Annotated in this window: 54 protein-coding genes, 1 tRNA gene and 1 pseudogene (1 of these 56 only partly in view); 41 read left to right on the top strand and 15 right to left on the bottom strand. The window is 72.1% G+C overall.

All coding sequences use genetic code 11. From position 1 onward, the window contains the following. Positions 1–169, top strand: the 3' portion of a protein-coding gene (locus tag LX15_RS24420; protein WP_253671983.1) for a hypothetical protein. The gene continues 107 nt to the left of window position 1, outside the view; only the last 169 of its 276 coding nucleotides appear in the window; its start codon lies off the left edge, out of view; it ends in the stop codon at positions 167–169. Then, positions 159–464 (top strand): annotated as a pseudogene (locus tag LX15_RS33650) (CRISPR-associated helicase/endonuclease Cas3); the annotation flags it as partial. The gene LX15_RS24420 and the pseudogene LX15_RS33650, both read left to right, overlap by 11 nt. Before the next feature lie 611 nt (positions 465–1,075). Here LX15_RS33650 and LX15_RS24415 read toward each other — a convergent pair. Beyond that, positions 1,076–2,524, bottom strand: a complete 1,449-nt coding sequence (locus tag LX15_RS24415; protein WP_253671982.1) for an MFS transporter — start codon at positions 2,522–2,524, stop codon at positions 1,076–1,078. A gap of 162 nt (positions 2,525–2,686) precedes the next feature. Here LX15_RS24415 and LX15_RS24410 point away from each other — a divergent pair, with 162 nt between their 5' ends. From LX15_RS24410 to LX15_RS24390, 5 genes are all read left to right on the top strand, one after another. Continuing rightward, on the top strand, positions 2,687–3,271 hold the full coding sequence (locus LX15_RS24410) for a TetR/AcrR family transcriptional regulator (RefSeq protein ID WP_253671981.1): 585 nt from the start codon (positions 2,687–2,689) through the stop codon (positions 3,269–3,271). Positions 3,272–3,771: 500 nt separating this feature from the next. Next, positions 3,772–4,158, top strand: coding sequence for a hypothetical protein (locus tag LX15_RS24405; protein WP_253671980.1), 387 nt, complete (start codon positions 3,772–3,774; stop codon positions 4,156–4,158). Positions 4,159–4,734: 576 nt separating this feature from the next. Further along, positions 4,735–5,250 (top strand): hypothetical protein, encoded by a 516-nt coding sequence (locus tag LX15_RS24400; RefSeq protein WP_253671979.1) that lies wholly within the window; start codon positions 4,735–4,737, stop codon positions 5,248–5,250. Between the two features lie 210 nt (positions 5,251–5,460). Beyond that, positions 5,461–5,982, top strand: coding sequence for a sigma-70 family RNA polymerase sigma factor (locus LX15_RS24395; protein ID WP_253671978.1), 522 nt, complete (start codon positions 5,461–5,463; stop codon positions 5,980–5,982). Continuing rightward, entirely contained in the window at positions 5,982–6,986 is a 1,005-nt protein-coding gene (locus tag LX15_RS24390; RefSeq protein ID WP_253671977.1) for a hypothetical protein, read from the top strand. The genes LX15_RS24395 and LX15_RS24390 overlap by 1 nt, the downstream gene beginning before the upstream one ends. A 59-nt stretch (positions 6,987–7,045) precedes the next feature. On the opposite strand, the gene LX15_RS24385 is transcribed toward LX15_RS24390, so the two are convergent. Continuing rightward, entirely contained in the window at positions 7,046–7,483 is a 438-nt protein-coding gene (locus LX15_RS24385) for a hypothetical protein (protein ID WP_253671976.1), read from the bottom strand. A 445-nt stretch (positions 7,484–7,928) separates the two neighbouring features. On the opposite strand from LX15_RS24385, the gene LX15_RS24380 reads away from it, so the two are divergent. Beyond that, positions 7,929–8,279, top strand: a complete 351-nt coding sequence (locus LX15_RS24380; RefSeq protein ID WP_253671975.1) for a hypothetical protein — start codon at positions 7,929–7,931, stop codon at positions 8,277–8,279. A gap of 225 nt (positions 8,280–8,504) precedes the next feature. On the opposite strand, the gene LX15_RS24375 is transcribed toward LX15_RS24380, so the two are convergent. Then, positions 8,505–8,578, bottom strand: a tRNA-Leu gene (locus tag LX15_RS24375). 62 nt (positions 8,579–8,640) lie between these two features. Between LX15_RS24375 and LX15_RS24370 the strand changes: the two genes are divergently transcribed. From LX15_RS24370 to LX15_RS24340, 7 genes are all read left to right on the top strand, one after another. Beyond that, a complete protein-coding gene (locus tag LX15_RS24370; protein WP_253671974.1) occupies positions 8,641–9,579 on the top strand; it encodes an NADPH:quinone reductase in 939 nt (312 codons plus the stop codon). A gap of 114 nt (positions 9,580–9,693) precedes the next feature. Then, complete coding sequence (locus LX15_RS24365; protein WP_253671973.1) at positions 9,694–10,287, top strand: ANTAR domain-containing response regulator; 594 nt, start codon at positions 9,694–9,696, stop codon at positions 10,285–10,287. A gap of 337 nt (positions 10,288–10,624) precedes the next feature. Beyond that, positions 10,625–11,827, top strand: a complete 1,203-nt coding sequence (locus LX15_RS24360; protein WP_372502789.1) for a branched-chain amino acid ABC transporter substrate-binding protein — start codon at positions 10,625–10,627, stop codon at positions 11,825–11,827. Between the two features lie 107 nt (positions 11,828–11,934). After that, positions 11,935–12,945: a branched-chain amino acid ABC transporter permease gene (locus LX15_RS24355; RefSeq protein ID WP_253671972.1), complete on the top strand. Its 1,011-nt coding sequence runs from the start codon at positions 11,935–11,937 to the stop codon at positions 12,943–12,945. Then, the gene (locus LX15_RS24350) at positions 12,942–14,087 is read left to right on the top strand and encodes a branched-chain amino acid ABC transporter permease (RefSeq protein ID WP_253671971.1); all 1,146 of its coding nucleotides are present in this window, start codon (positions 12,942–12,944) and stop codon (positions 14,085–14,087) included. The genes LX15_RS24355 and LX15_RS24350 overlap by 4 nt, the downstream gene beginning before the upstream one ends. 77 nt (positions 14,088–14,164) lie before the next feature. Further along, complete coding sequence (locus tag LX15_RS24345; RefSeq protein ID WP_253671995.1) at positions 14,165–15,022, top strand: ABC transporter ATP-binding protein; 858 nt, start codon at positions 14,165–14,167, stop codon at positions 15,020–15,022. Next, on the top strand, positions 15,009–15,722 hold the full coding sequence (locus LX15_RS24340; protein ID WP_253671970.1) for an ABC transporter ATP-binding protein: 714 nt from the start codon (positions 15,009–15,011) through the stop codon (positions 15,720–15,722). The genes LX15_RS24345 and LX15_RS24340 overlap by 14 nt, the downstream gene beginning before the upstream one ends. Positions 15,723–15,800: 78 nt before the next feature. On the opposite strand, the gene LX15_RS24335 is transcribed toward LX15_RS24340, so the two are convergent. After that, complete coding sequence (locus tag LX15_RS24335) at positions 15,801–16,220, bottom strand: PaaI family thioesterase (RefSeq protein ID WP_253671994.1); 420 nt, start codon at positions 16,218–16,220, stop codon at positions 15,801–15,803. Positions 16,221–16,584: 364 nt separating this feature from the next. Here LX15_RS24335 and polA point away from each other — a divergent pair, with 364 nt between their 5' ends. From polA to LX15_RS24320, 3 genes are all read left to right on the top strand, one after another. After that, positions 16,585–19,317 (top strand): DNA polymerase I, encoded by a 2,733-nt coding sequence (polA, locus tag LX15_RS24330; protein WP_372502788.1) that lies wholly within the window; start codon positions 16,585–16,587, stop codon positions 19,315–19,317. Between the two features lie 161 nt (positions 19,318–19,478). After that, positions 19,479–20,078, top strand: coding sequence for a P-loop NTPase family protein (locus LX15_RS24325; RefSeq protein WP_253671969.1), 600 nt, complete (start codon positions 19,479–19,481; stop codon positions 20,076–20,078). Continuing rightward, entirely contained in the window at positions 20,075–20,746 is a 672-nt protein-coding gene (locus tag LX15_RS24320) for a Rossmann-fold NAD(P)-binding domain-containing protein (protein ID WP_253671968.1), read from the top strand. The genes LX15_RS24325 and LX15_RS24320 overlap by 4 nt, the downstream gene beginning before the upstream one ends. Positions 20,747–20,963: 217 nt before the next feature. Here the strand turns inward: LX15_RS24320 and LX15_RS24315 are convergent, their stop codons facing one another. The 3 genes from LX15_RS24315 to LX15_RS24305 are packed head-to-tail and all read right to left on the bottom strand — an operon-like array spanning position 20,964 to position 24,456. Continuing rightward, positions 20,964–21,590 (bottom strand): TetR/AcrR family transcriptional regulator, encoded by a 627-nt coding sequence (locus LX15_RS24315; protein WP_253671967.1) that lies wholly within the window; start codon positions 21,588–21,590, stop codon positions 20,964–20,966. Then, positions 21,587–23,728 (bottom strand): YhgE/Pip family protein, encoded by a 2,142-nt coding sequence (locus tag LX15_RS24310; protein ID WP_253671966.1) that lies wholly within the window; start codon positions 23,726–23,728, stop codon positions 21,587–21,589. The genes LX15_RS24315 and LX15_RS24310 overlap by 4 nt, the downstream gene beginning before the upstream one ends. After that, on the bottom strand, positions 23,725–24,456 hold the full coding sequence (locus LX15_RS24305) for an ATP-binding cassette domain-containing protein (RefSeq protein WP_253671965.1): 732 nt from the start codon (positions 24,454–24,456) through the stop codon (positions 23,725–23,727). The genes LX15_RS24310 and LX15_RS24305 overlap by 4 nt, the downstream gene beginning before the upstream one ends. A 239-nt stretch (positions 24,457–24,695) precedes the next feature. Between LX15_RS24305 and LX15_RS24300 the strand changes: the two genes are divergently transcribed. Continuing rightward, on the top strand, positions 24,696–25,763 hold the full coding sequence (locus tag LX15_RS24300; protein ID WP_253671964.1) for a hypothetical protein: 1,068 nt from the start codon (positions 24,696–24,698) through the stop codon (positions 25,761–25,763). Positions 25,764–25,858: 95 nt separating this feature from the next. Here LX15_RS24300 and LX15_RS24295 read toward each other — a convergent pair whose 3' ends face one another. Together LX15_RS24295 and LX15_RS24290 are read right to left on the bottom strand one after the other, a co-directional pair. Next, positions 25,859–26,785 (bottom strand): GNAT family N-acetyltransferase, encoded by a 927-nt coding sequence (locus tag LX15_RS24295; RefSeq protein ID WP_253671963.1) that lies wholly within the window; start codon positions 26,783–26,785, stop codon positions 25,859–25,861. A 106-nt stretch (positions 26,786–26,891) separates the two neighbouring features. Beyond that, positions 26,892–27,674 (bottom strand): class I SAM-dependent methyltransferase, encoded by a 783-nt coding sequence (locus LX15_RS24290; RefSeq protein ID WP_253671992.1) that lies wholly within the window; start codon positions 27,672–27,674, stop codon positions 26,892–26,894. Between the two features lie 444 nt (positions 27,675–28,118). Between LX15_RS24290 and rpsA the strand changes: the two genes are divergently transcribed. After that, the gene (gene rpsA, locus LX15_RS24285) at positions 28,119–29,573 is read left to right on the top strand and encodes a 30S ribosomal protein S1 (RefSeq protein WP_253671962.1); all 1,455 of its coding nucleotides are present in this window, start codon (positions 28,119–28,121) and stop codon (positions 29,571–29,573) included. A 287-nt stretch (positions 29,574–29,860) separates the two neighbouring features. Here the strand turns inward: rpsA and LX15_RS24280 are convergent, their stop codons facing one another. Then, complete coding sequence (locus LX15_RS24280; RefSeq protein WP_253671961.1) at positions 29,861–30,073, bottom strand: hypothetical protein; 213 nt, start codon at positions 30,071–30,073, stop codon at positions 29,861–29,863. Positions 30,074–30,246: 173 nt separating this feature from the next. Here LX15_RS24280 and coaE point away from each other — a divergent pair, with 173 nt between their 5' ends. Then, entirely contained in the window at positions 30,247–31,449 is a 1,203-nt protein-coding gene (coaE, locus tag LX15_RS24275; RefSeq protein WP_253671960.1) for a dephospho-CoA kinase, read from the top strand. Positions 31,450–31,511: 62 nt separating this feature from the next. On the opposite strand, the gene LX15_RS24270 is transcribed toward coaE, so the two are convergent. Both LX15_RS24270 and LX15_RS24265 read right to left on the bottom strand, forming a co-directional pair. Further along, the gene (locus LX15_RS24270) at positions 31,512–32,030 is read right to left on the bottom strand and encodes a ribonuclease FAU-1 family protein (RefSeq protein WP_253671959.1); all 519 of its coding nucleotides are present in this window, start codon (positions 32,028–32,030) and stop codon (positions 31,512–31,514) included. 229 nt (positions 32,031–32,259) lie between these two features. Then, the gene (locus tag LX15_RS24265) at positions 32,260–32,739 is read right to left on the bottom strand and encodes a ribonuclease FAU-1 family protein (protein ID WP_253671991.1); all 480 of its coding nucleotides are present in this window, start codon (positions 32,737–32,739) and stop codon (positions 32,260–32,262) included. Positions 32,740–32,950: 211 nt separating this feature from the next. Here LX15_RS24265 and LX15_RS24260 point away from each other — a divergent pair, with 211 nt between their 5' ends. Together LX15_RS24260 and uvrB are read left to right on the top strand one after the other, a co-directional pair. Beyond that, positions 32,951–34,192 carry a DUF5685 family protein gene (locus LX15_RS24260; RefSeq protein WP_253671958.1) on the top strand — a complete coding sequence of 414 codons (1,242 nt, stop codon included), beginning with the start codon at positions 32,951–32,953 and terminating at the stop codon, positions 34,190–34,192. Positions 34,193–34,219: 27 nt separating this feature from the next. Next, the gene (uvrB, locus tag LX15_RS24255; protein ID WP_253671957.1) at positions 34,220–36,424 is read left to right on the top strand and encodes an excinuclease ABC subunit UvrB; all 2,205 of its coding nucleotides are present in this window, start codon (positions 34,220–34,222) and stop codon (positions 36,422–36,424) included. A 610-nt stretch (positions 36,425–37,034) separates the two neighbouring features. Here uvrB and LX15_RS24250 read toward each other — a convergent pair. Further along, positions 37,035–37,418 carry a VOC family protein gene (locus tag LX15_RS24250; RefSeq protein ID WP_253671956.1) on the bottom strand — a complete coding sequence of 128 codons (384 nt, stop codon included), beginning with the start codon at positions 37,416–37,418 and terminating at the stop codon, positions 37,035–37,037. Positions 37,419–37,564: 146 nt separating this feature from the next. Between LX15_RS24250 and LX15_RS24245 the strand changes: the two genes are divergently transcribed. From LX15_RS24245 to nusB, 3 genes are all read left to right on the top strand, one after another. Continuing rightward, positions 37,565–38,674 carry a M24 family metallopeptidase gene (locus tag LX15_RS24245; RefSeq protein ID WP_253671955.1) on the top strand — a complete coding sequence of 370 codons (1,110 nt, stop codon included), beginning with the start codon at positions 37,565–37,567 and terminating at the stop codon, positions 38,672–38,674. A 175-nt stretch (positions 38,675–38,849) separates the two neighbouring features. Next, entirely contained in the window at positions 38,850–39,413 is a 564-nt protein-coding gene (gene efp / locus LX15_RS24240) for an elongation factor P (RefSeq protein WP_253671954.1), read from the top strand. 1 nt (position 39,414) lies between these two features. After that, on the top strand, positions 39,415–39,843 hold the full coding sequence (nusB, locus tag LX15_RS24235; RefSeq protein ID WP_253671953.1) for a transcription antitermination factor NusB: 429 nt from the start codon (positions 39,415–39,417) through the stop codon (positions 39,841–39,843). A 428-nt stretch (positions 39,844–40,271) separates the two neighbouring features. On the opposite strand, the gene bldD is transcribed toward nusB, so the two are convergent. After that, entirely contained in the window at positions 40,272–40,760 is a 489-nt protein-coding gene (bldD, locus tag LX15_RS24230) for a transcriptional regulator BldD (protein ID WP_073480449.1), read from the bottom strand. Positions 40,761–41,019: 259 nt separating this feature from the next. Between bldD and pyrR the strand changes: the two genes are divergently transcribed. The 14 genes from pyrR to LX15_RS24160 all read left to right on the top strand — a co-directional run bounded on the left by pyrR (position 41,020) and on the right by LX15_RS24160 (position 55,021). Continuing rightward, the gene (gene pyrR / locus LX15_RS24225) at positions 41,020–41,619 is read left to right on the top strand and encodes a bifunctional pyr operon transcriptional regulator/uracil phosphoribosyltransferase PyrR (protein ID WP_253671952.1); all 600 of its coding nucleotides are present in this window, start codon (positions 41,020–41,022) and stop codon (positions 41,617–41,619) included. Continuing rightward, positions 41,616–42,548 (top strand): aspartate carbamoyltransferase catalytic subunit, encoded by a 933-nt coding sequence (locus tag LX15_RS24220; RefSeq protein ID WP_253671951.1) that lies wholly within the window; start codon positions 41,616–41,618, stop codon positions 42,546–42,548. Before pyrR ends, LX15_RS24220 begins: the two co-directional genes overlap by 4 nt. Continuing rightward, positions 42,541–42,699 (top strand): hypothetical protein, encoded by a 159-nt coding sequence (locus LX15_RS24215; protein WP_253671950.1) that lies wholly within the window; start codon positions 42,541–42,543, stop codon positions 42,697–42,699. Before LX15_RS24220 ends, LX15_RS24215 begins: the two co-directional genes overlap by 8 nt. Further along, on the top strand, positions 42,696–44,027 hold the full coding sequence (locus LX15_RS24210; RefSeq protein ID WP_253671949.1) for a dihydroorotase: 1,332 nt from the start codon (positions 42,696–42,698) through the stop codon (positions 44,025–44,027). Before LX15_RS24215 ends, LX15_RS24210 begins: the two co-directional genes overlap by 4 nt. After that, positions 44,027–44,542, top strand: coding sequence for a PH-like domain-containing protein (locus tag LX15_RS24205; protein ID WP_253671948.1), 516 nt, complete (start codon positions 44,027–44,029; stop codon positions 44,540–44,542). The genes LX15_RS24210 and LX15_RS24205 overlap by 1 nt, the downstream gene beginning before the upstream one ends. Further along, on the top strand, positions 44,539–45,687 hold the full coding sequence (gene carA, locus LX15_RS24200) for a glutamine-hydrolyzing carbamoyl-phosphate synthase small subunit (RefSeq protein WP_253671947.1): 1,149 nt from the start codon (positions 44,539–44,541) through the stop codon (positions 45,685–45,687). Before LX15_RS24205 ends, carA begins: the two co-directional genes overlap by 4 nt. Beyond that, entirely contained in the window at positions 45,687–48,992 is a 3,306-nt protein-coding gene (carB, locus tag LX15_RS24195) for a carbamoyl-phosphate synthase large subunit (protein WP_253671946.1), read from the top strand. The genes carA and carB overlap by 1 nt, the downstream gene beginning before the upstream one ends. Beyond that, complete coding sequence (gene pyrF / locus LX15_RS24190; protein WP_372502787.1) at positions 48,989–49,837, top strand: orotidine-5'-phosphate decarboxylase; 849 nt, start codon at positions 48,989–48,991, stop codon at positions 49,835–49,837. Before carB ends, pyrF begins: the two co-directional genes overlap by 4 nt. A 627-nt stretch (positions 49,838–50,464) precedes the next feature. Next, positions 50,465–50,782 (top strand): integration host factor, actinobacterial type, encoded by a 318-nt coding sequence (mihF, locus tag LX15_RS24185; RefSeq protein ID WP_073480456.1) that lies wholly within the window; start codon positions 50,465–50,467, stop codon positions 50,780–50,782. Continuing rightward, complete coding sequence (gmk, locus tag LX15_RS24180; protein ID WP_253671944.1) at positions 50,779–51,393, top strand: guanylate kinase; 615 nt, start codon at positions 50,779–50,781, stop codon at positions 51,391–51,393. The genes mihF and gmk overlap by 4 nt, the downstream gene beginning before the upstream one ends. An 84-nt stretch (positions 51,394–51,477) precedes the next feature. Next, the gene (rpoZ, locus tag LX15_RS24175) at positions 51,478–51,768 is read left to right on the top strand and encodes a DNA-directed RNA polymerase subunit omega (RefSeq protein ID WP_253671943.1); all 291 of its coding nucleotides are present in this window, start codon (positions 51,478–51,480) and stop codon (positions 51,766–51,768) included. Beyond that, positions 51,765–53,030 (top strand): bifunctional phosphopantothenoylcysteine decarboxylase/phosphopantothenate--cysteine ligase CoaBC, encoded by a 1,266-nt coding sequence (coaBC, locus tag LX15_RS24170; RefSeq protein WP_253671942.1) that lies wholly within the window; start codon positions 51,765–51,767, stop codon positions 53,028–53,030. The genes rpoZ and coaBC overlap by 4 nt, the downstream gene beginning before the upstream one ends. A 36-nt stretch (positions 53,031–53,066) precedes the next feature. Then, positions 53,067–54,269, top strand: coding sequence for a methionine adenosyltransferase (gene metK, locus LX15_RS24165; protein ID WP_253671941.1), 1,203 nt, complete (start codon positions 53,067–53,069; stop codon positions 54,267–54,269). Positions 54,270–54,280: 11 nt separating this feature from the next. Next, entirely contained in the window at positions 54,281–55,021 is a 741-nt protein-coding gene (locus LX15_RS24160; RefSeq protein ID WP_253671940.1) for a class I SAM-dependent methyltransferase, read from the top strand. A 96-nt stretch (positions 55,022–55,117) separates the two neighbouring features. Here LX15_RS24160 and LX15_RS24155 read toward each other — a convergent pair whose 3' ends face one another. Further along, positions 55,118–55,534 carry a cupin domain-containing protein gene (locus tag LX15_RS24155; protein WP_253671939.1) on the bottom strand — a complete coding sequence of 139 codons (417 nt, stop codon included), beginning with the start codon at positions 55,532–55,534 and terminating at the stop codon, positions 55,118–55,120. Between the two features lie 59 nt (positions 55,535–55,593). On the opposite strand from LX15_RS24155, the gene LX15_RS24150 reads away from it, so the two are divergent. After that, a complete protein-coding gene (locus LX15_RS24150) occupies positions 55,594–56,064 on the top strand; it encodes a MarR family winged helix-turn-helix transcriptional regulator (protein WP_253671938.1) in 471 nt (156 codons plus the stop codon). The last annotated feature ends 594 nt before the right edge of the window (positions 56,065–56,658 follow it).

The raw sequence follows: 56,658 nt of genomic DNA, 5'->3' as shown, positions 1-56,658 counted from the left end.
CGCCGACGAGGAGGCCGAGCAGGACAGCCAGTGCGCCCACGGCGTGAGCCAGCGGCGGGCGGCGGAGAACTGGGACGCCCCCTTCGTGGTCACGACCACGGTGCAGTTGTTCGGAGATCATCACCGAACCGCAGCGGCTGTTCGACCGGGTCCCTCGGGTGCGCTATGAGTGGCGGCTGGACCCGCAGCCCACCCTGGCCGAGGTCGTCCAGGAGGTCGCGGCGCAGGAGCGGGCCTTGGTCGTGATGAACACGATCAAGGATGCCCGGGCGATGTACGCCCTGCTCCGCCAGCACGCGCCGGATCGGGTGTGGCACCTGCCGACCCGGATGTGCCCGCAGCACCGCGGTGTGGTGCTGGGGGAGGTGAAGGCTCGTCTGGCTCACGGGCTGCCGGTGCTGCTGGTGGCCACGCAGCTCGTCGAGGCTGGTGTGGACATCGACTTCCCCGTGGTGTTCCGGGCCCTGGCTCCAGATGACTGCCGCACCGGCCCTTCGGGGCCGGTGAGGATCGCACCAACCTCGGTGCCGACGGAACCGCCATCCGTTCCGGGCAGCACCAGTCTTCGGAAGCTGCTGAGGACGCACCCTTGTGGCCCGTGCCCAACCCGGCTCCCGCCGACCGGAGTTCAGGGCGTCCTGGCGCGAACACGCTGTTGTGGCTTCCTGGAGTGCCCGATGCTGTCGTCATCCAATGGTCATGCGCAACTGCTCGGCGCGAGTGAGGCCCGTGGCCGGCCTCGATCCTTGTCCCGGACAGTCCGCTGGTGGTTCGTGGTGGGCCATTGGCGGAACGTTCGGGGCCGATCGACTCCTGTGGTTCTGAAGAAGGACGCTCTGGCGTGGGCATCTGTTCGCCAGGAGCCGGAACTGGTCGAAGCTGGTTATGTTCCGGTGCTGTCAAAGACAGAAGGCAGGTCACGCTGGACCTCGCGAAGTGAAGATCCTTCGTGGCTATCTCCGTCGGGGCCAGGTGGTGGGGGACCCGGACTCGGGCGACGGCGGCCGTTCCCCGGCGGGGCGGCCGCCGTCGCCTTGGTGTGCCTGAAGACTGCGGGTGAGTTGGGGTGGTGCGCTCAGACAGCTTCGTCCCGGTCGGTCCGTACGGCCCCGGGCCTGGAGGGCGTCCGGAGCGCGAAAACGGTGATGAGCAAAGCGATCCCGGCGAACACGGCCGCACCTGCGAACGCCCCCGAGACACCGGCGACGAGCGGGTCGGTGCCCGGTTCGGCGGACCTGTTCGCAGCACCGGCAACGGTGACGAGGATTGCCAGACCCAGTGAGCCACCGACAGTCAGCATGGACTGGAGCACACCCGAGGCCGCGCCCGTCTCCTCCGCCGGTGTCGCGGACATGACGATCAGGTTGAGCGACACCATGCTGAGCCCCGCCCCGACTCCGAGGAGAAGCAGCGGACCCAACACGGAACCGGCGTACCCGCTGCTCTCGGAGAGCGTGCCGAGCCAGCTCGTCGCGATGACGGCGGCGGTGGTGCCCGCGATCGCGACCGGCTTGGGGCTGACCCTGGTCAGCAGCCTGGGCACGACCTGGGAGCCCGCGAACACCGTCGCGGCCATCGGCAGGAAGGCCAGCCCGGTGGTCAGCGGCCCCATCCCCAGTGCCTCCTGGAGGAACTGGGTCAGGAAGAACCACATGCTGGTCAGCGTGGCGGCGACGAGGAGCAGGCTCGCGTACGCGGCGGAGCGTCCGCCGCGGAACAGGCCAAGCGGCAGGACGGGGTGCGCCACCCTGGACTCGATGGTGATCAGTGCGGCGAACAGCGCCAGGCCGATGGCGAACGCGACCAGCGCGGTCGGATCGCCCCAACCCTGCTCGGAGACGCGGATGAGCGCGTAGACCAGCGCGGTCATCGACGCAGTGGAGGCAAACGCGCCGGCCAGGTCGAAGCGGCCGGTGCCGGTCTCCGACTCGGAGATGAACTTCGGCGTCAACAGGATGACGGCCAGGCCGAACGGCACGTTGATGAAGAGGACCCAGCGCCACGACAGCGCGGAAGTCAGCACGCCGCCGAGCACCAGACCCAGCGCCAGACCGGAACCGGAGACCGTGGAGTAGACGGCGAAGGCGCGGTTGCGCCGAGCCTCGTCGCGGAAGTTGGTGGCCAGCAGGGCGATGCCCGTGGGCGCGGCGAAGGCGGCGCCGACGCCCTGCCCGGCGCGGGTCAGCACCAGCGTGAGGTCGTTGGTCGCGAGCCCTCCCACCAGGGACGACGCGGTGAACAGCGCGGTGCCGAACAGGAAGACCCTGCGGTGCCCGCGGAGGTCACCGAGTCGACCGCCGAGCAGCAGGAGCCCGCCGAAGGTCAGGAGGAACGCGTTGGTGATCCAGGACAGCCCGGTCAGGCTGAACCCGAGTTCGTGCCGGATGGTCGGCAGGGCGACGTTGATGATCGTGGTGTCGAGCTGGAGCATGAACTCGCAGGAGACGATCAGCGTCAGCGCGACGCGGAGCCTGCGGTCGGCGACCGCGCTCCCCGCCGCCCGCTGTGCGGTAGTCCCGGACATGCGGAAGCCTCTCGAGGTGAGGGAGTGTGCGGCATCGACCCGTGTCGATGCCGGTTCGCGCAGGTGACGGGCCCGTCGTCAGCGTCGAGTAATATATGGGGAGCTTCCCCGGTTTGTAAATGGGGTAGCACTCTCACTTAGTTCTGGACGGGGACCACGCGGATGACCGGACCCGATCGACGCAGGCCGCTGCGCGCCGACGCGCGGCGGAACTACGACCGAGTGCTCGCGCAGGCCGCCATCGACTTCGCCGAGCACGGCGCCGACGTGTCACTGGACGACATCGCACGGCGCGCCGGCGTCGGTTCGGCCACGCTCTACCGGCATTTCCCGTCCAGGGACGCACTGCTGGCCGAGGTGATCCGGGGCAGCGTCGAGGGTCTGCGCGCCGAGGCCGAACGCCTCCTCGGGGCCGACGACGCCGGCGAGGCGCTGCGCACCTGGTTGCGCGCCGCGACCGTGCACGCGACGTCCTACCGGGGACTGTCGACGTCGCTCATGAGCAGCTTCTACGACGAGGGCTCCCCGCTGCACGAGTCCTGCCGGGCCATGCACGCTGCGGGCGGTGCGTTGCTCGCTCGCGCCCAGGAGTCCGGCTCGGTGCGCCGCGACCTTTCCGCCGAGGACCTGTTCACCCTCGTCAACGCGCTGGCCTGGGCGGCGGAGTGGAATGGCCGAGCCGCCACCGTCGCGCCGACGCTGCTGGACGTCGTGTTCAACGGTGTCCGGGAAGCGAAACCACGGTGATGTCGCCACCGCCGAGGTTCGCCGCGATGGTCAGGCTCCTCCGTCCTGATGCCTGAGCCAGGACAGCAACCAAGCCCGACTGGACGCCTCTGCCTGTCCCGGTCCACTCCGCCACGTTCCACCCCAACCTGAGCGCAAGATCGGCGACGACGCGAGATCAGGTGCCAGGTCAGAATGTCGGCCTCGCAGGTGGGGATGGGTTCCCCGGCATCCGGCCACCGTCTACAGGCAACGAGGATGCGATCATTAACCCGGTCATCGACTTCTTCGTCGAGGCCTGTCCGCGCTCGGTGATCTCGCGGCTACGGCCTGTGCTCGCCACTCAAGCGGGAGTGGGTGCGTCCAGCGGAAAACCGCAGGTGGAAGCCACTGTGCATCCTGTGAGTGCGTTCTCCGAACCGGCTTCGGCTGTTGGTGGTCGAGTCCCGTGTCCCCCTGGTGATGGAGCGGCCCTGGCGTGCGAGGGCTCGGTTCGAGGCACGTGACGGGGGTGCGCGCTGATGCTCACTCCTGTGCCTCCGCCCAGTTCGTCAGAGACCGGGTTCGTGCTTCGCGCCCTGACGGTCATCATCGGCCTGGTGGTCGGGCTGATGTTTCTGTTCGGGTTCGGCAACGTGTGGAGTCTGGCCCTTCGACTGGGTGTCCCGGTCTGGGTGGCGCCCCTCGTCGCACCCGCGGTGGACCTGTCGGTGCTGGGCCTGCTGATCGCGATTCGCTACCTGGCGGTGCGTGGTGCCGGGCCCGAGGTCCTACGGCCCGCGCGACGGCTGTTGCTGTTCGTCAGCGTTGTCACGTTGGCCCTGAACGTGTCCGAACCTCTGGTGGAGGGTCAGTTCGGGAAGGCGGCCTTCGAGCACCGTGCGACTTCGCATCGTCTGTGCACGTGACGGTGGTGGACGTCGGTGGCGACGGATGGCGGCTGGCCACCAACCCCGTGAGCGGGCCGGGTGTGTGGCTACGGGACGGCGTTCCGATGCCCTACCCCATACTGGTGGTGCGGCCTTCCCGTCCCGGCTTGGCCGCCGGTGAGTGGGTGCTGGCCCAGTTGGAACCGTGGCTGCGTGTTCGGCTCATCGCACCGGTGCGGGCCCTGGTCGTCAACGGGGCCAGGAGGTGGCCGCGCGGGATGGTGGGCGCGGTGGGGCCTCGCTTGGCGCCGTTGCTCCCCGCGTCACGGATGGTTCCGCACGACGGCGAGATCGCGGTGAACGGGATCGGACCACGGATCACATCGGGCCGACTTCGTCGTGCGGTGATGCCGTTGCTGGGTCGACCTCGGGCTGGTCCCAGCCAGCAGACGCCTGAGGACGGGGATGCCGCGGTGAGCACGTGGGCGAGAAGGCAGTTCCTGCCGAAGCCGTCAGCGGTTCGTCCGCGCCAGGCCGTACCAGTCAGCGTGTGGGTCGACTCGCTGATCACCGGGGCGATCCCTGTCGTTCCTCGCTGCGGGATGGTGAGTGGGTGTGAACCGCCAGTGGACTCCCTTGCTGGCCGGCGCGCTGACCGGACTGCTGACCATCACCCTGGTCGAACTGATCTCGCCGTCTTACTCCCCACGCATCGCGGTGACCACTGTGGACAGTGGGGTGTCGGAGCTTGCCGCACGGCCTATGCCCTTCCTACCTCCGAAGGCCGCCCACCCCCAACCTCCGGCCACCACGCTGGGCGTCGAACCCTACGTGCTTCCTCCACCCACGCAGCCGACCGTCCGGTGGATTCCCTGTGAATACACCGCCTCAACCGAAGGAGCACTGGACCAACTGGTCGCGCTGTGGGAGACCGTCCTCAACGGCGCCGATCCGACCACTGTGCACCGGGCCTGCCAGCACCTGTCGCTGCCCGGCGCCCCCAACCCCGCCGACACCGTCATGCACCGTGCCGTGGTGGACCCGAAAGACCGAGCGCCGACGGCCGTTCAGGGCGACCGTTTGGAACCAGGCCCACGCCGGGACGGATGGTGTCAACGTGCACTGACATGAAGACCATCAGGTACCTCCCGCAGGCTTGGCGCCGGCGCGGGACGCCGGGGTCGGCAGATGGGGGAAGCAGCACGGCCAAAGCCCTGTCGGGGTCGCAAGGCTCTCCGTGAAATCTGTCGGCGAGAAGGCGGGCTGGACGTAGTTCACTCGAATGGCCCTGTGACGCCGGGGGGCTGCCGGACATGAGCGGTGTGACAGGGAGGAGAAGCTTTGTCGCCCCCACAGGACCGTTTCGATGCTCTCTACCGGCAGCACTACGACCCCATAGCCCGCTATCTGGGCCGACGTCTCCAGCCCCACGTGGTGGAGGACGCCGTCGCCGAGGTCTTCACCGTCGCCTGGCGTCGCCGAGACCACCTTCCCCACGACCGCGAGGTGCTGCCCTGGTTGTACGAGGTGGCGCGGCGGGTCGCGGCGAACGAGCGCCGCCGCCAGGACCGCTACACCCAGCTCGCCCAACGACTCGCCGTCCACAGCGACCGTTCCACCACCGGCCTCGAACCCGAACAGCTCGACGTCGCCGCCGCGTTCGACCACCTCACCGCCGAGGACCAGGAACTCCTGCTGCTCTCCGCGTGGGACGGGCTCAGCGTCGGTCAGATCGCCGCGCTGCTGGGCTGCGGCCGATCCGCGGCGGCCATGCGCCTGCTGCGTGCCCGCCGGCGCCTGGCCGCCGCGTTGCGGCCCGTCCCACCACTGTCTGCCCGTCGTCAACCGAAAGGGGTGCTGTGATGCGTCTTGCCCGCCGAACCCAGGCCCTGCTCGCCCCGTTCGACCCCGAACGGGACCGTCCGCGCCGCGAACCTCCTCCCTTCACCTGTGTCCCGGTCGCCGAGGGCGTGGACGAGCACAGCGCGCCCGCCCGCCGACCGGGGCTGTCCCGTCGCCGGGTGCTGATCACCGCCGCGGTGGCTGTCGTCGGGATGGCCTCGGTCGTCGGGTACCAGTGGTGGACGGCCCCGCCCGGGATCGCCGCCACCCCACCGTTGCTGACGATCCAGCAGCCGGCCACCGACCGGCCCGCGCCCATGGTGCTCACCGAGATCGCCGACCGTGCCGCCGCGCTGCCGGCCCCGGTCACGGCGGGACGCACCGAGAAGGTCGTCATTCGCGCCTGGTACCTGCACAGCCAGGTCAGCGGCACGACGATCTCGGCGGTCCAGCCCGAGCGACGTGAACTGATCCGCCGCCCCGACGGCAGCGGCGCGCTGCACGAAAGCAAGGAGCCACCCGAGTTCCGGTCCGAGGCCGACCGCCGCGAGTGGGCCTCCGACCACGGCGGACAGCGCACCGAGACCTGGGCACCTGGGAAGCGGCCGTTCTTCAGCCAGCACCGGCCACCCACCACGCCCGAGCAGCTCCACCAGTACCTGTGGCGGCCCAATCCCCCGGACAGCATCGGGTCGATCAAGACGCTCCAGGCGATGCGGGAGGTCCTGCTGGAGCGGGCGCTGCTGCCCGCCGAACGCGCCGCGTTCCTGCGACTGATGGCCGAGATGCCGGAACTGCGGCACGAGGGCCGCGCCCAGGACCGCGCCGGCCGGTGGGGCGAGGTGTTCTCCGTCGACTCGGCCTACCGTGGGCTGCCCTCGCGGTACAGCTTCCTCGTGGACGCCACCACCGGGTCCTTCCTCGGCTACGAGCAGATGCTCACCACCACGCCCGGCGCCCTCAACGTCCGCGTCCCGGCCGTGACCACTTACGAGACCTTCCTCGACGGAACGTTCGTCGACTAAATCGGGTGGGGGTTGCCGCCACTCTCGGCGACCCCCACCAACTGATTAATTCCTAGCTGTCAGCCGTGCATGTACAATGCCTCATCATCGAAGTGTCCCATTGGCGAGGCGCGAGCGCATCCGTCTAACTGGAACTCAAACGCCTGGCCGTCCTTCAGGATGCCCGTGTCATCGCACCAAAACTGGTTGTTGTTCCACGAGGAAACCGTGTTGTCGAATTCCCGGTTTCCGGGGTGGTGCCACTTCTCTTCGTTGAAAATGAGTCGCTTGCCTCCACCGTTCTCGTGTTCGAAGAGGCACGGCCATCGCGAAGCGCGGTCGTCAAGCCCTAGGTTTTGCGAGGTGCCGAACGTTGGCGTCGGATCCCAGCCGACTGCGGCGTTCGCTTCGGTGTTCGATCGGTAACAGTCCATCAAGGTGGCGGATCGCACCACGCAAGAGTTCGCCACCTTCCAGGCCTCGCTGGGGGTCATGATTTTTCCCTCGAAGCGGGCCACCGGAGCCTCCGCCGATGCGGGTGACGCGGCGAGAGCGAATGCCGCACACACCGACAGGATTGCGGTAGATATCGCTCGTAAAACACGTCTCATAAGGTCCCTTTGGGGGTCTGGTGATGCTATGAGGTTGGCGAGGTCGAAGCCCTTCCGCCAATCAGGTGATGATCTCGTGTTCACCGCCTTCTTCTCCAGATACGGTCCGTTGGATGGATCTTTAAGGTGACGAATGGGCTGGTCCCAACAGAACTGCCTGGTGTGCGGAAACTTGAGAGATGGGGAACCAAAACACCAGAAAGGAGCCCCGCCCGCGCGTAAGCGCTGGTCAGTCGTGTTGACCACCGCGGCGCAGGCCGCCGGGGTTCGCCATCCACGGCTGCACCGCGACCGTGACGGTGTCTTGGTGCACTCCCATGCCGGGCACGAAGTCCATCACCAGGTGCTGGTGATGGACTTCGTGCCCGGCCGCACCCTCTACGACCTTCGCCGTGGACCGGATCCGGGCGAGCTGGCCGGGATCGTGGAGCAGGCCGTGCGGATCCACACCGTTGACGCGCACCCGGAGTTCGTGTTCGACCCGTGGGCCATCACCAACCTCGTGCCGCTGGCCGGGCAGCTCCGGGACGTCCTCGACACCGAGCAGAACCGTCTCGTCGGCCAGGCCATCGAGGAGATCGCCGCCGTCGACCGTGAGCCGCTGCCGGTGGCGCTGTCGGTGCTTCGCAGGGCGGGGAGAGGACGTAGTGGATGGCGCTCTGGCCGGGCTAGAACGCCTGCCAGGGCGCGTTGGAGCCGGTGAGGATGCCGTGGAGGCGTTGCCGATGTGCCGCGCGCATGACTGGGTCGTGGCGTGCCCGGCGCAGGGGCCCGGGGAGTTGGACGAGGTCCCGCATCCGCAGCAGCAGTCGGTAGTGGGGTGAGGTGGCCAGGTCGTAGCCGTAGGCACGGGCGGCCCCGCGTGCCTACCTGCGACCCCTGCCGTAGCGGATCGCGGCATGCCAACTCGGAGATCAACCGCAAGGAGTGCCCCCGGTGCGACTCGAACGCACACTGGACGGATTTTGAGTCCGCTGCCTCTGCCGATTGGGCTACGGGGGCCGGCGCCACGACTCTACGCGATCAGGGTGCGAGGAGGGGAAGGGGGGTGGTGTGATCGACGGGTGTGGGCGGCGTACATCGAGAGGCCAGGGCCGGCCGAGGAGATCCGGTACGGCGAACTGCCGGACCCCGAGCCGGGACCCGGGCAGGTGGTGGTGCGGACCGAGGCGGTGGCGGTGAACTGGGTGGACACGTTCGTCCGCTCGGGGGCGTACCGCACGGAGCTGCCGAGGCCGTTCGTGGTGGGACGAGACGTCGTCGGCGTCGTGGAGCACCCAGGTGGGGGACTGCGCGAGGGTGAGCGGGTGTGGGCCTCGACGCTGGGGTACGCGGGGCGCCAGGGGCCGACGGCGGAGCGGGTCGCGGTGGAGGCCACGCGCCTGCACCGCCTCCCGGCCGGGGTCGAGCCGGTGCGGGCGGTGGCGACGTTGCACGGGGCGACAACGGCGCTGATCGGCCTGGAACGCGCGGGCCTGGCGCCGGGCGAGCGCGTGTTCGTGCACGGCGCCAGCGGGGCAGTGGGCTCGGCGGTCGTGCAGGTCGCGGTGGACCGGGGAGCGCACGTCATCGCGACGGCGAGGTCGGACGAGGCGTTGGTGACGTTGCGGCGGTGGGGCGCGGCGGAGGTGCTGGACACGCGGGAGCGGCAGCCGCGGCCGGCGGACGTGGACGTGCACTGGGACGCCACGGGGACGATCCCGCTGGAGGAGGCGGTCGCGAGCGTGGCGAGCCGGGGCCGCGTGGTGGTCACGGCGCGGAGGGAACGGGACCCGGTGCCGGCGTTCGACCTGTACCTGCGGGACGCGGTGATCGTGGGCTTCACCCTCAGCCACGCCGGCGACGACGAGCAGGAGAGGGCCGCGCGGGAGGTGAACCGGTTGCTCGGGGCCGGGCGGCTGGAGGCGCGGGTGGCGCACGTGCTCCCGCTGGCCGAGGCGGCGCGGGCGCACCGGCTGCTGGAGTCGGGGCAGGCCCACGGCAAGGTGGTTCTCATCCCGTGAGGTGTCACGTCGATCACGCCGAAGGCGGTGGTCAGCGGGGGTGTCGGGCGGGGTAGGCTGCGGTCGGCGCACCCGCGCCCGCCGTGCCCGTCGTGACCCCGCAGGAGGACCCCGGTGACCCAGTCGGCTGCCGAGGCCCGGCCGCGTCGAGTGCTCGTCGCCGAGGACGAGGCGCTCATCCGCCTCGACCTGGTCGAGATGCTCCGCGAGGAGGGCTACGAGGTCGCCGGCGAGGCCGGGGACGGCGAGGAGGCGGTCCGGCTGGCCACGGAGCTGCGGCCGGACCTGGTGATCATGGACGTCAAGATGCCGAAGATGGACGGCATCGAGGCGGCGTCGCGGATCGCGGGCGAGCGCGTCGCCCCGGTCGTCATCCTCACCGCGTTCAGCCAGCGCGACCTGGTGGAGCGGGCCAGGGACGCGGGCGCCATGGCCTACCTGGTCAAGCCGTTCGCCAAGCGCGACCTGGTGCCCGCGATCGAGTTGGCGGTCTCCCGGTTCGCGGAGTTGCAGGCGCTGGAGGGCGAGGTCGCCGACCTCACCGACCGGCTGGAGACCCGCAAGGTCGTCGAGCGCGCCAAGGGCGTGTTGATGGACAAGCAGGGGCTGTCCGAGCCGGAGGCGTTCCGCTGGATCCAGCGCACCGCGATGGACCGGCGCACCACCATGCGCGCGGTCGCGCAGGCCGTGCTCGAGAATCTCAACTGACCGCCTCCTTCGCCGAGTCAGGGGTCGCCCATAGGTGCGATCCTGTGACTCTGCGTTGCTGCTTCTGCTTCTGACGCTGTACGCCCCCCGACTGCGCGTTCGCCGTCGAACTGAATCGATTCACAGCGCATGAGTGGCCTCCGACCAGGGAAGACGCTCGGTCAACTTCGCGCAGAGCTGCCTGTCTGTTCCTCCTGATCGCGATCAGTCACGATGTGGACACGAGCAGAAGTGAGATCTGGGCAACACTCGATCGGGGGTCTACCTTCCTGGCCTATCCCAGGGCCCCGGGGACGGGGACCGCCGGCAGGCGGGGTGATGGGGCAAGGAGGTACGGGTGTCCGGAGCGCGACTCGTACGGTTACTCGCGACGGCGGCCGCGGTGTCGCTGGCCGTCGCGGGGTGTGGTGGTGGGGGCGGCGACGCGCCGGACGGCCGTGACACCGGCGCCGCGGCCCCGAACGTCCCGGCGGGGGCCGCCGACCCGCGCGGCGACGGGAAGGCCCAGTGCTCGGGGGTCAACCTCGCCTACGTCGGCAGCATCGCGGGGGACAACGCGGCGCTGGGGATCGCGATCCTCAACGGCGCCAAGCTCGCGGTGAAGCAGCACAACGACGCGAACCCGAACTGCCAGGTGACGTTGAAGCAGTTCGACTCGGAGGGCAGCCCGGACAAGGCGCCCGGCGTGGTCACCCAGGTCATCAACGACCCGAGCGTGTTGGGTGTCATCGGACTGCCGTTCTCCGGTGAGTCCAAGGCCGTCGGCGCGACCATCAACCAGGCGGGACTGGTCGCGATCACGCCGTCGGCGACGAACCCCGCCCTCGCCAGGAACGGGTGGAGGACCTTCTTCCGGGGGCTGGGCAATGACGCGGTGCAGGGACCGGCCGTCGCGAGGTTCCTCACCGAGGAGCTGAAGGCGTCGAAGGTGTGCGTGCTCAGGGACGACTCGGAGTACGGCATCGGCCTGGCGGAGACGGTGCGCGGCGCGTTGAAGGACAAGGTCGTCTGCGAGGACCAGGTCAAGACCAAGCAGAAGGAGTTCTCGGCGACGATCGGCAAGGTCGAGCAGGCCCGGCCGGACGCGATCTTCTATTCCGGCTACTACACCGAGGCCGCGCCCCTCGCCCAGCAGCTCAGGGACCGGGGCGTCGACGCGAAGCTGGTCGCGCCGGACGGGGCGAAGGACGACGAGTTCGTCAAGAACGCCGGCGACGCCGCGGAGGGCGCCTACCTGACCTGCCCGTGCGTTCCCGCCGACGCGTTCACCGGTTTCTTCGACTCCTACAAGAAGGAGTTCGGGGTCGAGCCGGCGACGTATTCGGCGGAGGGGTACGACGCCGCGACGGTTCTGCTCAAGGCGTTGGACAAGGGGTTGAAGGACAGGGCGGCCGTTCTGGAGTTCGTGCGCGGGTACGAGGGCCAGGGGCTGACGAAGAAGTTCCGGTGGGACGCCACCGGCGAGCTGACCGAGACGCCCGTGTGGTCGTACCGGGTCGAGAACGGAAAGATCGTCAAGCACAAGCCGATCGGCTCGTGACACCGCGGGAGTGACGCCGCCCCGAGGGCGCGGTCCGACTGTTTCCCATCCGTTCACGCGCGGCGTCGGACCGCGCCCTCCTGCACTGACGGAGAACGGGCAGGTCAATGGTCCATCAACTGGCGACAGCGGTGGCGCAGGGCGACGGCGGTTGGATCGATTTCAACGTCCCCCTGCTGGTCGACCGATTCTGGAGCAACACCGTCGACGGCTTGGCCTACGGCAGCGTCTACGCGCTCGTGGCCCTCGGCTACACCCTGGTGTACGGCGTTCTGCGACTGATCAACTTCGCGCATTCCGAGGTGTTCGTCGTCGGGGCGTTCGCCGCCTACTTCACCTTGGAGGGCCTGGGTTTCCGGCCCGGTCCCACGCCCCAGCTCTCCACCCTGTCGATCGTCGCGAACCTGCTGCTCGCGGGGGCGGTCGCCATGATCGCCTCCGGCCTGGTGGCGGTCGTGCTGGAACGGGTGGCCTATCGGCCGCTGCGGAGGAGGAACGCGCCGTCCCTGGTCTTCCTGATCACCGCGATCGGTGCGTCGTTCGTCGTCCAACAACTGTTCTTCGTCACCAGGGGCGCGAATCCCGAGCGGGCCATCCGCATCCTGCGCCCGAGGCCGTTGTTCGAGGTCTTCGGGGCGAAGGTCACCAACATCCAGATCATCGTGCTCGTCGCCGCCGTCGCGTTGTGGGTGGTCGCGGATGGATTCGTCAACCGGACGCGGCTGGGCAGGGGGATCAGGGCCGTGGCGCAGGACCCGACGACGGCGACGCTCATGGGCGTCAACCGCGAGCGCGTCATCATGCTGACATTCCTCGTCGGCGGTGTGCTCGCCGGCGCGGCCGCGTTGTTCTACCTGATGCAGATTCCTCAGGGAGTCGTGTACAACGGCGGTTTCCTGCTCGGCATCAAGGCTTTCACCGCCGCAGTGCTCGGCGGCGTCGGGAACCTGAGGGGAGCCTTGCTCGGCGGTCTGCTTCTCGGGGTGGCGGAGAACTACGGGCAGTCGTTGTTGGGTGGCGCGTGGCGGGACGTGGTCGCGTTCGCGTTGCTGATCACCATTCTGATGTTCCGCCCGACGGGCATTCTCGGCGAGTCGCTCGGGAGGGCACGGGTATGAACGCGCACATCGCGTCGCGAGCGGGCGTCCGGATCCTGGCGCGACGGGTCGGCGAGTGGTGGCACGGGCTGAGCAGGTTCCAGCAGTGGGGCGTGCTGGTGCCCCTCGTCGTGCTGATCTACCTGCTGCCGGTGCTCAACCCGCCCCTGCTGACCACCGAGCCGGGCACGGACTTCCCGATCGCCATGTTCAACGCCGCCCGCATGGCGTTGATCGCGATCGGCCTGAACGTCGTGGTCGGCCAGGCGGGCCTGCTCGACCTGGGCTACGTCGGCTTCTTCGCCATCGGCGCGTACGTGGCGGCCCTGCTCACCAGCCCGGACTCCGCGCTGGGCGTGCGGTACCCGTGGCTGGTCGTGGTGCCCGTCGCGATGGCGGTGACGATGTTGTCCGGCGTCGTCCTCGGCGCGCCGACCCTCCGGCTGCGTGGCGACTACCTGGCGATCGTGACCCTCGGCTTCGGGGAGATCGTCCGCCTGCTGGCGGACAACGTCGAGCCGTTGCGGGGCAACCGGGGCTTCCAGCAGGTGGCCGGGCCGCCGGGGACGCACGCGGACGGCTCGCCGATCTTCACCCAGACCGGCGGGACCCCGTGGTACTGGCTGGTCGTCACCGTGATCATCCTGGTCCTGGTGCTGGTCGGGAACCTGGAGCGCAGCCGGGTCGGCCGCGCGTGGGTGGCGATCAGGGAGGACGAGGACGCCGCCGAGATCATGGGTGTGCCCACGGTCCGGTTCAAGATCCTCGCCTTCGTGATGGGCGCGGGTGTCGGCGGGCTCTCCGGCGCCCTCTACGCCGGGCAGATCGGCTTCGTGAACAACCAGAAGTTCGACGTCGTCACCTCGGTGCTGTTCCTGGCGGCGGTGGTGCTCGGCGGCGCGGGCAACAAGGTGGGCGTCCTGCTGGGCGCGTTCGTCATCTCCTACGTGCCCGACCGGTTCCAGGCCGTCGCCGAGTACAAGTTCCTGATCTTCGGACTCGCCCTCATCGTCCTGATGGTCTTCCGGCCGCAGGGGCTGCTCGGCGCCAGGCAACGCCTGCTCGCGCGCGGCCGCGACGCCTACCGCCGCCTGGTCGGACGGCCGGAACAGGTCGTGACAAAGGGGCCGACGCCCGACTCGGGCAGGGGGGTGCGGACGTGACCGGGGATCGCGGCAGAACGGAGTCCACAGAGGACGGTGTCTCGCCAGGGGGTGGGATCGTCGCCGAGCTGGGGCGGATGACCGGGGAGGAGCGGCGCGCGCACGAGGCCGAGGTGGCCGAGGCGGTCGCGCCGGACCGGGAGATCGCCGTCGACGTCGGGGACACCCTGCTGGAGATGCGGGACGTCACCGTGCGCTTCGGGGGCCTGGTGGCGTTGGACGCGGTGTCCTTCGGCATCCGGCGCGGGGAGATCCTCGGGCTGATCGGGCCGAACGGCGCGGGCAAGACGACCTGCTTCAACGCGATGACCGGCGTCTACCGTCCCAGCCAAGGACAGGTGTTGCTGGAGGGCAGGCCGCTGGGCCGGCGCGCGCGGCACCAGATCACCAGGGCCGGCATCGCCCGCACCTTCCAGAACATCCGGTTGTTCGGGGAGATGACCGCGCTGGAGAACGTCGTCGTCGGCACGGACGCGCGGCACCGCACCGGCGCGATCAGCGCGTTGCTGCGGCTGCCCAGGCTGCACAGGGAGGAGCGCGAGGCGGTGGAGAAGGCCATGGCGCTGCTGGAGTTCGTCGGCATCGCCGACCGCGCCGCCGACCGCGCGCGGAACCTGCCGTACGGCTGCCAGCGCCGCCTGGAGATCGCCAGGGCGCTGGCCACCGAGCCGAAGCTGCTCTGCCTGGACGAGCCGGCCGCCGGCTTCAACCCCGCCGAGAAGGAGGAGCTGATGGCACTCATCCGGCGGATCCGCGACGACGGGTACACGGTGCTGCTCATCGAGCACGACATGCGCCTGGTGATGGGGGTGACCGACCGCGTCGTGGTGCTGGAGTTCGGCAGGAAGATCGCCGAGGGCCGGCCGGCCGAGGTCGGGGAGGACCCGGCGGTGGTCGCGGCCTACCTGGGGGTGCCCGACGATGGCGTTGCTTGAACTGTCCGATGTGACCGTCCACTATGGACGTATCAGGGCGCTCTCCTCGGTGTCCCTCTCCGTGGCCGAGGGCGAGGTCGTGACGCTGATCGGGGCCAACGGGGCCGGCAAGACCACCACCATGCGGGCCATCTCCGGAATCCTCCCCCTCTCCTCGGGCCGGATCCTGTTCGACGGGCGGGACATCAGCCGGCTGCGGGCCGACCTGCGCGTGGTGCGCGGCATCTGCCAGGCCCCGGAAGGGCGGGGCGTGTTCCCCGGCATGACGGTGCGGGAGAACCTGGAGATGGGCTGCTACACGCGGAAGGACCGGAAGAACGTCGCCGCGGACTTCGAGCGGGTCTTCGCGTTGTTCCCCCGTCTCGCGGAGCGCAGGGACCAGGCGGGCGGCACGCTCTCCGGCGGTGAGCAGCAGATGGTGGCCATCGGTCGCGCCCTGATGGCCCGACCGCGGCTGCTGTTGCTGGACGAGCCGTCGATGGGGCTGGCGCCCCGGTTCATCCAGCAGATCTTCCACATCATCACGGAGATCAACGAGCAGGGCACCACCGTGCTGCTGGTGGAGCAGAACGCGCGGCAGGCGCTGTCCAGGGCGCACAGGGCCCACGTCCTGGAGACCGGGTCGATCGTGAGGTCGGGCACCGGAGCCGAACTGCTCGCCGACCCCTCCGTGAAGGAGGCCTACCTGGGCGTCGCGTGACCCCAGCGCGCGACGCCCCCGAGGGTGGTGGCGTCGACCGGCGTGTCTCCCCGCGCGGCCGACGCCACCGCCCTCACCTCACTCGCCCGGCGGGCGCTCCCGCAGCATGCACGTCAGGCGCGCGGTGCAGGTGCGCTTGCCCTTCTCGTCGGTGATGACGATCTCGTAGGACGCGGTGTTCTGGCCCCGGTGCAGCGGCGTGCACACGCCGGTGACGACACCCTCCCTGGCGGCGCGGTGGTGGGTGCAGGACAGCTCCAGCCCCACGGCGATCTTCTTCGGGGCGCCGTGCAGCGCGGCCGCGACGGACCCGAGGGTCTCGGCGAGCACCGCGTTCGCGCCGCCGTGCAGCAGGCCGTACGGCTGGCGGTTGCCCTTCACCGGCATGGTGCCGACCACGCGGTCCGGGTCCCACGAGGTGATCTCGATGCCCATGCGGTCGGTGAGCTGCTCCACGCCGAAGTCGAGGAAGGCGGGGGCGTCGCCGGCGTCATCCATGGTCGCCAAGGAACTCTCCTGTTTCTGTGCCGTCCGCGCCCGGACGAGGGTCCTGGGGTGCTGGGGACCAGAGTGTCACCCACTCGTCTGAGCAGCGTGCGCGCGGCGTGCGCGCATCGCGGTGTCACGGCCGGGCGCGGAGCGCGCGTCGGGACGGGAGCGGCCGGAGTGAGGAGTGTGGCTGGAGACGGGGAAGTGGCGACGGCGCAGGGCGACGGCCCGGCGGCTCCGGCCTCGCGGCACCTGGCGAACACGCTGGTGTGACACCGCTCAAGTCCACGGAAGGGTGAAAAGCCTCATGCCCTGGCCGGCTGCCCCCGGTCACTCGACCGGGGGTGTCGGCCGGCCACCCTAGACTCGCGGCGTGAACAGCACCGAGGCCCGCCCCGCGACCACAGCCGAGACCACCGCGCCCGCCGGCGAGGGACGCCGGCTGCTGCTGCTGGACGGTCACTCGCTGGCCTACCGCGCGTTCTACGCGCTGCCCGCCGAGAACTTCCGCACCACCACCGGGCAGACCACCAACGCGGTCTACGGCTTCACCTCGATGCTGATCAACCTGCTCCGGGACGAGCAGCCCACGCACGTCGCGGTCGCCTTCGACGTCTCCCGCAAGACGTTCCGCACCGAGGCCTACGCCGACTACAAGGCCAACCGCGGCGCCACCCCCGACGAGTTCCGGGGCCAGGTCGCGATCATCCAGGACGTGCTCGCCGCGCTGGGCATCCCCGCGCTGTCGCTGGAGGGCTACGAGGCCGACGACCTCATCGCGACGCTCACCACCAAGGCCGAGGCCCAGGGCTACTCGGTGCTCATCTGCACCGGGGACCGCGACACGTTGCAGCTCGTCACCGACAGGGTGACCGTGCTCTACCCGCGCAAGGGCGTCTCCGACCTCAACCGGTTCACCCCGGAGGCGGTGGAGGAGAAGTACCAGCTCACGCCGCGGCAGTACCCGGACTTCGCCGCCCTGCGCGGTGACCCGTCGGACAACCTGCCCGGCATCCCCGGCGTCGGCGAGAAGACCGCCGCCAAGTGGATCCGCGAGTTCGGCTCGCTGGCCGAGCTGGTCGACCGGGTCGACCAGGTGCGCGGCAAGACCGGCGAGGCGCTGCGCGCCAACCTGTCCTCGGTGCTGCTGAACCGCCAGCTCACCGAACTGGTCCGCGACGTCCCGGTCGGCGTGGAGCCCGAGGAGCTGGCGGTGCGGCCCTGGGACCGCGACGCGGTGCACCGGCTGTTCGACGAGCTGGAGTTCCGGGTGCTGCGCGACCGGCTGTTCGCCACGCTCGCCAGCGTCGAGCCCGAGGCCGAGGAGGGCTTCGAGGTGCGTGGCGGGCGGATCGAGCCGGGCGGCGTCGCCGCGTGGCTCGACGCCCACGCCCGCGCCGGCCGCACCGGCATGGCCTTCCGGGGGAGCTGGGGCCGGGGCAGCGGCGACCTGGAGGGCATCGCCCTGGCCGCGGCCGACGGCGAGGGCGGCTACCTCGACGTGGCGGAGCTGACCCCCGAGGACGACGCCGCGCTGGCGGCCTGGCTGGCCGACCCCGAGCGGCCGAAGGCGGCCCACGACGTCAAGGGGCCCTCGCACGCGCTGCGCTGCCGGGGCTGGACGCTGGCCGGCCTGAGCACGGACACCGCGCTGGCCGCCTACCTGGCGCGGCCGGGCCAGCGGTCGTTCGAGCTGGCCGACCTCGTGCTGCGCTACCTCCAGCGCGAGCTGCGGGCCGAGGAGGAGCCCGCCGACGGGCAGCTCTCCCTGCTCGGCGACGACGAGGACGCGGAGCGGACCGCGCGCGCCGAGATCCTGCGCGCCCGCGCGGTCGCCGACCTCGCCGACGCGCTGGACGGCGAGCTGGTCAGGGTCGGCGGCGACCGGCTGCTGGCCGAGCTGGAGCTGCCGCTGCTCGGCGTGCTCGCCGACCTGGAGGCGGTGGGCATCGCCGTCGACGGCGAGCAGCTCGCCGAGCTGGAGGCGCACTTCGCCGGCAAGGTCAAGCAGGCGGCCCAGGACGCCTACTCGGTGATCGGCAAGGAGATCAACCTCGGCTCGCCCAAGCAGCTCCAGGTCGTGCTGTTCGACGAGCTGGGCATGCCGAAGACCAAGCGCACCAAGACCGGCTACACCACCGACGCCGAGGCGTTGCAGACCCTCTACGCCACCACGCAGCACCCGTTCCTCCAGCACCTGCTGGACCACCGGGACGCGAGCAAGCTCAAGACCACGGTGGACGGCCTGCTCAAGTCGGTGGCCGACGACGGCCGGATCCACACGACGTTCAACCAGACCATCGCCGCCACCGGCCGGTTGTCCTCGACCGACCCGAACCTCCAGAACATCCCGATCCGCACCGACGAGGGCCGGCGGATCCGGGAGGCGTTCGTGGTCGGCTCCGGCTACGCCGAGCTGATGACCGCCGACTACAGCCAGATCGAGATGCGGATCATGGCGCACCTGTCGGAGGACGCGGCGTTGATCGAGGCGTTCCAGTCCGGCGCCGACTTCCACGCCGCCACGGCGGCCCGCGTGTTCTCCGTCGCCCCCGAGGCGGTCACCCCCTCGCAGCGCGCCAAGGTCAAGGCGATGAACTATGGCCTGGCCTACGGCCTGTCCGCCTACGGCCTGTCCAGCCAGCTCCGCATCTCCACCGAGGAGGCGCGGGGGCTGATGGACGAGTACTTCGCGCGGTTCGGCGGGGTGCGCGACTACCTCAACGCGGTGGTGGAGCGGGCCCGCAGGGAGGGCTACACCGAGACCATCCTCGGCCGTCGCCGCTACCTGCCCGACCTGACCAGCGACAACCGGCAGCGGCGCGAGATGGCCGAGCGGATGGCGCTCAACGCCCCGATCCAGGGCAGCGCCGCCGACATCATCAAGGTCGCCATGCTCGGGGTGCACCGCGCGTTGGCCGAGTCGGGGCTGCGCTCGCGCATGCTGCTCCAGGTGCACGACGAGCTCGTGCTGGAGGTCGCCGAGGGGGAGCGCGCGGCGGTCGAGGAGCTGGTGCGCGCCCAGATGGGCGGCGCCTACCAGCTCTCGGTGCCGCTGGAGGTCTCGGTGGGCGTCGGCCGCTCCTGGGACGACGCGGCGCACTGACGGCCCTGGTCCGGACGGGACGGGAGCGAAGCGGACGGAACGGGACCGAACGGGACCGAACGGACGGGGCAACGGGCAGGACCGGCACACCCGGGTCGGACGGGCACGGCGAGGCGCTTTCCGCATGAGGCGCCTCGCCGTGCTCGTCTAGAGTCGGTCGAATGCCGCACGACCTCCCGCTCGGACCCGACGACCCGCTTCCGCACCGACCGCGCCGCGTGCTCGTCGCCGGCGCCTCCGGCTCCGGCAAGACGTCGCTGGCGAGGGAGATCGCGCGGCGGCTCGCCCTGCCCGCCCACGAGCTGGACGCGCTGCACCACGGCCCCAACTGGACACCGCGCCCGGAGTTCGTCGCGGACGTCGAGGCGTTCAGCGCGGAGGAGCAGTGGGTGACGGAGTGGCAGTACTCCAAGGTCAGGCGGTTGCTGGCCGAGCGGGCCGACACCCTGGTGTGGCTGGACCACCCGCGGTCGCTGGTGATGCGCCGGGTCGTCCGCCGCACGGTGTTGCGACGCATCCGCCGGGAGCAGTTGTGGAACGGCAACGTGGAGCCCCCGCTGCACAACATCTTCACCGACCCGGAGAACGTGATCCGGTGGTCCTGGTCGACCTACGCCAGGACCGGCGAGTCGGTGCGGGCGTTGATGAGCGATCCGGCCCTGCGGCACCTCGTGGTCGTGCGGCTGCGCGGGCAACGTCAGGTCGATGCCTGGTTGGACGGTTCGCTCCGGGCGGCGGCGCGGAGTGAGGAGAACGCGTGACCTCCCGCCGCGCGTTGGTGCTCGGGGGGACGGGCATGCTCGCCGACTGCGTGGCCGCCCTGCTCGCCGAGGGGTGGCAGGTGGTCACCCCCACGCGTCATCCCCGGGAGATCCACGCCGAGCCGGAGACCTCGTCCGAGCCCCCACGTCCGGGCGCGGCGGCGCGGGCGGCTCTCGGACCGCCAGGCCAGGTGCCCACGGGCCAAGTGCCGACCGGCCAAGCGCCGACCGGCCAAGCGCCGGCGGGGCGGACGCCGACGGACCGCCGTCGCGAGCCGGCGGTGTCGCGCTGGGTCGCGGCCGACTGGGCCGAGCCGGACCGGCTGGCCAGCACCGCGGCCGAGGCGCTGGGCGGGCCGGCGGACCTGCTGGTCGCCTGGGTGCGCCCACCTCACCGGGAGGCGGTGCTCCGCGCTGTCGCGCCGTTGCTCGCCTCCACCGCGCCCGTGGTCGAGGTGCGGGGGAGCGGCGAGCCGTCAGAACCGCCGGTGTTGGCCGGGCACCCCACGCACGTGGTGGTGCTGGGGCTGGGGCAGGGTGGCGGCGTGAGCCGGTGGCTCACCCACGGGGAGATCTCCACCGGCGTGTTCGCCGTGGCGCGGCGGGCCCTCGCCGGGGATCCACCAGGCATCCATCTGATCGGGGAGCCCGGGGCCTGGCGCCGTTGAGTCTCTGAGCCCCTGAGCTGCGGCGAACGGTCGGAACGTCAGCGAACGCCACGAGCCGGCGGTCCACCGCCGAAGCGCCAGGCAGCCCTGAACGGCTCAGACCCGAAGAGTTCGAAGATCCGCCGGGACCTGGGACCCGGCGTCGGACACCAGGAACGACACGGCCCCGGCACCACGTGTCCGTGGTGCCGGGGCCGTGTGGCCTCAGTGGGGCTCCTCAGCAGTCCCTGCGGCCGGCGACGCCCCGGATCAGCACGACCACCGACTCGCGCACGTCCTCCTTGGTGCGCTCCGGGTGGAAGACGTGCCAGTCCAGCGACACCACCAGCAGGGTGCCGAACAGCGCCGCCGCCGCCGTGGCGGGCCGCACGCCCTCCGGGAGTCGCCTGGACTCGGCGAGCCGGTCCAGCACGCCGCGCAGGATCAACGCGATGTCGTCGCGCAGCAGCTCCAGCGTCTCCCGCCACGCGCCCGGCGTCCGCCACATCTCGCTGACCAGGAGCTGGGCGAACGACGGGTACTCGGCGAAGAAGCCCAGCGCCTCGTCGACGGTGGCCTCCAGCGCCTCGGACGGGTCCTCCAGCACGGAGGCCCGGCGCAGCCGCTCGGACAGCAGGTCGACCCCGTGCCGCAGCAACGCCTCGACCAGCGCGTCCTTGCTGCCGAAGTTGTAGTAGACGGTGCCCTTGGCCACACCGGCCTCGGCGGCGATCTCGTCCACCGTCACCCCGGCCGCGCCCCGCTCCCCGACCAGCCGCAGCGCGGCGTCGAACAGCTTCTGCTTGGTGGCTTCGGTGCGGACGGACCGGGTGGCCCCGGTCCGTCCGCCGCGCGGGGCGCTCACAGCACCAGCTCCGGCTTGAGCTTCTTCGGTGTCCACACCTTCTGCTGGCGCGCCGCCAGCGTGGACAGGGCCAGACCCGCGACGAGCCAACCCACGATCACCGCGACATCCACGCCCATACCGGACAGCGAACCGCCATAGATCAGGTGACGCAAGCCGTCGACGACGTAGGACAGCGGCAACACCATGTGCAGCGGGTGCAGCGGGGCGGGGGTGGTCTGCCACGGGAACGTGCCGCCGGCCGTGGTGAGCTGGAGGACCAGCAGCACCAGCGCCACGAACTTGCCGACCGAGCCGAGGAACGAGTTCAGGCCGTGCAGCAGCGCGGTGAACGCCAGCGAGGTCAGCAGCAGGAAGCCGAACGTGGCCACCGGGTGCGCCGGGTCCACCCCGATCAGGGTGGTCACGACCGTGTACAGCAGGGTCACCTGCGCGGCGCCGAGCAGCGCCGCCGGCAGCCAGCCGCCCACCGCGACCCGCAGGGAGGGCTGGCCGGCGGCCAGGGCCCGGGCGTTCAGCGGCTTGAGCAGCAGGAACAGCACGAACGCGCCGATCCACAGCGACAGGCCGAGGAAGAACGGGGCCAGACCGGCGCCGTACTTGCCGGCGTCCGCCTCACTGAGCTTGTTGATCGCGACCGGGTCGCTGATCGTCTCGGCGGTGGCCTTCCTGGTCGGGTCGTCCGGGTTCGGCACCTTGCCGGCGCCCTCGCCGATCTTGCTGGCCAGCTCCTTGGCGCCGTCCTTGGTCTTGGCGGTGCCCTCGTCGATGAGCTGCTGGGTCTTGTTCACGACCTCGCGCTCGCCGTCCCTGAGCTTGGTCACGCCGTCGACGAGCTGGGGCGCGGCGGCCGCGAGCTTGCCGGTGCCGTCGGAGAGCTTCCCCGCGCCGTCGTTGAGCTGCGCGATGCCGTTGACCAGCTCCGTGGAACTGGAGGCGAGCACACCGGTGCCGTCGGCGACCTGCCGCGCGCCGTCGGCCAGCTTGGTCGCGGACTGGGCGAGCTTGGTGTTGCCGTCGGCGACCTGCCGCGCGCCCTCGGACAGCCGGTTGACGTCGGAGACCTTCTGCTGGATCTGCCCGTTCAGCTCCCTGAGCCGCGTGTTGGCCTTGTCCACCAGGTCGCAACCCGGCAGGCCGGGGTGCTCGGCGCACGCCTGACGCGCCAGCTTGTTGATCTCGCCGTTGCTCACGTCGTCGGTGACCTGCTGGGCGATCCGGCCGGCCTCGGACGCCTTCGACGCCAGCTCGGCGTTGCCGTCGGCGACCCTCCTGGCGCCGTCGGCGAGCTGGACGGCCCCGCCGGCGAGCTGCCCGCTGCCGTCGGCGACCTGCTTGGCGCCGTCGGCGAGCTGCTTGGTCTTGGCGGGCATGTCCCTGGTCTTGTCCCGCATCTGCCCGAGCCCGCCGGCGAGCTGCTTCATCCCGTCGTCGAGCTGCTTGGACTGCGCGGGCATGTCCTTGGTCTTGCCGTACATCTCCTCGACGCCGTTGAGGAGCTTGCGCTGGCCCTCCTCGTTGAGGCGGCGCAGGTTGGCGTCGACCTGGGCGTTGCCGTCGGCCAGCTTGGCCGAGCCGTCGGCGGCCTCCCGCATCTTCTGGGCGATGGTGCTGAAGCCCAGCAGGAACTTGTCGGCGGCCTCCTTGCCGACCTTGGCGGTGACCGCGCGGCGGATCTCGTCGGTGACCTTGTTGGCGATCGTGCCGACCAGGTAGTTGTTCGCGTCGTTCGTGGTGACGACGATCGTGCCCTGCTTCGGCTGGAAGTCGCCGGAGGAGGTCAGGGCCTCGGAGAAGTCGGCGGGGAAGGTCAGCGAGAACGTGTAGCGGCCGTTGCGCACCCCGTCCTCGGCGTCGGCGCGGTCGGTGCGGTGCCAGTCGAACTTGTGGCCGTCGACCAACTCGTTGGCCACGTCCTCGCCGGCGTGCGTGGTCTTGCCGTCCTTGGTGGCGCCGCGGTCCTCGACCACGATCGCCGCCGGCACCTCGTTGAGATTCCCGTAGGGGTCCCAGTTGGCGTACAGGTACAGCGAGCCGTACATGAGCGGCACCAGCACCAGGGCCAGCACCGCGAGTTTGGGCAGCTTCCCTGCGGTGATCCGGCGCAGCTCGGCGGCCGCGATGCGGAACGGGGTCACGACTTCTCCATGGGCAACGTCATCGTGGGGGAGGGGTGCGCGCCGTCGGGCCGGCCTGTCGGCCGGTCGTCGGGCGGCGACTCGGGGGAGCGGACGGTGATCGGAGCCGGCTGCTCGTGCTGGCCGAGGCGGGCGGTGGGCACGCGCAGCAGCGCGGCGGCCGGTGGCGAGCACAGCACCACGACCGCGAGGCCCTGCTCGGCCTGCTGACGCGCCAGGGCCCACCAGGCGCGCGGGTCGGTGCCGTGCCGGTCGGGGCAGTCCAGGACCAGGGCGCGCACGCCGCGGCGCATCGCGGCCAGCTCCACCAGCAGGCGGATGCGGACGTCCGGGGGGACCGCGTCGAACCGGCTGTGCGCGTGCTCGCTGAGGTCGCGTTCGGCGAGCCAGGTCGCGACGGTGCGCCGGGAGGCGCGGTGCCCGCCCAGCCCCATCTCCTCGCGCACCACGAAGGCGAGGTCCAACGCGTCCTCGGGCGCGGACACCCCGGGGGCGTCGACCACGGCGACCTTGCGCCGCAGCCGGCGCGGGTCCTCCTTGCCGTTGAGCAGCACCGTGCCGGAGCTGGGGCGCATCCGGCCAGACAGGGCGAGGGCCAACGCCGTGTGCCCCTGCCCCGGCTCGCCGCTGACCAGCGCGACCTCGCCGGACCGCACCACCAGCGAGGTCGGGCGCAGCAGCGTTCCCTGTGCGCCGTCGACGCCCACCCGCTGGGCCTGGATCTCCACACCGCCTCCTTTGTACTGACCAGTCAGTTCAAATAGTGCGACAGGACGTGTGGCCCAGGCAAACCGGGACCTTGTGATCTTGAAAACCCACGCGGGTTCCGCTGCTGACTCCCTCCCCCGGGGGAGCCGGATAGCCCGGTAAGGGGAGGAAGCGTCCCGTCCGACCAGCGAGAGTGACCACCGAACCGGAGTTCCCGGTCACGGACCGGGGAAAGGGGAGCGTGATGGAGGTCATTCCGGTGACGGGAGCGACACGGGCGGGGGCGAGCGCTCCCCGGCGCTGGCCGGCGTGGGTTGGCTACGCCGCCGCGGCCTGGTCCCTCGTCTACGGACTGCTCGGACTGTACTGGGGGCTCGGCGGCGACGGCTTCCCGTTCGGGTGGGCCAACGACCCCAGGGCGGACCTGTCGGTCTTCGTCGACGCGCGGGCCGAGGTCGGCGGCCCGGTGATCGCCGCGCTCGGCATCGCCGGAGCGGTCCTGGCCGTCCTGATGGCCAGGGGACTCGGCCGGAACGGCGCCCGCGTCGTCGCCATGACCTTCGCGTGGGTGATGGCCCTGGTCCTGCTCATCCTCGTCTCCGACTACCGCGTGCTCATGGCGGTGGCCTACTCGCCGCTCTTCCTGGTGGGCCTGCCCTTCGACTGGCCGCCCGCCAGCTACTCCGCGGCGGTCCCGTGGCCGGTGCTCAACCAGCTCGTCTGCGTGCTCGGCGGGTTTCTGTGGGTCGCCACCGCCCTGGCCTACGGGCGTCGGACCCGCGGCGCGTGCGGCGACTGCGGCCGCGGCGAGGACACCGACGCGGCCGACCTCGCCAGGGTGCGACGGCGGACGAACTGGGCCGTGGCCGTCTCCGTCGCCCTCCCCGTCTTCTACGCCCTCACCCGGTACGCGTGGCTGCTCGGCATCCCGCTGGGGATCAACGAGGACCTCCTGCGGGACGGGCAGGCCAGCGGCCTGTGGTGGGCGGGCGCCGGGCTCGCCACCGTCGCCGTCGGCGGCGCGGTGCTCACCATCGGCCTGGTACGGCCGTGGGGCGAGATCTTCCCGCGCTGGATCCCAGGGCTACGCGGACGTCGGGTCCCGGTGGCGGCCGCGGTGGTGCCGGCGATCGTGGTCGCGGTCATCGTCACCTCGGCGGGCCTGATGTACGTCCGGCTCGCGATCGCCGGCACGCTCCCTGACGAGGGCTGGGCGGCGACCGTGCCAGAGCTGGTCTGGCCGGTCTGGGGTGTCGCCCTGACCGTGGCGGCGCTGGGCTACCGCGCCCGCCGTCGCGGCCGCTGCCGACACTGCGGACGGGGCTGAGCCGACGGGAGGCCCCTCCGCCACGACGACCGGCGACCGGCGACCGGCGACCGCGCTCGAAGGGGTGAGGAGCGCCGGTCGTCGTGGCGGCGGTGTCAGCGCAGGCCGCCCGCCGGACGCACCTCCCACACCGTCCACAGCGGACGGTAGCCCTGACGGGGCCAGAACACCGACGACAGCGGATTCGCGCAGTTGTAGTAGAGGTAGGTGCCGACCGCGCCCGCCCTGGCGAACTCGGCGTGCACCACCGACATCAGTCGCCGGCCGATCCCGCCGCCCCTGGCCCCCGGCAGCACCGACACACAGTTGACGTAGCCCCAGCGGCCCGGCGGCAGCCGAACCGCCCAACTCGTCGGGTCCGGCTCGCTCCACGCGCACTCGGCCATCGCCACGACCACACCGTCGCGTTCGGCCACCCACACCGGGTCGCCACCCAACAGACGCGCCCGCAACGACGCCCGCTTCAACCCGGCGGCGTCCTGCCGCATCACCGCCCCGCCGACCAACGCGGAGTACCGCAGCTCGGCCAGCGCCAGCTCGTGGACGGCGTCGAGGTCCGCCGGCGAGGCGCGCCGCACGCGCACACCCCCACCCGGCTGGGGCGTCAGCGCGGGCTCGGTGCGCACCGCGAGCACCGACAACGGCACCAGGCCGTGGTCCAGCAGCACCCGGGTGACCGGGGCGTCCCTGCTCGGCCACACCACCACGCACGCCGAGTCCGGACCGGGCAGGCCCACCCGCTCGAAGCGGTGCCGCCACGCCCGCACCAGGACCTCCATCCCGGCCGACCCCGTGTCGCCCACCAGCGGGACCAGCTCGTGGACCTCCCTGGCCGACCAGAGCGAGGGCAGCGTCCCCGGGCCGTTCTCGGTCCGCAGGAGCAGGCCGGCCACCCGACCGCCGTCCGGCAGCGCCGCCGTCAGCACGTCGCCGTCCGGCACCGCCCTGACCCTGGGCAGCAGGGGGTCGAGCCCGGCGAACCGCTCGGCCTGCGCCAGCAGCAGGTCCTGGCCCGTCGTCACCGGACGCCTCCTCGTCGCGTCGCCACCGGGGCGCGCCGCACCCCGCCCGTGCCCGCCGCGCGGTCCCCCGAGCGGCCTGCCGCGCCGACCCCCGTCAGGGCCGCCGTCACGGCCGGTGGCAGACGAAGATCGCCGTGCCGGGGAACAGCCGGCCGCGCAGGGGGCTCCACTGCCCCCACTCCCGGTCGTGCCCCTCGGGCCACTCCGGCTCGACCAGGTCGAGCAACGTGAACCCCGCCCCGCGGAGCTGGCGCACGTAGTCGCCCAGCGTGCGGTGGTGCTCCACGTAGGTGGCGCGCCCGGTCTCGTCGACCTCGACGTAGGGAGTGCGGTCGAAGTAGGAACTCACCACGGTCAGGCCGGTCGGCCCCGGGTCGTCCGGGAAGATCCACCGCATCGGGTGGGTGACGGCGAACACCCACCGCCCTCCGGGACGCACCACGCGGGCGACCTCGCGGAACACCGCCCCGGCGTCGGCCACGAACGGCACCGCCCCGAACGCGGAGCAGGCCAGGTCGAAGGCGCCGTCGGCGAAGGGGAGCTGGTCGGCGCTGGCCTGCACCAGCGGCACCTCAACCCCGCTCTCCGCGCTGGCGGCGCGCGCGTGGCGCAGCATCCCGCCGGACAGGTCCAGCGCCACCGGCCGCGCGCCCCGGGTCGCCAGCCAGCGCGAGCACGACGCCGAGCCGCAGCCGACCTCCAGCACGCGCGCCCCGGCCACCGGCCCGAGCAGGCCGGCGTCGGCCTCGCGCAGGCCCTCCGGGCACCAGACGAAGTCCGCCGCGCCCAGGAAGGTGCCGTGCTCGGCCTGGTAGTCGTCGGCGTCCGCGTCCCACCACGCCCGGCTGGCGGAGCGCGACTCCGCCGCGTCCACGGCGCGCTTGACCACCCCCGCCGTGCCGAGGACGGCCTCGGCGGCGGCGTGCCGCTGTCCCGCGTCCTGGTCCGGGGAGACCGCGTGCTCCCGGGACGCCGTCGCGCCCGCCGTGTGGTGGTGGTTCGCCTCGCCGGCCACCATGCTCCTTCCGGGTGTTCCTCGTCGGGTGTTCCCAGGCGTTCCGCCCCGCCCGGCCGGTCTCGTCCGGGGTCATCCGGGAGAGGGTTTGCCCTGCGATCGCTGAGCCGCGTACGATACCGTGCGCGCAGTGGGTCTGCGCTGCCTGCGACCGCGCTCCGGCACTTCCGGGCGTCGGGGCCGGAATCAGGCGGCGTTCGTCGGCGTTGTCACCAGGGTCCGCCGCCACGGTGGTCCCGCCAGCAACACCGGCGAGTCGACCCCAGCGTGGCAGAACGACGCCAACGACCCCTATCCGTAACCGGAGCAACCCACCTAATGTCCACCGACACCACCACCGTCCCGGCTGCCAACTCCGCCAAGCAGCAGGTCGCCGTGAACGACGTCGGGACGGAGGAGGACTTCCTCGCCGCCGTCGACCAGACCATCAAGTACTTCAACGATGGCGACATCGTCGAGGGCACCATCGTCAAGGTCGACCGTGACGAGGTGCTGCTCGACATCGGCTACAAGACCGAGGGTGTCATCCCCTCGCGCGAGTTGTCGATCAAGCACGACGTCGACCCGGCCGAGGTCGTCAGCGTCGGTGACCACGTCGAGGCCCTCGTCCTCCAGAAGGAGGACAAGGAAGGCCGCCTGATCCTGTCGAAGAAGCGCGCCCAGTACGAGCGCGCCTGGGGCACCATCGAGGCCCTCAAGGAGAAGGACGAGCCGGTCAAGGGCACCGTCATCGAGGTCGTCAAGGGCGGCCTCATCCTCGACATCGGCCTGCGCGGCTTCCTCCCCGCCTCCCTGGTGGAGATGCGCCGGGTGCGCGACCTCCAGCCGTACGTGGGTCGCGAGCTCGAGGCCAAGATCATCGAGCTGGACAAGAACCGCAACAACGTGGTCCTGTCCCGTCGCGCCTGGCTGGAGCAGACCCAGTCCGAGGTCCGCAGCGAGTTCCTCAACCAGCTCCAGAAGGGGCAGGTCCGCAAGGGCGTCGTCTCCTCGATCGTCAACTTCGGCGCGTTCGTCGACCTGGGCGGCGTGGACGGCCTGGTGCACGTCTCCGAGCTGTCCTGGAAGCACATCGACCACCCGAGCGAGGTCGTCGAGGTCGGCCAGGAGGTCACCGTCGAGGTCCTCGACGTCGACATGGAGCGCGAGCGGGTCTCGCTGTCGCTGAAGGCGACGCAGGAGGACCCGTGGCGCCAGTTCGCCCGGACCCACGCGATCGGCCAGATCGTGCCGGGCAAGGTCACCAAGCTCGTGCCGTTCGGCGCGTTCGTCCGCGTGGACGAGGGCATCGAGGGCCTGGTGCACATCTCGGAGCTGGCCGAGCGCCACGTCGAGATCCCGGAGCAGGTCGTCCAGGTGGGCGACGAGGTCATGGTCAAGGTCATCGACATCGACCTGGACCGCCGCCGGATCTCGCTGTCGCTCAAGCAGGCCAACGAGGGCTTCACGCCGGACTCGGAGTTCGACCCGACCCAGTACGGCATGGCCGCCGAGTACGACGAGCAGGGCAACTACATCTACCCCGAGGGCTTCAACCCGGAGACCCAGGAGTGGGAAGAGGGCTACGAGAAGCAGCGTGAGGAGTGGGAGCGGCAGTACGCCGAGGCCCACGCCCGCTACGAGCAGCACATGAAGCAGGTCGCCAAGGCCGCCGAGGCCGAGGCGGAGGCCGCCACCGACCAGAACTACACCTCTGGTGGCGACTCCAGCGGCACGCTGGCCAGCGACGAGCAGCTCGCCGCGCTGCGTGAGCGGCTCTCCGGTGGCGCCTGATCGCCACTAGCCGACCACGGCTGACCGCGAAGGGCCCCGCACTCACCACGAGTGCGGGGTCCTTCCGCGTCTGGCGCCTGCTTGCGGCGGGTGGCGGGTGTGGTCTGGGTGTGTGCGCCGGGCGGCTGACAGCGCCCGACCACGCCTGACAGCGCCCGACCACGCCTGACAGCGCCCGACCACGCCTGACAGCCGCCACGCGGCACCACGCCCCGTCGCCCCTGATCACGCGGCCAGGGGCGACCGGACGGTGAGACGGGTGACCGCGCGCCCGCCGGCGCGCGTCCTCAGGCGGCCTGGGCCGGGAGCCAGCGCGGTGCGGGCTGCTGGGGACGGGAACGCCGGCCGGTGAGACTGTGTTGGGCCGGGGTGCGGAGCACGCTCCACCACGAACCGCGTCGCCGCGCCAGTGCCGCCGCCACCTCCGGGTGGGCGGTGCAGTGCACCAGTCCCGGGTCGCCCAGCCGGTGCCGTCCCCCGTCGTGCCGTCCGCCGCGCATGGCCCCCTCCAGACCCACAGTGATCTTCGCTCACCGTAGGGCCCCGTGCCCGGCTTTCGCCGGAGCCGTCGCGGCGTGTCAAGCAGCCGAAGGGAGCAATGTGACCCGTCAGAGTGAGACGTGAGCGTCCGGGGGAGGCGGGGACGCCGGGGCGTGCCTGCCAGACTCGACCGGTGCTGCGAGTGGGTCTCACGGGTGGAATCGGATCAGGGAAGTCGACGGTGGCCGGCCGGCTCGCCGCCCTCGGCGCGGTGGTGATCGACGCCGACCGCCTCGCGCGCGAGGTCGTCGCGCCGGGGACGGAGGGTCTGGCCGAGGTCGTCGCGGCGTTTGGCGAGGGGGTGCTCACCGAGGACGGGGAACTGGACCGCGCCGCGTTGGCCGGGATCGTCTTCGCGGACGAGGGCGCGCGCCAGCGGCTCAACGCCATCATTCACCCCAGGGTGGGCCAGCGGACGGCGGAGCTGATGGCCGCCGCGCCGCCCGAGGCGGTCGTGGTCTACGACGTCCCGCTGCTCGTCGAGAACCGGATGGCCGCCGGGTTCCACCTGGCGGTCGTCGTGGACGCGCCGGTGGAGGCGCGGGTGCGTCGGCTGGTCGACGCCAGGGGCATGAGCGAGGCCGACGCGCGGGCGCGGATCGCCGCCCAGGCGACCGACGACCAGCGCCGGGCCGTGGCGGACGTCTGGTTGGACAACTCCGGCGAGCCCGGCGACGTTCACGCGCAGGTGGACGCGTTGTGGGTGCGGCGCCTGCTGCCGTACGAGGAGAACCTCCGGTTGCGGCGCTACCCCGAGCGCGGCGCTCCCCGCATCGCGCCCTACGACCCGAGCTGGCCGGAGCAGGCCGAGCGGCTGGTCGCGAGGGTGCGGCTCGCGGCCGGCGAGCGCGCCCTGCGCGTGGACCACATCGGCTCGACCTCGGTGCCGGGACTGGCGGCCAAGGACGTCATCGACCTCCAGGTCACGGTGGCCTCGCTCGCCGACGCCGACGCGTTGGCCGAACCGCTCGCCGAGGCGGGCTTCCCCCCGCTGCCCGACCTCGACCGCGACACGCCGCACCCCGCCGTGGACCCCGATCCCGAGCACTGGCGCAAGCGCACGCACGCCAGCGCTGACCCGGGCCGGTGGGCCAACCTGCACCTGCGGGTGGTGGGCTCGCCGGGTTGGCGTTACGCGCTGCTGTTCCCGGCCTGGCTCCGGGCGGACGAGGCGGCCCGTGCGGAGTACGAGGCGCTCAAGCGACGCCTGGCCGAGGAACACGCGGACCGCGCCATCGTCGAGTACGGCCGGGCCAAGGACCCCTGGTTCGTGGCCGCGTCGACGCGGGCCGAGGAGTGGGCGGCCCGCACCGGGTGGACGCCCGAGCGGCCCTGAGCGCCGCCCGGCGCCCGGACCAGCGCACCAGGCGCGCGTCCGGGCGCCGGGCTCTGGTCATGTCACACGGGTGGCCACGGGTCGTAGACGCCGTGCGCGAGCAGCCACGCCCCGAGGTCGTGCCGATGCCGGCTGACCTCCTCCAGCGTGCGGTGGATCGTGCGCAGGGCGAGGTCGGCGTCGCCGGGCCTGAGGACCTGGCCGGCGATGGCCGCGGCGAACTCCTCGGAGCGGACGATCCTGGCGGAGGTCCCGCCGGGCACGGCCAGCCCCAGCAGCAGGTCGGTGGTCCGCCACGTGCGGGAGTCCCGCTGGACCCGCACCGCGGTCAGCACCGACGGACCGCCTCTGGCGTGTCGTGACCGGGGACGCTGATGGGTGAGTCGCAACCCGACGTCCGGAAGCAGCCAGGTGACCTCGGAGTCCGCGAACGGGTCCTCCGGGGTGGGGTACTCCATGCGGAGTCCCCACGATTCCACCTGGCAGGTCCTCAGGTGGCGGCTGCTGCCCGAGGAGTAACTGCGTTCCGCCGTCAGGGTGTCCACGATGTCGACCAACTGCGGAGTGATGACCGCGCCCACGCGCCCAGAGCGTAGCGGTGCGTGTGCGGGCCGTGACCCCGCGGGTCGATTCGTTACATCACGGCTTCCCGGCGGTCGGGTCTCGATCTGGTCGCGTCGGGGCAGGCCGACCCGAACGGCGGTTGACCCCGGGTTGCTCCCGGTGGAGGACGGCCGCGCAAGATTCACAGCTCGACGGCCGTACGACTCGCGCCGCTGAGGAACGGGGCCCGACCCGCCGACGCCCGGCTCAGGTCCGGCGCCGCTGACTGCGCCAGCGCAGCACGACGCCGTGCTCGGCCAGCCACGTGGGCAGGTCGTACCCGCACCGGGCGAGCCCCTCCACCGTGCGGTACGTGGTCTCCATGGCGCGCTGCGCGGTCCCCGGGTCCAGGAGGCCGGCGCGGACGGCGGCGAGCATCTCGTCGGAGTCGAGCACCTCCAGCTCCCGGCCGGTCCGGACGATGACGTCCAGGTAGTGGTCGACGCTCGTCCACCGCGCCCCGCTCACCGTCACGTCGACGATGTCCAGGTAGTAGTCCTGGTCGCGCTCCTGTCCCGGCAGCCACCGCCAGTCGGTGACGCGCAACCCCAACCGGGGCAGCAGCCACGACTCCACGTAGTCCATCCTCGGGTGGTCGACGACCCGGCGGGCCATGTAGAGGCCGAACGGCTCCACGCGGTACTCGTCGACCCGACGCACGGTCCCCTTCGGGTCGGTGTTGGTCATCGCGGCGACGTCGAAGATCTCGACCTTGGGCGGGTGGATGTGGATGGCCACGTCGTCGGCACCGGTGTCCTCGGCAGCACTGAGCGTCACGCGCCGAACCCTACGCACCCTCGCGGACGCTCCACCGGTCGCACTAACCCAGCCGGGTGAGTGAGGTGGCTAGGATCTCCGCCACGTCGGCGCCGGGACCGCCGGCGTGGGGGAGGGGCGCGTGTTCGGCATCATCCGGCCCTGTCGCAACCGGCTGTCCGACTCGCTGCGCGCGGCCTGGCTGGCCCACCTGTGCGGCCTGTGCCTGGCCCTGCGGGACGACCACGGGCACCTCGCCCGGCTCGTCACGAACTACGACGGCCTCGTGGTGTCCGCGCTGGTGGAGGCGCAGATCGGAGGGCGGGGGCGCCGGCGCTCCGCCGGTCCGTGCGCCCTGCGCGGCCTGCGCGGGGCCGAGGTCGCGCACGGCGAGGGCGCCCGGCTGGCGGCGTCGGTGTCGCTGGTGCTCGCCTCGGCCAAGGTGGAGGACCACGTGGCCGACCGGGACGGCGTGTTCGCGCGTCGGCCGGTCGCCGGGACCGCCCGCGTCGTGGCGCGGCGCTGGGCCGAGCAGGGCGCGCGCACTGGCCGCTCTCTCGGCTTCGACACGGCCGTGCTGGTGGAGGCGGTCCGGCGGCAGCCCGAGGTGGAGGCGCGCGCCGGTCGGGGAACTCCGCTGCTGGAGGTCACCGAGCCCACCGAGACGGCGACCGCCGCCGCGTTCGCGCACACCGCCGTCCTGTCCGGTCGCCCGGGGAACCAGGCCGCGCTCGCCGAGGCCGGGCGGCTGTTCGGGCGGGTGGCGCACCTGCTGGACGCCGTCGAGGACCTGGCGGAGGACGAGCGGTTCGGGGCGTGGAACCCGTTGCTGGTCACCGGCGCGGACCCGGCCGAGGCCCGTCGTCTGTGCGAGGACGCCGTGACCGGCATCGCCCTGGCCCTGGCCGACGCCGAGTTCGCCGACGACCGGCTCGTGCGCGCGCTGCTCGTCGACGAACTCCAGCACGCCGTCCACCGCGTCTTCGGGCGCGCGGGCCACTCCTCCGCTCCCGGCCATCCTGATCCCCACCGGCCCGAGTACCCGCAGCACGGGATTCCCGGTCACCCGCCGGCCAGCGACCACCCGAACCCGGCTCCGCCCGGGCAGACGACGCCGACCCCACCGCCACCCGGGAAGCCGCCCCGCCACGCCCGGCACGACGACGCCGAACGGGGCTGCCTGTGCTGGCGGTGGCCCAAACTCACCCGGCCGTACACGACCCGGACTCTTGTCCCCGGCTGTTTCGCACTGCTCTACGAGTGCGGCACGTGCCAGCAGTGCTTCCGCGACCCCTTCCCCGGGGCGTGGACGGGCAAGTGGCGAGAGGCGTGCTGTGACGAGTGCGATTGTTGTGACTGCGACTGTTGCTCGTGTGACTGTTGACGCCCGGAGAGGTCCGCGCGGCGCGACATGGACCCAGGACCGCCGCCTTTGTCGGCGGACGCGCCTACTCTCGAAGACGTGTCCGAAGCACTGGTGAAGGCCCGCTCCGAGTTCCGCCCGATCAGCGAGATCCCCCGCGCGGACGGCCGGTTCCGGGTGGTCAGCGACTACCAACCCGCCGGTGACCAGCCGCAGGCCATCGCCGAGCTCGAACGCCGGATCCGGGCGGGAGAGCGGGACGTCGTCCTGCTCGGCGCGACCGGCACCGGCAAGTCGGCCACCACCGCGTGGCTCGTCGAGCGGCTCCAGCGGCCGACCCTGGTCATGGCGCCGAACAAGACCCTCGCCGCGCAGCTCGCCAACGAGCTGCGCGGGTTCTTCCCGCACAACGCGGTCGAGTACTTCGTCAGCTACTACGACTACTACCAGCCCGAGGCGTACGTCCCGCAGACCGACACCTACATCGAGAAGGACTCCTCGATCAACGAGGACGTCGAGCGGCTGCGGCACTCCGCGACGATGAGCCTGCTCACCCGGCGGGACGTGATCGTGGTGGCCTCGGTGTCCTGCATCTACGGCCTGGGCACGCCGCAGGAGTACCTGGACCGCTCGATCCACGTCCGGCGCGGCGCCGAGATCGAGCGCGACCTGCTGCTGCGGGCGCTGGTCGACGTGCAGTACACCCGCAACGACCTGTCGTTCGCGCGCGGCACGTTCCGCGTGCGGGGGGACACGGTCGAGGTCATCCCGGCCTACGAGGAGCTGGCGGTCCGGCTGGAGTTCTTCGGCGACGAGATCGACCGGCTCTACTACCTGCACCCGCTGACCGGCGACATCGTGCGCGAGGTCGACGAGCTGCGCATCTTCCCCGCCACGCACTACGTGGCGGGGCCGGAGCGCATGGAGCGCGCCATCCGGGGCATCGAGCAGGAGCTCGCCGAGCAGCTCGCCCGCCTGGAGAAGCAGGGCAAGCTGCTGGAGGCGCAGCGACTGCGCATGCGCACCACCTACGACATCGAGATGATGCGCCAGGTCGGCTTCTGCTCCGGCATCGAGAACTACTCCCGGCACATCGACGACCGCCCGCCGGGCTCGGCCCCGGCGACGCTGCTCGACTACTTCCCGGACGACTTCCTGCTCGTCATCGACGAGTCGCACGTGACGGTGCCGCAGATCGGCGGCATGTACGAGGGCGACGCCTCCCGCAAGCGCACGCTGGTCGAGCACGGCTTCCGGCTGCCGAGCGCCCTGGACAACCGGCCGCTGACCTGGGAGGAGTTCCAGGACCGCATCGGCCAGACGGTGTACCTGTCGGCGACGCCGGGTCCGTACGAGATGACGCAGGCCGGCGGCGAGTTCGTCGAGCAGGTCATCCGCCCGACCGGCCTGGTCGATCCCCAGGTGGTGGTCAAGCCGACCGAGGGGCAGATCGACGACCTGGTGCACGAGATCCGCGTGCGGGCCGAGCGGGACGAGCGGGTGCTGGTCACCACCCTCACCAAGAAGATGGCCGAGGACCTCACCGACTACCTCCTCGAACTCGGCATCCGCGTGCGGTACCTGCACTCCGAGGTCGACACCCTGCGCCGGGTCGAGCTGCTGCGCCAGCTCCGGATCGGGGAGTTCGACGTCCTCGTCGGCATCAACCTGCTGCGGGAGGGCCTCGACCTGCCCGAGGTCTCGCTGGTGTCGATCCTCGACGCCGACAAGGAGGGCTTCCTGCGCAGCGGGACGTCGCTGATCCAGACGATCGGCCGCGCGGCGCGGAACGTCTCCGGCGAGGTGCACATGTACGCCGACAAGGTCACCGACTCGATGCGGCACGCCATCGACGAGACCAACCGCCGGCGCGCGAAGCAGATCGCCTACAACGAGGAACACGGCATCGACCCGCAGCCGCTCCGTAAGCGGATCAGCGACATCCTCGACCAGGTCTACTCGGAGGCGGAGGACACGGAGAAGGTCGAGGTCGGCGGGTCGGGTCGGGCCGCGACCCGGGGCAAGAAGGCGACCGGCGAGCCCGGCGCGCCCAGGGGCAGCGCGGGCGTGCTCGCGGACCGGAACGTCAAGGGCATGGCGCGGGCGGAGCTGGCCGACCTGGTCCAGCAGCTCACCGACCAGATGATGAACGCCGCCCGCGAGCTCCAGTTCGAGCTGGCGGCCCGGCTCCGCGACGAGATCGCCGACCTGAAGAAGGAGCTGCGCGGCATGGACGCCGCCGGCGTCAAGTAGGACCCGGGGGAGCGAGCGTCAGCCCCGTGCGCGTTGTGCGCACGGGGCTGACACATATCCAGGGGTGATGTGTGTGCGGCGCTCATGTGCGCCTACGGGTGATGTGTGTGCCTGTCGGTGATGTGTGTGTGGCGCTGACATGTGCTTAGGGGTGATGTGTGTGGCGCTGACGTGTGCGCGGAACTGATGTGTTGCCGGGCCGACGTGCGCGCGCCCTGTTCACGGTGCTGGCGCGGGAGTTGTCCACATCCCCCGAATTCCTCCACAGGCTCGGGTCATGGCCTTGGGCCGGGGGTGGTGGGGCGATAGGCTGGAGCGGGGCTCGCCCCCCAGGGCGGGTGGGGGCTGTCCACTGGGGGAGTGACTGCGGGCCCGAGTTCCGGTGAGTGTTTTCCGTGTCGTGTCAACCCTTTCGCCCGGTTAGGGGACAGGGTTGTCCACAGGCCCCTGAGTTGTCCACAGGAGACTGGCGCGGCCCTGTGCCGAGGGGTGTGCGGCGGTAGGCTGGAGCGGGGCTCGCCCCCCCAGGGCGGGTGGGGGCTGACCTGGGGAGAGGGAAGGGCCCGGTCGGCAGGGGGGCAGTGGTGATGGGGCGGCGGTGGTCGTCCCGTCAGGCGGCGTTCGGGTCGGGCTGGAACAGGCCGAAGGTGTTGCCGTCCGGGTCCTTGGCGTAGGCCACCCAGCCCAGGGTCGGGACCGGCGACCTCGGCATCGCGATCCGTCCGCCGGCCGACTCGACCAGCCGGAGGCTCGCGTCCAGGTCGGCCACGCCCACCGTCACCGGCCAGGCCGTCATCGGGGCGTCGTCGGCGGGCGGCGGCCCAGGGCGCGGCAGCAGGCCCCCGTCGATCCCCGGCTCGCCCTCGCCGGTGCGCACGATCCAGTACGGCTGGTCGCCCCACTGCTCGAAGGACCAGCCGAAGACGGTCTCGTAGAACGAACGGACGCGGTCCACGTCGCTGGCGTGGATCTCGAAGTGCACGGGTCGGGGCACGGCGCGCCTCCCTCCGGTGCGGGGCTGTCCTCGAACGCTACGCCGGAAGGGTGAGCAAGGGCGAGCGCAGGCGCCCGTGTGGTCCGGGTCGTTCCCAGCGGGAAACGCTTCTTGAGCGGGAACACCGACTGGCTAGGCTGACGGCCATGCCCGAGTCCCACGCTCGTCGTCGTGCCGCGTTGCGGGTCCAGCTCCGGGAGCGGGAGCTGGACGCCGTGCTGGTCACCGACCTCCTCAACATCCGCTACCTCACCGGGTTCACCGGCTCCAACGCCGCGCTGCTCGTGCACGCCGCGGACGAGCCCGACGCGGAGCGGCGCACCGCCTTCTGCACGGACGGCCGCTACCTCACGCAGGCCGAGAACCAGGTGCCGGACCTGGAGCGGATCATCGACCGCCCCTGCGACCTGGCCCTCGCCGGGCGCGCCGGCCGCGACGCCGCGCACTTCGGGCGGGTGGGCTTCGAGAGCCACAAGGTGACCGTCGACGGCCTGGAGGCCCTGACCAAGACGGCCGAGGGCGTGGAGCTGGTGCGCGCTCCCGGGCTCGTCGAGCGCCTGCGGCTGGTCAAGGACGACGACGAGGTCGAGGCCCTGCGGATGGCGTGCGCCGCGGCGGACCGCGCGCTGGCCGACCTGATCGAGCACGACGGCCTGCGGCCGGGCCGCACCGAGAAGGAGGTCGCCAGGGAGCTGGAGACCCGGATGCTCGACCACGGCGCCGCGGGCCCGTCGTTCGAGACCATCGTGGCCGCCGGCCCGAACTCGGCGGTCCCGCACCACCGGCCGACCGAGGCCGTCCTGCGGTCCGGCGACTTCGTGAAGCTCGACTTCGGCGCGCTCGTCGACGGCTACCACTCGGACATGACCAGGACGTTCGTCCTGGGCAGCCCGGCGGACTGGCAGCGGGAGCTGTACGCGCTGGTGGCCGAGTCGCAGGCCGCCGGAAGGGAGGCGCTGCGCGTGGGCACCGCGTTCCGCGACGTCGACGCCGCCTCCAGGGAAGTCATCGAGCGGGCCGGCCACGGCGAGCGGTTCCTGCACGGCCTCGGCCACGGCGTCGGCCTGGAGATCCATGAGGCTCCGACCCTGTCCAAGGCCGGTGAAGGTACACTTTTGGCCGGTATGGCGGTCACCGTCGAGCCCGGCGTGTACCTGGCCGGGCGCGGTGGGGTCCGCATCGAGGACACGCTCGTGGTGCGCGAGAGCGGCCCCGAGCTCCTCACCCTGACCACGAAGGACCTCGTGGTTATCTGAACTCGCGGTTGACCGTCGACCCGGGCGTGGCCTGGCCGCCGCCGAGCGCGCGCTCGGGCGCGGCGCCGGCGCGGGGGTTCGGGCACGTGCCCGACGGGCTCCCGCGACGGTCGAGTCCACGCGCGGGCCCGACGGTCGGGCCGCGCCAGCGCAGCACACAGGAGAAACCACCACCGTGGCCACCACCAACGACCTGAAGAACGGCATGGTGCTCAACCTCGACGGCCAGCTCTGGTCCGTCGTCGAGTTCCAGCACGTCAAGCCGGGCAAGGGCGGCGCGTTCGTCCGCACCAAGCTGAAGCACGTGCTGTCGGGCAAGGTGGTGGACAAGACCTTCAACGCGGGCACGAAGGTCGAGACCGCCACCGTGGACCGGCGCGAGATGACCTTCCTGTACAAGGACGGCACCGACTTCGTGTTCATGGACAGCGACACCTACGACCAGATCCACGTGTCCGGGGCGACGGTCGGCGACGCCGCGAACTACATGTTGGAGAACACCACGGCCATGGTGGCCACCCACGAGGGTGCCCCGCTGTACGTCGAGCTGCCGGCCTCGGTCGAGCTGGTCATCCAGCACACCGACCCCGGCCTACAGGGCGACCGGGCGACCGGCGGCACCAAGCCGGCCACCCTGGAGACCGGCGCCGAGATCCAGGTGCCGCTGTTCGTGAACACCGGCGACAAGGTCAAGGTGGACACCCGCGACGGGCGTTACCTCGGCCGCGTGAACAACTGACGTGGGAGCTCGAAGCAAGGCGCGCAAGCGCGCGGTGGACGTCCTCTACGAGGCCGACCTGCGTGGGGTCGACCCGGTCTCGCTGCTGTCCGAGCGGATCGGCTCGCCCGACGTGCCACCGATCAACGACTACACGGTCACCCTGGTCGAGGGTGTGACCGCGCACCGGGCCAGGATCGACGAGCTGATCTCCGAGCACGCCGAGGGCTGGACGCTGCCCAGGATGCCGGCGGTGGACAGGGCCGTGCTGCGGCTCGGCCTGTTCGAGCTGCTCTGGTCGGCCGACGTGCCGGACGCGGTGGCCATCGACGAGGCCGTGGAGCTGGCGAAGCAGCTCTCCACCGACGACTCGCCGCGGTTCGTCAACGGCGTGCTGGGGCGGATCGCCGGGATCGCCGACCACCTCCGCGCCTCGCTGGACTCCGAGTAGCGACCGACCGCCAGCACGCCCCGCCCGCCGACCGGGCGGGGCGTGCTGGCGTGTGCGGCCGGATGGCGGGTTGGCGGGAGGTAGGGGAGCCCGTGCCCACCCGCCGGGGCCGGGGTCGCGAATTCACTCGGACGACCTAGCGGGCGTGTCGCTCGTTCGGCGCAGTGCCAGCGGTCTTGCCCGGCGCGATTCTTGTTGCGGTGGCAACTATGTGAGCGCAGTGCAGCCGGCTTCCCTGGTCGGCCCCTGCCCGCTCCCGGCCGCCCGCGCGGGCGCTCACCGGCCCCTGACGAGACTCCGACCGGGCTCTGGTCCGGCTCTGGTCGGCCCCTGACCCGGCCGCGGACAGGCGAACGGGCTCGGGCCCGGCCCCCCACGAGGGGGAGGCCGCACCCGAGCCCGTTCGTCGTCGTCCGGCTGGCGGAGTCTCAGTCCTCCTTGGCCGGACGCGCCTCCGGCGGCAGCACGCCCCAGTCGATGAGCTGCTCGGTCAGCTCGCCCGGGGTCATGTCGTAGATGATCGCGAGCGAGCGCAGGTCCTCGGTCCTGATGGACAGCACCTTGCCGTTGTAGTCGCCGCGCTGGCTCTGGATGGTGGCGGCGTAGCGGGCCAGCGGGCCCACCTTCTCCGCGGGGAGCTGCTGGAGTCGCTCCAGGTTGATGACCACCTTGGTGGCCGGCTCGGCTCCGGACGGCACCCGCCCCTCGGGCAGCAGCTCCGCCACCGGCACCCCGTAGAAGTCGGCGAGCTCCGCCAGCTTCTGCACCGTGACGGCACGGTCGCCGCGCTCGTACGAGCCGACCACTACGGCCTTCCACCGGCCGCCGGACTTCTGCTCGACGCCGTGCAGCGAGAGGCCCTGCTGCTGCCGGATAGCGCGGAGCTTGGCGCCCAGCGCCTTGGCGTAGTCGCCCATGTGGCGGTTCTCCGTTTCGTTCGCCCCGTCAGCCGGTATTCGAGTGCCGCGGGGAAGCCCAGATCAATACGCAGAGTAATGGTTGCTCGCTGTCGTCACCAGGTCAAGCTGATCACGCTGCGGCAGCCGGGCGAGTAGCGGTACACCACCCGGAAGGTTGACCGAGCGTGGCTGATACCGTGAGGTAGTCGACCCGGCCGGGTCGACGTCCGACGTCCTTTAAGGACCCGTCCAGTGAGGCGGGGAAGGAGGTCCCTCCGTGGCGCCACGCCCTCGCGGCGGCGCGACGGAACCGGCCGCCGAGCACGAGTTGCTCTCGGCCGGTGACGTCGCACGCACCGTCGCCCGAATGGCCCACCAGGTCATCGAGAAGACCGCGCTCGACGCCGGGCGGCAGGAGCCCGCCGTCGTCCTGCTCGGCATCCCCACCCGCGGCACCCCGCTGGCCCGTCGCCTGGCCACGCGCATCGCCGAGTTCTCCGGCGTCCAGGTGCCCACCGGCGCGGTCGACATCACCCTCTACCGCGACGACCTGCGGCGCCGTCCCGCGCGTCCGCTGGAGTCCACCTGCCTGCCGGACGGCGGCATCGACGACCGGCTGGTCGTCCTCGTCGACGACGTGCTGTTCTCCGGCCGCACGATCCGCGCCGCCCTCGACGCCCTGCGCGACCTCGGCCGCCCGCGCGCGGTCCAGCTCGCGGTGCTCGTCGACCGCGGCCACCGGGAGCTGCCGATCCGCGCCGACTACGTGGGCAAGAACATCCCGACCTCCCGGTCCGAGGAGGTCTCGGTGCGGCTGTCGGAGATCGACGGCGAGGACCGCGTCGTCCTGCGTCGCCCCGGGAGGGACGAGGCGTGAGGCACCTGCTGAGCACCCTGGACCTCGACGCCGACACCGCCACCGAGCTGCTGGACACCGCGGCGAAGCTGAAGGCCACGCTGCTGGGCCGCGAGGTGCGCAAACTGCCCACCCTGCGCGGTCGGACCGTGGTCACGATGTTCTACGAGAACTCGACCCGCACCCGCGTCTCGTTCGAGGTCGCCGGCAAGTGGATGAGCGCCGACGTGATCAACGTCTCCGCCGGCGGCTCCTCGGTGGGCAAGGGCGAGTCGCTGCGGGACACCGCGCTCACGCTGGCCGCGGCCGGCGCGGACTGCGTCATCGTCCGGCACCCCGCCTCCGGCGCGGCGCAGCGGCTGGCGCACTGGCTGTCGGACAACGGCACGGCCGTGGTCAACGCCGGCGACGGCACGCACGAGCACCCCACCCAGGCCCTGCTGGACGCGGCCACGCTGCGGGAGCGCCTCGGCGACCTGTCCGGTCGCCGGGTCGGCATCGTCGGCGACGTGCTGCACAGCCGGGTGGCCCGCTCGAACGTGCACCTGCTGCGCACGCTGGGCGCGGAGGTGGTGCTCGTCGCCCCGCCGACGCTGCTGCCGGCCGGTGTGGACGAGTGGAAGGTGCCGGTCAGCTACGAGCTGGACCCGGAGCTGCCCACCCTGGACGCGGTGATGATGCTGCGGGTGCAGGCCGAGCGCATGCACGGCGGCTTCTTCCCGTCGGCCCGCGAGTACTCGATCGCCTACGGGCTCAACGAGGCCCGACTCCGCATGCTGCCCGAGCACGCCGTGGTGCTGCACCCCGGCCCGATGCTGCGCGGCATGGAGATCGCCTCGGCGGTCGCGGACTCGCCGCGCGCCGCCATCACGCAGCAGGTGAGCAACGGCGTCCACGTGCGGATGGCGGTGCTCTACCACCTGCTCGCGGCGGGTGAGGGCCATGAGTGACCGCCGCTTCGCCCCGCTCGCGACCGTCGGCCGCGGCCCCGCCGCGACCCCGCGTTCCCGAGGCGGCGCCGAGGACGGCGCCAGGGACGGCGCCAGGGGCGGGGACAGGGCCAGGGACACCGAGGAGACCAGGAACAAGGAGACCGTGTGACGTCCCCATTGCTCATCAAGGGAGTTCGGCCGTACGGCGAGGGGGCGCCGGTCGACCTGGTGGTGCGGGACGGCGTGATCGTCGCGATCGGCGCCGAGGCGTCGGCCGCCGACCTCGCCGGCGCCGAGGTGCTCGACGCCGGCGGGCTGGTCGCGCTGCCCGGCTTCGTCGACCTGCACACCCACCTGCGGGAACCGGGCCGCGAGGACACCGAGACCATCGCCACCGGCTCCGCCGCCGCCGCGCTCGGCGGCTACACCGCGGTCTTCGCCATGGCCAACACCGACCCGGTGGCCGACAACGCCGTGGTCGTCGAGCACGTGTGGCGCAGGGGCCGCGAGGTCGGCCTGGTCGACGTGCGCCCCGTCGGCGCGGTCACGGTGGGCCTGAAGGGCGAGAAGCTCGCGGAGCTGGGCACGATGGCGCGCTCCCTCGCGGGTGTGCGCGTGTTCAGCGACGACGGCCACTGCGTGTTCGACCCGCTGGTCATGCGCAGGGCGCTGGAGTACACCAAGGCGCTGGGCGGCGTGGTCGCCCAGCACGCCGAGGAGCCCCGGCTGACCGTGGGCGCGCAGGCGCACGAGGGCGAGGTCGCCGCCCGGCTCGGCCTGACCGGCTGGCCGGCGGTGGCCGAGGAGTCCATCGTGGCCCGCGACTGCCTGCTCGCCCAGCACGTCGGCGCGCGACTGCACGTCTGCCACGTGTCCACCGCCGGCACCGCCGACGTGCTCCGCTGGGCCAAGAACCGTCCGGCCGGGGTGGCGGGCCGGATGGCGGAGGCCGTCATCTCGGCCGAGGTCACGCCGCACCACCTGCTGCTCACCGACGAGCGGCTCAACGGCTACGACCCGGTCAACAAGGTCAACCCGCCGCTGCGCTCCGGGGGTGACGCCGAGGCGCTGCGCAGGGCGCTGGCCGAGGGCGTGATCGACTGCGTGGCCACCGACCACGCGCCGCACGCCGCGCAGGACAAGGACTGCGAGTGGTCCGCGGCCCGGCCGGGCATGCTCGGCCTCCAGACCGCGCTGTCCGTCGTGGTCCGCACGATGGTGGAGACCGGGCTGCTCGACTGGCGCGGCGTGGCCCGCGTCATGAGCGAGCGGCCCGCCGAGATCGCCGGGCTGCCCGACCATGGCCGGCCGATCGCCGCCGGCGAGCCCGCCAACCTGGTGCTGGTCGACCCGGACGCGCGCTGGACCGTGCGCGGCGCCGAGCTGGCCAGCCTCGCCACGAACACCCCTTACGAGGGCATGGAACTGCCCGCACGGGTGGTGGGCACCGTGTTCCACGGGCGACCGACCGCGTGGGACGGGAAGGTGCGGCACTGATGGAACGCCTCCTGTTGAGCCTGCTCGTGCTCGCCTTCTTCCTGCTGTGCGCGGCCGGCATGTGGTGGGGGTGGCGCAACCGGGCGCGACGCCAGGCGGCGGTGTTGCCCGCGTTCCCCGCCCCGCCCGACGACCTGCCCGGCCCCGAGCTGGTCCCGGCCGCGACCGGCGTCTACGTCGGGACGACCACGGCCGGCGACTGGCAGGACCGCGTCGCCGTCGGCGACGTGGGCCACCGGGCCGCGGCGACCCTGCGCCTGACCGGGGCCGGCCTGCTCGTCGAGCGGGACGGCGCCTCCCCCCTGTGGATCCCCTCGGGATCGCTGGTCGCCGCGCGCACCGACCGCGCCCTGGCCGGCAAGGTGATGGGCCCCGACGGGCTGCTGGTCGTGACCTGGCGGCTCGGCGACCACCTGCTGGACACCGGGTTCCGCGGCGACGACAAGGCTTCCTACTCCGAGTGGGTCGGCGCGGTGCGCGCGCTGGCCCCGGCCGACCGGGAGAACACCCGATGATCGACAACACCCCCGCCGTGCTCGTCCTGGAGGACGGGCGGACCTTCCGCGGCCTCGCCTACGGCGCGCAGGGCCGCACGCTCGGCGAGGTGGTCTTCTCCACCGGCATGACCGGGTACCAGGAGACCCTCACCGACCCCTCCTACCACCGGCAGATCGTGGTGCAGACCGCGCCGCAGATCGGCAACACCGGCTGGAACGACGAGGACGACGAGTCGAGCCGGATCTGGGTCGCCGGCTACGTCGTGCGCGACCCCGCGCGCGTGCCCTCCAACTGGCGGTCCCGCCGCGCGCTGGACGAGGAGCTGGCCGCGCAGGGCGTCGTGGGCATCGCCGGCGTGGACACCCGCACGCTGACCCGGCACATCCGGGAGCGCGGCGCGATGCGCGCCGGCATCTTCTCCGGCCCCGCCGTGGCCGACGTCGAGGCGATGCGCGCCGAGGTGCTGGCCAGCCCCGCGATGAAGGGCGCCGACCTGGCCGGCGACGTCACCACCGCCGAGCCCTACGTGGTGCCCGCGGTGGGGGAGCGCCAGTTCAGGGTGGCCGCCCTCGACCTGGGCATCAAGGCCAACACCCCGAGGATGATGGCCGCGCGCGGCATCGAGGTGCACGTGCTGCCGCTGTCCTCCACCCTGGACGACCTGCTGGCCGTCGAGCCGGACGGCGTGTTCCTGTCCAACGGGCCGGGCGACCCCGCCACCGCCGACCACGCCGTGGCGCTGACCAGGCAGGTCCTGGAGCGGCGGATCCCGCTGTTCGGCATCTGCTTCGGCAACCAGATCCTCGGCCGCGCCCTGGGGCGCGGCACCTACAAGATGCGCTACGGCCACCGCGGCATCAACATCCCGGTCGTCGACGTCGAGACCGGTCGCGTGGCGATCACCGCGCAGAACCACGGCTTCGCCATCGAGGGCGAGCCGGGTGAGCGGTTCGACACGCCCTTCGGCGCCGCGATGGTCAGCCACTACTGCCCGAACGACGGCACCGTGGAGGGCCTGCGGGCCCTGGACGTGCCCGCGTTCAGCGTGCAGTACCACCCGGAGGCGGCGGCCGGTCCGCACGACGCCGCCCCGCTGTTCGACGACTTCCGCAACCTCATGGCCGGCACGCCGGCCCACGGCTCGAAGGGGGCCGGCCGCTGATGCCCCGCCGCACAGACATCGACCACGTCCTGGTGATCGGCTCCGGGCCGATCGTGATCGGACAGGCCTGCGAGTTCGACTACTCGGGCACCCAGGCCTGCCGGGTCCTGCGGGAGGAGGGGCTGCGGGTCAGCCTGGTGAACTCCAACCCGGCCACGATCATGACCGACCCCGAGTTCGCCGACGCCACCTACATCGAGCCGATCACGCCCGAGTTCGTGGAGAAGGTGATCGCCAAGGAGCGCCCCGACGCGATCCTGGCCACCCTGGGCGGGCAGACCGCACTGAACACCGCGGTCGCGCTGCACGAGCGCGGCGTGCTGGAGAAGTACGGCGTCGAGCTGATCGGCGCCGACGTCGACGCGATCCAGCGCGGCGAGGACCGGCAGTTGTTCAAGGACATCGTCCGCTCCGTCGGCGGCGAGGTGCCGAGGTCCCGGGTGTGCCGGTCGATGGACGAGGTCCGCGAGACCGTGGCCGAGCTGGGCCTGCCCGTGGTGATCCGGCCCAGCTTCACCATGGGCGGCCTGGGCTCCGGCATGGCGCACACGCCGGAGGAGCTGGAGCGCATCGCCTCGATCGGCCTGGCCGAGAGCCCGGTGACCGAGGTGCTGATCGAGGAGAGCGTGCTCGGCTGGAAGGAGTACGAGCTTGAGCTGATGCGGGACCGCCGCGACAACGTGGTGGTGGTCTGCTCGATCGAGAACGTCGACCCGATGGGCGTGCACACCGGCGACTCGGTGACCGTGGCCCCGGCGATGACCCTGACCGACCGCGAGTACCAGCGGATGCGGGACGTCGGCATCGCCGTGCTGCGCGCGGTGGGCGTGGACACCGGCGGCTGCAACATCCAGTTCGCGATCAACCCCCGTGACGGGCGGATGGTCGTGATCGAGATGAACCCGAGGGTGTCGCGGTCCTCGGCGCTGGCGTCGAAGGCCACCGGCTTCCCGATCGCCAAGATCGCCGCCCGGCTGGCGATCGGCTACACCCTCGACGAGATCCGCAACGACATCACCGGCGAGACCCCGGCCAGCTTCGAGCCGTCGCTGGACTACGTCGTGGTCAAGGTGCCGCGGTTCGCGTTCGAGAAGTTCCCCGGCGCCGACCCCACGCTGACCACGACGATGAAGAGCGTCGGCGAGGCGATGGCGCTGGGCAGGAGCTTCCCCGAGGCGCTGGGCAAGGCGCTGCGCTCGATGGAGACCTCGCGCGCGGGCTTCTGGACGAAGCCGGACCCGGAGGACGCCACCCTGGAGTCCACCCTCGCCGAGCTGGCCGAGGGCCACGACGGGCGGCTCTACACGGTGGAGCGGGCGCTGCGGCTGGGCGCCAGCGTGGAGGAGGTGTCGCGGGCCTCGGGCATCGACCCGTGGTTCGTGGACCAGATCGCCGGGCTGGTGGAGCTGCGGGCGGAGATCCTGGCCGCCCCGGTGCTGGACGAGCCGCTGCTGCGCAGGGCGAAGCGGGCGGGGCTGAGCGACCGCCAGCTCGCGGCGCTGCGCCCGGAGCTGGCCGGTGAGGACGGTGTCAGGGCGCTGCGGCACAAGGTCGGCCTGCGCCCGGTGTACAAGACCGTGGACACCTGCGCGGCGGAGTTCGCCGCCCGCACCCCCTACCACTACTCCGCCTACGAGCTGGACCCGGACGCCGAGAGCGAGGTGACCGAGCAGCGGGAGAAGCCGAAGGTGATCATCCTCGGCTCGGGTCCGAACCGCATCGGCCAGGGCATCGAGTTCGACTACTCCTGCGTGCACGCCGCGATGGCGTTGCGGGCCGCCGGCTACGAGACCGTGATGGTCAACTGCAACCCGGAGACGGTGTCCACCGACTACGACACCTCCGACCGCCTCTACTTCGAGCCCCTCACCTTCGAGGACGTGCTGGAGGTGGTGCACGCAGAGCAGGCCTCCGGCGAGGTCGTCGGGGTGATCGTGCAGCTCGGCGGGCAGACCCCGCTGGGCCTGGCGCAGCGGCTGGCCGACGCCGGCGTCCCCGTGGTGGGCACGCCGCCGGAGGCGATCAACCTGGCCGAGGACAGGGGCGAGTTCGGGGCGGTGCTGGGCGAGGCGGGGCTGCCGGCGCCCAGGTACGGCACCGCGACCTCGTTCGAGGAGGCCAGGCGGATCGCCGACGAGATCGGCTACCCGGTGCTGGTGCGCCCGTCCTACGTGCTGGGCGGCCGGGGTATGGAGATCGTCTACGACGAGCAGACCCTGGCGTCCTACATCGCCCGTGCCACCGAGGTCACCCCCGAGCACCCGGTGCTGGTCGACCGGTTCCTCGACGACGCGATCGAGATCGACGTCGACGCGCTGTGCGACGGCCATGAGGTGTTCCTGGGCGGCGTGATGGAGCACATCGAGGAGGCCGGCATCCACTCCGGCGACTCCGCGTGCGCGCTGCCGCCGATCACCCTGGGCCAGGAGGTCCTGGAGATCGTGCGGTCCTCCACCGAGGCCATCGCCAGGGGGATCGGCGTCCGCGGCCTGCTGAACGTCCAGTACGCGTTCAAGGACGACGTGCTGTACGTGCTGGAGGCCAACCCCCGGGCCTCCCGGACCGTGCCGTTCGTCTCCAAGGCGACGGCCGTGCCGCTGGCCAAGGCGGCGGCGCGGGTCATGCTGGGCGCCACCATCAAGGAGCTCCGCGAGGAGGGCATGCTGCCGCCCAGGGGCGACGGCGGCGTGCTGCCCGGCGAGGCGCCGGTGGCGGTGAAGGAGGCGGTGCTGCCGTTCCACCGGTTCCGCACCCGCGAGGGCCAGGGCGTGGACTCCCTGCTCGGCCCGGAGATGAAGTCCACGGGCGAGGTCATGGGCATCGACGTGGCCTTCGGCCAGGCCTTCGCCAAGTCCCAGACCGCCTCCTACGGCAGCCTGCCCACCAGCGGCCGGGTGTTCGTGTCGCTGGCCAACCGGGACAAGCGCGCGATGGTGTTCCCGGTGAAGCGGCTGGCGGACCTGGGCTTCGAGGTGCTGGCCACCACCGGCACCGCCGAGGTGCTGCGCCGCAACGGCATCCCGTGCACGGTGGTGCGCAAGCACTCCGAGGGCAACGGCACCATCGTGGAGCGGATCCACGCCGGCGAGGTCCACATGGTGATCAACACGCCCTACGGCAACAGCGGCCCGAGGGTGGACGGCTACGAGATCCGCACCGCCGCCGTCGCCAGGGACATCCCGTGCATCACGACGGTGCAGGGCGCGGCCGCGGCCGTGCAGGGCATCGAGGCGATGATCAGGGACGACATCGACGTGCGCCCGCTCCAGGCGCTCCAGCGGGCGCTGCGGGAGGCCGCGTGGTGACCCCGTTCGGGGCCCGGCTCGCCGCCGCCGTCGCCGCGCGCGGGCCGCTGTGCGCGGGGATCGACCCGCACCCCGGCCTGCTGCGGTCGTGGGGGCTGTCCGAGGACGTCGCCGGGCTGGAGCGGTTCGCCATGACCGCGGTCGAGGCGATGGCCGGGGACGTGGCGGTGCTCAAGCCCCAGTCGGCGTTCTTCGAGGCGCACGGCTCGGCCGGTGTGGCCGTGCTGGAGCGGGTGATCGCCGAGTCCAGGGCGGCCGGGGCGCTGGTGCTGCTCGACGCCAAGCGCGGCGACATCGGCTCGACCATGGACGCCTACGCGGCCGCGTACCTCACCGAGGGGTCGCCGTTGGCGGCCGACGCGGTCACGGTCTCGCCCTACCTGGGCTTCGGGGCGCTCGACCCGGCGTTGGACGCGGCGGCGGCCCACGGGCGCGGCGTGTTCGTGCTCGCGATGACCTCCAATCCCGAGGGCGGCGACGTCCAGCGGGCCGTCGGGTCGGATGGGCGCACGGTCGCGCAGGCGGTCGTGGACGCGGCCGGTGGGCGCAACGCGGCGGAGCTGACCGAGGTCGGGGGCGAGCTGGGCTCGGTGGGGGTGGTGGTCGGCGCGACCGTCGACCCCGCCGTCGCGCCGGACCTGTCCGGGCTGCGGGGGCCGGTGCTGGCGCCCGGCCTGGGCGCGCAGGGCGGCACGGTGGAGGACCTGCGGCGGGTGTTCGGCCCGGTGTTGTCGTGGGTGCTGCCCACCACCTCGCGGGACGTGCTGCGGCACGGCCCTGATGTGGGCCGGCTGCGCGAGGCGGCCCGCCGACTGTCGGGGGAGTTGGCCGCGACGCTGGGATAGGGCTGGGACGGGGCCGCCGGCCGCCGGGACGTGGGGAGAGGGTGCCCCGCTCCGGCGGCCGGCGGCGTCTTTCGTCGATCACTGAGAGTGCCGGTTCCGTCGGGGCGGCGGGTTTCGCCCCCGGGGGGCGGGAACGGGCGCGGAACGCGCGTGGAAGAAAGTCACACGCGATTTTTTCGCCGGGCGACGCGCCCTGTGCGCCAACTGCCCCGAGGGTGCGCCGGTGAGGGCGCGGCGGCGACCCGTGAGGGCGCGGAAACGTGTTGTTGATCATGTTTCGGCACCCCGCCGGGCCTGCGGTGAATCGATTCACCTACCCGGTGCCAACCCTCGCGCGCGCCTCCCGGTCGCGCGCGAAAACCGTTGTGTGGCGCGGCTTTTAGCACATCGCCGCTGGTGACGAGACTGACCCTCGCCTGACCGGCCGTCAGTGGGGGTTGGTAGTAATTGCGGTCGGCCCACGAGGGCCGAGCGCCGCCCACCGTTGCGACCACGGGGCCGGGCACGGGTGCGGTGAACGTCACCACAAGCGTCAGGTGGACACCCCCGCCCCGCGTTGTGCCCGGTCAGACGCGGTCGGTACGGTCGCGGCACCGATCTAGAAGAACCCACACCACGGAGGAGATCGTGGCCCTTCCCCAGCTGACCGAGGAGCAGCGGGCCGCAGCGTTGGAGAAGGCGGCTGCCGCCCGTCGCGCCCGCGCCGAGCTCAAGGAGCGCCTCAAGCGCGGCGGCACCAACCTGAAGGAGGTGCTGGCTGCCGCGGACAGCGACGAGGTCCTGGGCAAGATGAAGGTCTCCGCGCTGCTGGAGGCTCTGCCCGGCGTCGGCAAGGTCCGCGCCGCGCAGATCATGGAGCGTCTGGAGATCGCCCCGAGCCGCCGCCTGCGCGGCCTGGGCGACCGCCAGCGCAAGGCCCTGCTCGCCGAGTTCGGCGGCGAGTGAGCACCACGCCCAGCGGTGAGCCGGGGTCGGCCGTCGGTCGACCCCGGCTCACCGTGGTTTCCGGACCCTCCGGCGTCGGCAAGTCGAGCGTGCTCGCCGAGCTGCGCCGGATGAACCCCGACATCTTCTTCAGCGTCTCGGTGACCACCCGCGCGCCCCGGCCCGGTGAGGTCGACGGCCTGCACTACCACTTCACCGACCACGCGGAGTTCCGGCGCATGGCCGCCGCCGGCGAGCTGCTGGAGCACGCGGAGTACGCGGGCAACCACTACGGCACCCCCAGGGGGCCGGTGGAGCGCGCGCTGTCCGAGGGGCACCCGGCGCTGCTGGAGATCGAGGTGCAGGGCGCCCGCCAGGTGCGCGCGTCCATGCCCGACGCCCAGCTCGTGATGCTGCTGCCGCCCTCGTGGGAGGTCCTGGTGGAGCGGCTGACCGGCCGCGGCACCGAGGACCCCGAAGTGGTGCGGCGACGCCTGGCCGCGGCCAGGGAGGAGCTGGACGCCGTCGGGGAGTTCGACGCGACCGTCGTCAACACCGACGTGCGGGCCGCCGCCGCCGAGTTGCTAACCTTGGTAGTTGGCCCGGGGCTCAGCCCCAACTCGCGTTCGTGACGCCGTAGGCCGGGTTGCCGGCGGCGGCACGCTGCTGGTGAGCCCGGCCGCACCCACCTGACCCCTGACCGCAGGAGCATGCGAGTGACCACCCCCACCGAGCTGAGCGCCCTGGCCGCGCCGGCGCTGACCGCGCCGGAGGGCATCACCAACCCGCCGATCGACGACCTCCTGGAGAAGGTCAGCTCGAAGTACGCGCTGGTCATCTACGCCGCCAAGCGGGCCCGCCAGATCAACGACTACTACGCGCAGCTCGGCGAGGGCCTGCTCGAGTACGTCGGCCCGCTGGTGGAGCCGGGGCCGAGGGAGAAGCCGCTGTCGATCGCGCTGCGCGAGATCCACTCCGGCCTGCTCGAACACACCGAGGGCGAGTGACACACCAGGTCGAGGGCCGTCGTCCACGCGTCGTCCTGGGCGTGGGCGGCGGCATCGCCGCCTACAAGGCGTGCGAGGTCCTTCGCCGGCTGACCGAGTCCGGCCACGACGTGCGCGTGGTCCCCACCGAGGCCGCGCTGCGGTTCGTGGGCGCCCCGACGTTCGAGGCGCTGTCCGGCCAGCCGGTCCACACCGGCGTGTTCGCGGACGTCCCCGAGGTGCCGCACGTGCGCCTCGGGCAGACCGCCGACCTGGTGCTCGTCGTGCCCACCACGGCCGACCTGCTGGCGCGGGCGGCGCACGGGCTCGCCGACGACCTGCTGACCAACACCCTGCTCACCGCCCGGTGCCCGGTGCTGCTCGTGCCGGCGATGCACACCGAGATGTGGGAGCACCCCGCCACCAGGGACAACGTCGCGCTGCTGCGTGGCAGGGGCGTGGTGGTGGCCGAGCCGGCCAGCGGCCGGCTCACCGGCGCGGACACCGGCAAGGGGCGGCTGCCCGAGCCGGCGGAGATCGTCGAGCTGGCCCGGCTGCTGCTGGCCAGGCCGGACGCGCTCCCCAGGGACCTGGTGGGTCGCCGGGTCGTGGTGTCCGCCGGCGGGACCAGGGAGCCGCTCGACCCGGTCCGTTTCCTCGGCAACCGCTCCTCGGGCCGGCAGGGCTACGCCCTGGCCACGGTCGCGGCGCAGCGCGGGGCCGAGGTGACGTTGGTGGCCGCCAACACCTCGGGGCTCACCGCGCCGGCCGGCGTGGACGTGGTGTCCGTGGGCACCGCGCTGGAGCTGCGGGACGCGGTGCACGCGGCGGCCAAGGACGCCGACATCGTGGTGATGGCCGCGGCGGTGGCCGACTTCCGGCCGACCGCGACGGTCGACCACAAGATCAAGAAGACCGACGCGGACCCCGACCCCGTCGCGTTGACCCGCAACCCCGACGTGCTCGTCGAGCTGGTCAGGGACCGGAGGCCGGGACAGGTGGTCGTCGGCTTCGCCGCCGAGACCGGGGACGCCGGCGGGGACGTGCTCACCCACGGCAGGGCCAAGCTGGCCCGCAAGGGCTGTGACCTCCTGGTGCTCAACGCCGTCGGGGACGGCAGGGCCTTCGAGGTCGAGGACAACGCCGGCTGGTTGCTGGCCGCCGACGGCTCCGAACGGACGATCCCGCACGGCTCGAAGGCGCAGTTCGCCTCGCACGTGTGGGACGAAGTCGTCCACATACTGTCCAAAGAAGCCGGCGGCGGCGCACCGCCAGTAGTCTGAGCCTAGTTTCCGAAGCCCGCAGGTGTGGGGAGAACCGTGACCAAGCAGAGCCGCAGGCTGTTCACCAGTGAGTCCGTGACCGAGGGTCACCCGGACAAGATCTGTGATGCGATCAGTGACTCGGTGCTGGACGAGCTCCTGCGCAAGGACCCGCGCTCGCGGGTCGCGGTGGAGACCCTGGTGACCACGGGCCAGGTGCACGTGGTGGGTGAGGTCACCACCGAGGCGTACGCCGACATCCCCTCCATCGTCCGCGAGGTCATCCTCGGCATCGGCTACGACTCCTCGGCCAAGGGCTTCGACGGCAACTCCTGCGGCGTCAACGTCGCGATCGGCGCGCAGTCGCCGGACATCGCCCAGGGCGTGGACACCGCCTACGAGAGCCGGGTGGGCGAGTCCGAGGACGAGATCGCCAAGCAGGGCGCCGGCGACCAGGGCCTCATGTTCGGCTACGCGTGCACCGACACCCCCGAGCTGATGCCGCTGCCGATCGCGCTGGCGCACCGCCTGTCGCGCCGGCTGACCAAGGTCCGCAAGGACGGCGTGCTGCCGTACCTGCGGCCGGACGGCAAGACCCAGGTGACGATCGAGTACGCCGGGGACCAGCCGGTGCGGCTGGACACGGTCGTGGTCTCCACGCAGCACGCCGCCGACATCGACCTGGAGAAGATGCTCGGCGTGGACATCCGGGAGCACGTGGTGGCCCCGGAGATCGCCGACCTCGGGCTGGACACCGAGGGGCTGCGGCTGCTGGTCAACCCGACCGGCCGGTTCGTCATCGGCGGTCCCATGGGCGACGCGGGCCTGACCGGCCGCAAGATCATCGTGGACACCTACGGCGGCATGGCGCGGCACGGCGGTGGCGCGTTCTCCGGCAAGGACCCGTCGAAGGTGGACCGCTCCGCCGCCTACGCGATGCGGTGGGTGGCCAAGAACGCCGTGGCCGCCGGCCTGGCGTCCCGGCTGGAGGTGCAGGTCGCCTACGCGATCGGCAAGGCCGCGCCGGTCGGCCTGTTCGTGGAGACCTTCGGCACCGAGACCGTGGACCCGGTGAAGATCCAGGCCGCGATCTCGGAGGTCTTCGACCTGCGCCCCGCCGCGATCATCCGGGACCTCGACCTGCTGCGGCCGATCTACGCGCAGACCGCGGCCTACGGCCACTTCGGCCGGCCGGACCTGGACCTGCCGTGGGAGCGCACCGACCGGGTGGACGCCCTCAAGGCCGCCGCCGGCCTCTGACGGCGCTGACGGTGTCCCGGATCCCTCCGGCGCCCGACCTCCCCTCCGCCGCCGCGGACCAGCTCCACGCCTCCCTGGCCGAGCTGCTCCGCGGCGGCGGAGGTCCGGTTCTGGACGTGGGCGCGGGCAGCGGGCGGATCGCCGCCGAGCTGGCCCGGCGCGGGGTGCCGTTGCTCCTGCTCGACAGGGCCGACGCCAGGGAGCCCGGCGCCGCCCCGGATGTCCCGTTCCTCCTGGCCGACGCCTGTCACCTGCCGGTGCGGACCGGCCTCTGTTCCGGTGTCCACCTCGCGCGGGTGCTCGCGCACATCGCCGACTGGCGGGCGGCCCTGGCCGAGTGCGCGCGGGTGCTGCGGCCGGGCGGGGTGTTGGCGTTGTCGTTGGGCTGGCGGCTCTACGACGGGCCGCTGCGGGACCTGGTCTCCGCCGTCTACGACGCCGGTGAGGCGCGTGGTCTGCGGCTGGAGCCGGTCCGCGCCGACCTGGACGGCCCCGCCGAGATCGACAGCGCGCTCGCCGGGTTGGGCTTCGGCGCGCCGGAACTCGTCGAGCGGAGCGGCGTGGTCATGGTGACGCCCCGGCAGGCGGTGGCCGACGCCGTGTCCACCGTCCACCGCTGGCTGCCGGGGCAGGACCTGGCTGGGTTGCCGCGCGTCGGCGACGAGGTTCTCGCGGCCAGTGGGCTGGATGCGGACGTTCCGCTGCCCCAGACCCGCACGGTCTCCTACCGGGTCTACCGGCGGGAGCGGTGAGGCATTCCGTCGACCGGCCTTCCTGAGCGCGGTCAGGTGGTCATGGGTGGAGGACGGGGGCCGGGCGCGGTGGGCGACCGGCCCCCGTCGTCGTGGTCAGGCGACCCAGGGCGGCACGATCCGTTCGGCGTCGCGGGGCGCGAGGGCGCACGCGTCCGCGCTGGTGACCCCCTCCGGGTTGGAGGCCCGGCTGCCGGCGGGCGCGGCGACGATCGCCGCGAGTCCGGCGTCCGGGTCGGCCGTCACCTGGCGGGGCAGGTCGACGGGCATCACGAGGGTGTCGCCCGGCCCGAGCGCGACGGTCTGGTCGCCGAGGGCGACGGACGCCGCGCCGGTCAGGACCGTCCACACCTGTTCGGTGTCGAAGGCGTGCCTGGGGCCCACCTGGCCCGGGTCCATGTCCACGCGCCAGAGCGCGAGTCCGGCGGCGCCCTGGGTGGGGGAGGCGAGGGTGGTCATGACGGCGTTCGGCGTGGCGGTGCGACGGCGCTCGGCGGCGCGGATGACGGTCATGGCGGGATCTCCTAGAATCGACAACGTGGTTGTCGAAATAGTTAACTTGGTTGTCGATCGTGTCAAGTGACGCCCCCGGCTTCGAGCTGCCCCTGCGCCTGTTCCTCGGCTTCCGGGTCCTCATCGACGACCTGCACGCCGAACTCGCCCGGCAGGGCCACCCCGACGTGCGGCCGATGCACGGCTTCGTGTTCCAGGCCATCGGGGCGGAGGGCACGACCGCCGCCGAACTCGGCCGACGGCTGGGGATCTCCAAACAGGCCGCCGGCAAGACCGTCGACGCGCTCGAACGCCTCGGCTACCTGCGCAGGGAGGCCGACCCGGGGGACGCGCGCCGCAAGGTCGTCCGGCTCACCGAGCGCGGGCTGGACTGCCTCGCGCGCTCGGCCCGGATCTTCGACGAGCTGCGCGCGCGCTGGGCCGAGGTCCTCGGCGCGGACCGGCTGCGGGCGCTGGAGGCCGACCTGCGGCGGGTGACGCCGGCCGAGGCGTTCCGGCTCGACATCCCCGGCTGGTTCGGCGGGCCGTGAACCGGCGGGGGCGACCGGTTCTCCCGACGCGACGAGGCCGGCGTCGGCGCTGCGCAGGACGCCGCCCGCTCATCACCGAGGCTCCGCACCCTGGCCAGGCCCACGCCGCGTTCCAGTCGGATGTTGCGGTCGCGTGAGAACGTCACAGGGCCTCGGGCAAGCCGCACCGGCTTCGGGAGGACGTCCCCCGACGGACGATGGCCGAGCGACGTGCCGAGGGGTTCTGGATTCCCGGCGACGCCGAGCGTCTTCCATCGCACCTTCCGGTGCGACGGAGCCCGCCAACCGTCGCCCCGGGAGGTGTGGTGGTGCATCACCCCAGGTCATGACGATCGCACCAGAAAGTGCGCTGGTGTCTCGCCGGGGTCAGTGCCATCGCGCCAGGAGGTGTGGTGGTGTCTCGCCGCTGGTTGGGGTCGTCGTGCCGGGGGTGTGGTGGTGTCCCGCCGGTGGTCGCGCCATCACCAGAAGGTGCGGTGGTGTCTCGCTGGGGGTCAGGGCTGTCGCCCCTGAGGGTGTGGTGGTGCATCACCCCAGGTCGTGACCGTCGCGCCAGAAGGTGCGATGGTGTCCCGTCGCTGGTTGGGGTCGTCG

It is taken from the genome of Streptoalloteichus tenebrarius, assembly GCF_024171885.1.
Taxonomy (GTDB): domain Bacteria; phylum Actinomycetota; class Actinomycetes; order Mycobacteriales; family Pseudonocardiaceae; genus Streptoalloteichus; species Streptoalloteichus tenebrarius.
Note: the sequence above shows the minus strand (reverse complement) of the source record. Positions and strands in the feature narration are given on the sequence as shown.

Bases quoted from the DNA above. Each gene is read 5' to 3' on its own strand.
- LX15_RS24415 (WP_253671982.1), bottom strand. From the start codon at position 2,524: ATGTCCGGGACTACCGCACAGCGGGCGGCGGGGAGCGCGGTCGCCGAC.
- LX15_RS24410 (WP_253671981.1), top strand. From the start codon at position 2,687: ATGACCGGACCCGATCGACGCAGGCCGCTGCGCGCCGACGCGCGGCGG.
- LX15_RS24405 (WP_253671980.1), top strand. From the start codon at position 3,772: ATGCTCACTCCTGTGCCTCCGCCCAGTTCGTCAGAGACCGGGTTCGTG.
- LX15_RS24390 (WP_253671977.1), top strand. From the start codon at position 5,982: ATGCGTCTTGCCCGCCGAACCCAGGCCCTGCTCGCCCCGTTCGACCCC.
- LX15_RS24380 (WP_253671975.1), top strand. From the start codon at position 7,929: ATGGACTTCGTGCCCGGCCGCACCCTCTACGACCTTCGCCGTGGACCG.
- LX15_RS24355 (WP_253671972.1), top strand. From the start codon at position 11,935: ATGGTCCATCAACTGGCGACAGCGGTGGCGCAGGGCGACGGCGGTTGG.
- LX15_RS24350 (WP_253671971.1), top strand. From the start codon at position 12,942: ATGAACGCGCACATCGCGTCGCGAGCGGGCGTCCGGATCCTGGCGCGA.
- LX15_RS24345 (WP_253671995.1), top strand. From the start codon at position 14,165: ATGACCGGGGAGGAGCGGCGCGCGCACGAGGCCGAGGTGGCCGAGGCG.
- LX15_RS24340 (WP_253671970.1), top strand. From the start codon at position 15,009: ATGGCGTTGCTTGAACTGTCCGATGTGACCGTCCACTATGGACGTATC.
- LX15_RS24335 (WP_253671994.1), bottom strand. From the start codon at position 16,220: ATGGATGACGCCGGCGACGCCCCCGCCTTCCTCGACTTCGGCGTGGAG.
- LX15_RS24325 (WP_253671969.1), top strand. From the start codon at position 19,479: ATGCCGCACGACCTCCCGCTCGGACCCGACGACCCGCTTCCGCACCGA.
- rpsA (WP_253671962.1), top strand. From the start codon at position 28,119: ATGTCCACCGACACCACCACCGTCCCGGCTGCCAACTCCGCCAAGCAG.
- LX15_RS24280 (WP_253671961.1), bottom strand. From the start codon at position 30,073: ATGCGCGGCGGACGGCACGACGGGGGACGGCACCGGCTGGGCGACCCG.
- LX15_RS24265 (WP_253671991.1), bottom strand. From the start codon at position 32,739: ATGACCAACACCGACCCGAAGGGGACCGTGCGTCGGGTCGACGAGTAC.
- uvrB (WP_253671957.1), top strand. From the start codon at position 34,220: ATGGACCCAGGACCGCCGCCTTTGTCGGCGGACGCGCCTACTCTCGAA.
- LX15_RS24245 (WP_253671955.1), top strand. From the start codon at position 37,565: ATGCCCGAGTCCCACGCTCGTCGTCGTGCCGCGTTGCGGGTCCAGCTC.
- bldD (WP_073480449.1), bottom strand. From the start codon at position 40,760: ATGGGCGACTACGCCAAGGCGCTGGGCGCCAAGCTCCGCGCTATCCGG.
- LX15_RS24215 (WP_253671950.1), top strand. From the start codon at position 42,541: ATGAGTGACCGCCGCTTCGCCCCGCTCGCGACCGTCGGCCGCGGCCCC.
- LX15_RS24205 (WP_253671948.1), top strand. From the start codon at position 44,027: ATGGAACGCCTCCTGTTGAGCCTGCTCGTGCTCGCCTTCTTCCTGCTG.
- carA (WP_253671947.1), top strand. From the start codon at position 44,539: ATGATCGACAACACCCCCGCCGTGCTCGTCCTGGAGGACGGGCGGACC.
- carB (WP_253671946.1), top strand. From the start codon at position 45,687: ATGCCCCGCCGCACAGACATCGACCACGTCCTGGTGATCGGCTCCGGG.
- LX15_RS24155 (WP_253671939.1), bottom strand. From the start codon at position 55,534: ATGACCGTCATCCGCGCCGCCGAGCGCCGTCGCACCGCCACGCCGAAC.